52 protein-coding genes, 1 tRNA gene and 1 pseudogene (1 of these 54 running past the window's edge) are annotated in these 57,671 nt (G+C 38.8%); 20 read left to right on the forward strand and 34 right to left on the reverse strand.

What is annotated here, in order from left to right; genetic code table 11:
* Positions 1 to 47: 47 nt before the first annotated feature.
* A complete protein-coding gene (locus BFL47_RS05735; protein ID WP_069658855.1) occupies positions 48 to 1,010 on the reverse strand; it encodes an isopenicillin N synthase family dioxygenase in 963 nt (320 codons plus the stop codon).
* A gap of 158 nt (positions 1,011 to 1,168) precedes the next feature.
* Here BFL47_RS05735 and BFL47_RS05740 point away from each other — a divergent pair, with 158 nt between their 5' ends.
* The 3 genes from BFL47_RS05740 to BFL47_RS05750 all read left to right on the forward strand — a co-directional run bounded on the left by BFL47_RS05740 (position 1,169) and on the right by BFL47_RS05750 (position 4,543).
* A complete protein-coding gene (locus BFL47_RS05740; protein ID WP_069658856.1) occupies positions 1,169 to 3,262 on the forward strand; it encodes a HEPN domain-containing protein in 2,094 nt (697 codons plus the stop codon).
* A 3-nt stretch (positions 3,263 to 3,265) separates the two neighbouring features.
* On the forward strand, positions 3,266 to 3,958 hold the full coding sequence (locus BFL47_RS05745) for a precorrin-2 dehydrogenase/sirohydrochlorin ferrochelatase family protein (RefSeq protein ID WP_069658857.1): 693 nt from the start codon (positions 3,266 to 3,268) through the stop codon (positions 3,956 to 3,958).
* 81 nt (positions 3,959 to 4,039) lie between these two features.
* Positions 4,040 to 4,543: an RrF2 family transcriptional regulator gene (locus BFL47_RS05750; protein ID WP_069658858.1), complete on the forward strand. Its 504-nt coding sequence runs from the start codon at positions 4,040 to 4,042 to the stop codon at positions 4,541 to 4,543.
* Between the two features lie 178 nt (positions 4,544 to 4,721).
* Here BFL47_RS05750 and lnt read toward each other — a convergent pair whose 3' ends face one another.
* The 3 genes from lnt to rsmI are packed head-to-tail and all read right to left on the reverse strand — an operon-like array spanning position 4,722 to position 7,761.
* Entirely contained in the window at positions 4,722 to 6,350 is a 1,629-nt protein-coding gene (gene lnt, locus BFL47_RS05755) for an apolipoprotein N-acyltransferase (RefSeq protein WP_069658859.1), read from the reverse strand.
* Positions 6,351 to 7,058 carry a PH domain-containing protein gene (locus BFL47_RS05760; protein ID WP_069658860.1) on the reverse strand — a complete coding sequence of 236 codons (708 nt, stop codon included), beginning with the start codon at positions 7,056 to 7,058 and terminating at the stop codon, positions 6,351 to 6,353.
* Positions 7,048 to 7,761, reverse strand: coding sequence for a 16S rRNA (cytidine(1402)-2'-O)-methyltransferase (gene rsmI / locus BFL47_RS05765; protein WP_069658861.1), 714 nt, complete (start codon positions 7,759 to 7,761; stop codon positions 7,048 to 7,050). The genes BFL47_RS05760 and rsmI overlap by 11 nt, the downstream gene beginning before the upstream one ends.
* Before the next feature lie 70 nt (positions 7,762 to 7,831).
* Here rsmI and serS point away from each other — a divergent pair, with 70 nt between their 5' ends.
* Both serS and BFL47_RS05775 read left to right on the forward strand, forming a co-directional pair.
* The gene (gene serS, locus BFL47_RS05770) at positions 7,832 to 9,103 is read left to right on the forward strand and encodes a serine--tRNA ligase (protein WP_069658862.1); all 1,272 of its coding nucleotides are present in this window, start codon (positions 7,832 to 7,834) and stop codon (positions 9,101 to 9,103) included.
* Between the two features lie 348 nt (positions 9,104 to 9,451).
* Positions 9,452 to 9,820, forward strand: a complete 369-nt coding sequence (locus BFL47_RS05775) for a response regulator (protein WP_069658863.1) — start codon at positions 9,452 to 9,454, stop codon at positions 9,818 to 9,820.
* On the opposite strand, the gene recO is transcribed toward BFL47_RS05775, so the two are convergent.
* Together recO and BFL47_RS05785 are read right to left on the reverse strand one after the other, a co-directional pair.
* Entirely contained in the window at positions 9,810 to 10,538 is a 729-nt protein-coding gene (gene recO / locus BFL47_RS05780) for a DNA repair protein RecO (protein WP_069658864.1), read from the reverse strand. The genes BFL47_RS05775 and recO overlap by 11 nt on opposite strands.
* 100 nt (positions 10,539 to 10,638) lie before the next feature.
* The gene (locus tag BFL47_RS05785; protein ID WP_069658865.1) at positions 10,639 to 10,929 is read right to left on the reverse strand and encodes a DUF202 domain-containing protein; all 291 of its coding nucleotides are present in this window, start codon (positions 10,927 to 10,929) and stop codon (positions 10,639 to 10,641) included.
* A gap of 188 nt (positions 10,930 to 11,117) precedes the next feature.
* Between BFL47_RS05785 and ileS the strand changes: the two genes are divergently transcribed.
* The 4 genes from ileS to BFL47_RS05805 all read left to right on the forward strand — a co-directional run bounded on the left by ileS (position 11,118) and on the right by BFL47_RS05805 (position 16,338).
* Complete coding sequence (gene ileS / locus BFL47_RS05790) at positions 11,118 to 14,510, forward strand: isoleucine--tRNA ligase (RefSeq protein ID WP_069658866.1); 3,393 nt, start codon at positions 11,118 to 11,120, stop codon at positions 14,508 to 14,510.
* A 1-nt stretch (position 14,511) separates the two neighbouring features.
* Positions 14,512 to 14,895, forward strand: coding sequence for a TraR/DksA family transcriptional regulator (locus tag BFL47_RS05795; RefSeq protein WP_016197389.1), 384 nt, complete (start codon positions 14,512 to 14,514; stop codon positions 14,893 to 14,895).
* A gap of 2 nt (positions 14,896 to 14,897) precedes the next feature.
* Positions 14,898 to 15,548 (forward strand): lipoprotein signal peptidase, encoded by a 651-nt coding sequence (locus BFL47_RS05800; protein ID WP_069658867.1) that lies wholly within the window; start codon positions 14,898 to 14,900, stop codon positions 15,546 to 15,548.
* A 91-nt stretch (positions 15,549 to 15,639) separates the two neighbouring features.
* Positions 15,640 to 16,338 carry an SIMPL domain-containing protein gene (locus BFL47_RS05805; protein ID WP_069658868.1) on the forward strand — a complete coding sequence of 233 codons (699 nt, stop codon included), beginning with the start codon at positions 15,640 to 15,642 and terminating at the stop codon, positions 16,336 to 16,338.
* Between the two features lie 58 nt (positions 16,339 to 16,396).
* Here BFL47_RS05805 and BFL47_RS05810 read toward each other — a convergent pair whose 3' ends face one another.
* From BFL47_RS05810 to BFL47_RS05840, 7 genes are all read right to left on the reverse strand, one after another.
* Positions 16,397 to 16,768, reverse strand: coding sequence for a response regulator (locus tag BFL47_RS05810; protein WP_069658869.1), 372 nt, complete (start codon positions 16,766 to 16,768; stop codon positions 16,397 to 16,399).
* A 116-nt stretch (positions 16,769 to 16,884) separates the two neighbouring features.
* Positions 16,885 to 17,355: a DUF4112 domain-containing protein gene (locus tag BFL47_RS05815; protein ID WP_170827280.1), complete on the reverse strand. Its 471-nt coding sequence runs from the start codon at positions 17,353 to 17,355 to the stop codon at positions 16,885 to 16,887.
* Positions 17,356 to 17,360: 5 nt separating this feature from the next.
* Entirely contained in the window at positions 17,361 to 18,191 is an 831-nt protein-coding gene (locus BFL47_RS05820; protein ID WP_069658871.1) for an alpha/beta hydrolase, read from the reverse strand.
* A gap of 265 nt (positions 18,192 to 18,456) precedes the next feature.
* On the reverse strand, positions 18,457 to 19,752 hold the full coding sequence (locus BFL47_RS05825) for a sugar MFS transporter (protein WP_069658872.1): 1,296 nt from the start codon (positions 19,750 to 19,752) through the stop codon (positions 18,457 to 18,459).
* Positions 19,753 to 19,784: 32 nt separating this feature from the next.
* The gene (locus tag BFL47_RS05830) at positions 19,785 to 21,704 is read right to left on the reverse strand and encodes a glucosamine-6-phosphate deaminase (protein WP_069658873.1); all 1,920 of its coding nucleotides are present in this window, start codon (positions 21,702 to 21,704) and stop codon (positions 19,785 to 19,787) included.
* Positions 21,705 to 21,929: 225 nt separating this feature from the next.
* Positions 21,930 to 22,997, reverse strand: a complete 1,068-nt coding sequence (locus BFL47_RS05835) for a substrate-binding domain-containing protein (RefSeq protein WP_069658874.1) — start codon at positions 22,995 to 22,997, stop codon at positions 21,930 to 21,932.
* Between the two features lie 39 nt (positions 22,998 to 23,036).
* A complete protein-coding gene (locus tag BFL47_RS05840) occupies positions 23,037 to 23,498 on the reverse strand; it encodes a low affinity iron permease family protein (protein WP_069658875.1) in 462 nt (153 codons plus the stop codon).
* A gap of 685 nt (positions 23,499 to 24,183) precedes the next feature.
* Here BFL47_RS05840 and BFL47_RS05845 point away from each other — a divergent pair.
* Together BFL47_RS05845 and BFL47_RS05850 are read left to right on the forward strand one after the other, a co-directional pair.
* A complete protein-coding gene (locus BFL47_RS05845; protein WP_069658876.1) occupies positions 24,184 to 26,220 on the forward strand; it encodes a M13 family metallopeptidase in 2,037 nt (678 codons plus the stop codon).
* 175 nt (positions 26,221 to 26,395) lie between these two features.
* Positions 26,396 to 27,241, forward strand: a complete 846-nt coding sequence (locus BFL47_RS05850) for a phosphatidylinositol-specific phospholipase C/glycerophosphodiester phosphodiesterase family protein (protein ID WP_069658877.1) — start codon at positions 26,396 to 26,398, stop codon at positions 27,239 to 27,241.
* Between the two features lie 29 nt (positions 27,242 to 27,270).
* On the opposite strand, the gene BFL47_RS19740 is transcribed toward BFL47_RS05850, so the two are convergent.
* The 10 genes from BFL47_RS19740 to BFL47_RS05895 form a co-directional block, all read right to left on the reverse strand.
* A complete protein-coding gene (locus tag BFL47_RS19740; protein WP_170827279.1) occupies positions 27,271 to 27,441 on the reverse strand; it encodes a hypothetical protein in 171 nt (56 codons plus the stop codon).
* Positions 27,401 to 27,625, reverse strand: coding sequence for a glucuronyl esterase domain-containing protein (locus BFL47_RS20470; RefSeq protein ID WP_139125770.1), 225 nt, complete (start codon positions 27,623 to 27,625; stop codon positions 27,401 to 27,403). Before BFL47_RS20470 ends, BFL47_RS19740 begins: the two co-directional genes overlap by 41 nt.
* A gap of 269 nt (positions 27,626 to 27,894) precedes the next feature.
* Positions 27,895 to 29,379, reverse strand: a complete 1,485-nt coding sequence (locus BFL47_RS05860) for a RagB/SusD family nutrient uptake outer membrane protein (protein WP_069658879.1) — start codon at positions 29,377 to 29,379, stop codon at positions 27,895 to 27,897.
* A gap of 23 nt (positions 29,380 to 29,402) precedes the next feature.
* Positions 29,403 to 32,813 carry a TonB-dependent receptor gene (locus tag BFL47_RS05865; RefSeq protein WP_245681317.1) on the reverse strand — a complete coding sequence of 1,137 codons (3,411 nt, stop codon included), beginning with the start codon at positions 32,811 to 32,813 and terminating at the stop codon, positions 29,403 to 29,405.
* Between the two features lie 116 nt (positions 32,814 to 32,929).
* Positions 32,930 to 34,108 carry a FecR family protein gene (locus BFL47_RS05870; protein ID WP_069658880.1) on the reverse strand — a complete coding sequence of 393 codons (1,179 nt, stop codon included), beginning with the start codon at positions 34,106 to 34,108 and terminating at the stop codon, positions 32,930 to 32,932.
* A gap of 92 nt (positions 34,109 to 34,200) precedes the next feature.
* Complete coding sequence (locus BFL47_RS05875; RefSeq protein WP_069658881.1) at positions 34,201 to 34,779, reverse strand: RNA polymerase sigma factor; 579 nt, start codon at positions 34,777 to 34,779, stop codon at positions 34,201 to 34,203.
* A gap of 77 nt (positions 34,780 to 34,856) precedes the next feature.
* The gene (locus BFL47_RS05880; RefSeq protein ID WP_069658882.1) at positions 34,857 to 37,406 is read right to left on the reverse strand and encodes a phosphocholine-specific phospholipase C; all 2,550 of its coding nucleotides are present in this window, start codon (positions 37,404 to 37,406) and stop codon (positions 34,857 to 34,859) included.
* Between the two features lie 20 nt (positions 37,407 to 37,426).
* Positions 37,427 to 38,899, reverse strand: a complete 1,473-nt coding sequence (locus BFL47_RS05885; RefSeq protein WP_069658883.1) for a SusD/RagB family nutrient-binding outer membrane lipoprotein — start codon at positions 38,897 to 38,899, stop codon at positions 37,427 to 37,429.
* Between the two features lie 20 nt (positions 38,900 to 38,919).
* Positions 38,920 to 42,225 carry a SusC/RagA family TonB-linked outer membrane protein gene (locus tag BFL47_RS05890; protein WP_245681318.1) on the reverse strand — a complete coding sequence of 1,102 codons (3,306 nt, stop codon included), beginning with the start codon at positions 42,223 to 42,225 and terminating at the stop codon, positions 38,920 to 38,922.
* Positions 42,226 to 42,618: 393 nt separating this feature from the next.
* Positions 42,619 to 43,644 carry an acyltransferase gene (locus BFL47_RS05895; protein ID WP_083257034.1) on the reverse strand — a complete coding sequence of 342 codons (1,026 nt, stop codon included), beginning with the start codon at positions 43,642 to 43,644 and terminating at the stop codon, positions 42,619 to 42,621.
* A 402-nt stretch (positions 43,645 to 44,046) separates the two neighbouring features.
* On the opposite strand from BFL47_RS05895, the gene BFL47_RS20475 reads away from it, so the two are divergent.
* A complete protein-coding gene (locus BFL47_RS20475; RefSeq protein WP_211480946.1) occupies positions 44,047 to 44,166 on the forward strand; it encodes a type II toxin-antitoxin system HigB family toxin in 120 nt (39 codons plus the stop codon).
* 195 nt (positions 44,167 to 44,361) lie between these two features.
* Here BFL47_RS20475 and BFL47_RS05900 read toward each other — a convergent pair.
* Positions 44,362 to 44,436 (reverse strand) — tRNA-Val (locus BFL47_RS05900).
* A 259-nt stretch (positions 44,437 to 44,695) separates the two neighbouring features.
* The gene (locus BFL47_RS05905) at positions 44,696 to 46,513 is read right to left on the reverse strand and encodes a DUF4153 domain-containing protein (RefSeq protein ID WP_069658886.1); all 1,818 of its coding nucleotides are present in this window, start codon (positions 46,511 to 46,513) and stop codon (positions 44,696 to 44,698) included.
* A gap of 184 nt (positions 46,514 to 46,697) precedes the next feature.
* On the opposite strand from BFL47_RS05905, the gene BFL47_RS05910 reads away from it, so the two are divergent.
* The 3 genes from BFL47_RS05910 (at position 46,698) to BFL47_RS05920 (ending at position 48,270) form a co-directional block, all read left to right on the forward strand.
* On the forward strand, positions 46,698 to 47,555 hold the full coding sequence (locus BFL47_RS05910) for an SPFH domain-containing protein (protein ID WP_069658887.1): 858 nt from the start codon (positions 46,698 to 46,700) through the stop codon (positions 47,553 to 47,555).
* Positions 47,556 to 47,619: 64 nt separating this feature from the next.
* A complete protein-coding gene (locus BFL47_RS05915) occupies positions 47,620 to 47,790 on the forward strand; it encodes an Arc family DNA binding domain-containing protein (protein WP_069658888.1) in 171 nt (56 codons plus the stop codon).
* A 162-nt stretch (positions 47,791 to 47,952) separates the two neighbouring features.
* Positions 47,953 to 48,270 carry a hypothetical protein gene (locus BFL47_RS05920; protein ID WP_069658889.1) on the forward strand — a complete coding sequence of 106 codons (318 nt, stop codon included), beginning with the start codon at positions 47,953 to 47,955 and terminating at the stop codon, positions 48,268 to 48,270.
* Between the two features lie 43 nt (positions 48,271 to 48,313).
* On the opposite strand, the gene BFL47_RS05925 is transcribed toward BFL47_RS05920, so the two are convergent.
* A complete protein-coding gene (locus tag BFL47_RS05925) occupies positions 48,314 to 49,363 on the reverse strand; it encodes a glycoside hydrolase family 53 protein (protein ID WP_069658890.1) in 1,050 nt (349 codons plus the stop codon).
* A 255-nt stretch (positions 49,364 to 49,618) separates the two neighbouring features.
* On the opposite strand from BFL47_RS05925, the gene BFL47_RS05930 reads away from it, so the two are divergent.
* On the forward strand, positions 49,619 to 50,095 hold the full coding sequence (locus BFL47_RS05930; RefSeq protein WP_069658891.1) for an RNA polymerase sigma factor: 477 nt from the start codon (positions 49,619 to 49,621) through the stop codon (positions 50,093 to 50,095).
* 3 nt (positions 50,096 to 50,098) lie between these two features.
* A complete protein-coding gene (locus tag BFL47_RS05935) occupies positions 50,099 to 50,641 on the forward strand; it encodes a hypothetical protein (protein ID WP_069658892.1) in 543 nt (180 codons plus the stop codon).
* A 384-nt stretch (positions 50,642 to 51,025) separates the two neighbouring features.
* Here BFL47_RS05935 and BFL47_RS20480 read toward each other — a convergent pair.
* Positions 51,026 to 51,184: pseudogene (locus BFL47_RS20480) on the reverse strand (Tn3 family transposase); the annotation flags it as partial.
* 41 nt (positions 51,185 to 51,225) lie between these two features.
* Here BFL47_RS20480 and BFL47_RS05940 point away from each other — a divergent pair.
* Positions 51,226 to 51,411, forward strand: coding sequence for a hypothetical protein (locus BFL47_RS05940; RefSeq protein WP_211480944.1), 186 nt, complete (start codon positions 51,226 to 51,228; stop codon positions 51,409 to 51,411).
* A gap of 199 nt (positions 51,412 to 51,610) precedes the next feature.
* On the forward strand, positions 51,611 to 51,859 hold the full coding sequence (locus BFL47_RS05945; RefSeq protein WP_170827281.1) for a hypothetical protein: 249 nt from the start codon (positions 51,611 to 51,613) through the stop codon (positions 51,857 to 51,859).
* A gap of 103 nt (positions 51,860 to 51,962) precedes the next feature.
* Here BFL47_RS05945 and BFL47_RS05950 read toward each other — a convergent pair whose 3' ends face one another.
* Together BFL47_RS05950 and BFL47_RS19555 are read right to left on the reverse strand one after the other, a co-directional pair.
* Entirely contained in the window at positions 51,963 to 52,973 is a 1,011-nt protein-coding gene (locus BFL47_RS05950; protein WP_069658894.1) for an RHS repeat domain-containing protein, read from the reverse strand.
* Positions 52,974 to 53,059: 86 nt separating this feature from the next.
* Complete coding sequence (locus tag BFL47_RS19555; protein ID WP_139125771.1) at positions 53,060 to 53,344, reverse strand: hypothetical protein; 285 nt, start codon at positions 53,342 to 53,344, stop codon at positions 53,060 to 53,062.
* Positions 53,345 to 53,418: 74 nt separating this feature from the next.
* On the opposite strand from BFL47_RS19555, the gene BFL47_RS05955 reads away from it, so the two are divergent.
* Positions 53,419 to 53,688 (forward strand): hypothetical protein, encoded by a 270-nt coding sequence (locus BFL47_RS05955; RefSeq protein WP_069658895.1) that lies wholly within the window; start codon positions 53,419 to 53,421, stop codon positions 53,686 to 53,688.
* Positions 53,689 to 53,993: 305 nt separating this feature from the next.
* On the opposite strand, the gene BFL47_RS20485 is transcribed toward BFL47_RS05955, so the two are convergent.
* From BFL47_RS20485 to BFL47_RS05980, 5 genes are all read right to left on the reverse strand, one after another.
* On the reverse strand, positions 53,994 to 54,293 hold the full coding sequence (locus BFL47_RS20485; RefSeq protein WP_083257036.1) for a type II toxin-antitoxin system RelE/ParE family toxin: 300 nt from the start codon (positions 54,291 to 54,293) through the stop codon (positions 53,994 to 53,996).
* A 2-nt stretch (positions 54,294 to 54,295) separates the two neighbouring features.
* On the reverse strand, positions 54,296 to 54,505 hold the full coding sequence (locus BFL47_RS05965; protein ID WP_069658896.1) for a hypothetical protein: 210 nt from the start codon (positions 54,503 to 54,505) through the stop codon (positions 54,296 to 54,298).
* A gap of 71 nt (positions 54,506 to 54,576) precedes the next feature.
* Positions 54,577 to 56,280 carry a sodium:solute symporter gene (locus BFL47_RS05970; protein ID WP_069658961.1) on the reverse strand — a complete coding sequence of 568 codons (1,704 nt, stop codon included), beginning with the start codon at positions 56,278 to 56,280 and terminating at the stop codon, positions 54,577 to 54,579.
* 568 nt (positions 56,281 to 56,848) lie between these two features.
* Entirely contained in the window at positions 56,849 to 57,592 is a 744-nt protein-coding gene (locus BFL47_RS05975; protein ID WP_069658897.1) for a hypothetical protein, read from the reverse strand.
* A 71-nt stretch (positions 57,593 to 57,663) separates the two neighbouring features.
* Positions 57,664 to 57,671: the end of a hypothetical protein gene (locus tag BFL47_RS05980; protein ID WP_069658898.1), read on the reverse strand. It continues 1,393 nt past the right edge of the window; the window shows 8 of its 1,401 coding nt (coding positions 1,394–1,401); its start codon lies beyond the right edge, outside the window; it ends in the stop codon at positions 57,664 to 57,666.

The raw sequence follows: 57,671 nt of genomic DNA on the forward strand, positions 1-57,671 counted from the left end.
GTATAGTTATTTTAGGATCTGACAGTTACCTCGCTGTCTGTGGGTAGTTACATTTTCAATCCAATTTCCCTGAGCCTTTCATCCAGGTATTCCCCTGCCGTCATATCACTATATGCTTTTGGATGTGTATCATCAATACAAACATCCAGACAAGTAAGATCGACCTCCAGTTTAGGATGAAGGAAAAATGGCACTGAAAACCGCGATGCCTTCATCAATTCACGTGGTGGGTTTACTACACGATGGGTAGTCGATTTTAGCTTGTTGTTGGTAAGTCGTTGCAACATATCCCCCACATTGACCACAATATCTTCTACTTGAGTTTTTACCGGATACCAGGCATTATTACGCGTAAGCACTTCCAACCCATCCGCACTGGCACCAATCAATAACGTTATTAAATTAATATCTTCATGAGCACCTGCACGTACTGCATCAGGTGCTAAAGCGTCAGGATCCAAAATTGGGAAATAATGAATTCCGCGCAAAATGGAGTTGCCATTATGCACTTTAGTATCAAAATAGTTTTCATCCAGACCAAGGTAAACAGCTATCGCTTTCAGTAAATGCTTTCCGGCTCGTTCCAGGCATTCGTACACTTCCCGGGTTACCACATTAAAACGGGGTAATTCTTCTACCTCCACATTGTCCGGATACTGCGCTTTCACCGGATCACCATCCGTAACCGTTTGTCCCCTTTGCCAGAACTCTTTTAAATCAGGCACCGGAGCCCCTTTCGCCTTTTCCTTCCCCTTGCCGGTATACCCTCGCTGACCCGCAAGTTCAGGGATTTCATATTTGCGCTTTACTTCATCAGGCAGACTGAAAAACTTTTTCACCTCCACATAAAGCTCATCCATGAGTTCCTTTGTCATGCCGTGATTGGCAATGGTAACAAAACCGGTTTCTGTAAAAGCCTGACCGATCTGATCAGAAAAGGCAGCTTTCTGCTCATCAGATCCATGCACGTAATCATTCAGATCAAGACGGGGAATATTAATTTCAGTCATTTTGGGGGAGTTTAAGTTAATGATCGATGTATTTTAAATGAATTGCGAATTCGCTTGCTAAGGTAAATTTACATTAGTCAAACGATATGAGAGGGAGAAATATTTTAGATACCGGACAGGATTTGTTATTTTTGATTAAAACATTAACTCTATAGAGAATGCAAGGTTTTAGAACAGAGCTAGAGAATCCGCTGGTACAGAAAGACATAATTGACCTGGAGAAGAAGATAAGGTTATTTAGAGACGGTCATTTAGATGGCGAGAAGTTCCGTAGCTTAAGGTTAGCAAGAGGCGTTTATGGCCAAAGACAACCTGGAGTGCAGATGATCCGGATCAAACTTCCTTATGGAAAACTGAGTATTCAGCAGCTTTACCGTATTTCAGATGTATCCGATGAGTACGCAACAGGAAATTTACATATTACAACTCGTCAGGATGTACAGCTCCACTATGTAAGTTTAGAGCGCACACCCGAGTTATGGGCCGATCTTGAAAAAGACGCTGTAACTTTACGTGAGGCCTGTGGAAACACCGTTCGTAACGTAACGGCCTCTCCAGAGGCGGGTATAGATCCGAATGAGCCATTTGATGTCACTCCTTATGCACAGGCCACATTTGAGTATTTCTTAAGAAACCCAATCTGTCAGGACATGGGAAGAAAGTTCAAGATGTCCTTTTCTTCTTCGGAATCAGACACGGCCTTTGCTTATATGCATGATATCGGTTTTATTCCTAAGGTGAAAATCGAGAATGGCGTAGAAGTACGCGGTTTTAAAGTATATCTGGGAGGAGGTTTAGGATCTCAGCCACATATTTCAGAATTCGTTACCGACTTCATGCATGAAGATCTGATTATTCCTTTTGCAGAATCTGTCATTCGTGTGTTTGACCGTCATGGCGAACGCACTAAACGGAATAAAGCCCGCTTGAAATATCTGATCCAGGAAATGGGTAAAGAGGCATTTCTTGAATTGGCAGAGAAAGAGCGCCTGGCATTAAAGAACAAAACATTTAAAATAAATCGTGATTTCGATTTCACTATACCGAAGTCTGTCATTCAGCCCGCTATAGCACTTCTTAATCCAGTTAAATATGAGCAATGGCGGAAGACGAATATCTTCCCTCAAAAACAAGAAGGCTATTTTTCCGTAGGAATCCGCGTACAAAATGGAGACATTAAAACACCTATCGCACGTAAACTGGCTGAAATAGTTCGGGATACTGCTGCTGATGATATTCGCATGACGAATACGCAGGGTATCTTATTGCGCTTTGTGAAAGAAGAGAATCTGCCGTACCTATTTCAAAAACTGGATGAGCTGTATTTAGCTGAACCTGGTTTTGAGAGTGTACTGGATATCACCTCATGCCCCGGAACTGATACCTGTAATTTGGGTATTTCAAACAGTACCGGAATTACCCGTGAACTGGAAAAGGTAATGACAGCTGAATATCCTGAACTTATTTATAATAAAGATATTACCATCAAGATTAGTGGCTGTATCAATGCTTGTGGTCAACATTCCCTGGCAGCTATAGGCTTTCATGGCTCCAGCATGAAGATTGGCAAACTGGTCGCTCCTGCTTTACAAGTATTATTGGGGGGTGGGTCTACAGGCGATGGAACAGGGGTTGCTTCAGAAAAGATCATTAAGATTCCAAGTAAAAGAGGTCCGCAGGTGTTGCGTGCTATTTTGGACGATTACTTTGAGAACAGTTTGGATGATGAATTGTATAAGGACTATTACCTCAGACAAGGAAAGATATATTTTTATGACTTGCTGAACCCTTTAGCAAAAGCCGAAAATATTACCCCGGAAGACTTTATTGATTGGGAACATACCGAACCCTACGTTACTGCAATTGGAATTGGTGAGTGCGCGAGTGTAATGATTGACTTGGTTGCTACTTTACTATATGAAGCCGAAGAACGGATTCAATGGGCTGGTGAGGCATTGGAAGCAGGTAATTATGCAGACTCTATTTACAATTCCTATACCGGCTTTATTAATTCAGCAAAGGCGATGTTGATATCTGAAGGAGTGAAAACAAATACTCAGGCGGGTATCATCAGAGATTTTGATACTTCTCTTGTTGATACAGGAAAAATTACTCTTCCTTCCAGCTTCCACGAGTTGGTTTATCAAATGAATCAACAAGAACCGGGTAAGGATTTTGCTACTTATTACTTTCAGCAGTCCAGTTTATTTAATCAACAGCTGAAAGATTACAGAACGCTCCAAACTGCTTAAAGAATGGTTGAAACGCCAGTAAAAAATCCGCTGTTCCCTATATTTGTCAAATTACATACCCTCAACCTGCTACTTGTAGGTGGAGGGTATGTGGCTTTAGAAAAGTTAGGCACACTACTGATCAACAGTCCGGAAGCTAAAATTAAACTAGTGGCAGGCACAATCAGCAATGATGTGCAAGTCGTTTTAAAGGAGAATAACATCCCTTTTGAAGAACGTGACTTTGAGGTAAAGGATCTGGAAGGTGTTGACCTGGCAATTGTTGCTATTAATGATGGCCAAATTAGCTCCAAAATTGCCGCTGCATGTAAAGAGAGAAAGGTGCTCACAAACGTAGCGGATCAACCTGCATTGTGTGATTTTTATTTAGGTTCCGTAGTTCAAAAAGGGAATCTCAAAATTGCCATATCAACAAATGGTAAGTCGCCTACTATTGCAAAGCGAATTAAAGAGATGCTGAATGAGACCATTCCGGATGAGATGGAGGACTTGCTTAATAATATGCAGCGCATCCGTAATGGCCTAAAAGGAGATTTTACTGAAAAAGTAAAACAGCTCGATGCTATAACAAGTAGTTTAACTGTTAAAAAGAGTAAGAAATCGATATTTCGGACTTTTCTGTATGTCCTGTCTTATATCATCGCTATTCTGTTTCTTATGATTGCAGGATATTATATCCTCTCCGCATTGTTGTAGTCTTTCTATAATATCTATAGAGTTTTCACGTTGCTAATAATTAAATATTATCTTTGTCACAGACTTTATACACCATTTATTTTGCTAACAAAAAAAACCAAATATGCAGTAAAGGCCTTAATGGCTTTAGCAAGGAATAAAGGTAATGCTCCCATGCTCATTTCATCCATTGCTACGAATGAACAACTTCCAAAGAAGTTTTTAGAGGCAATACTTTTAGAGATGAAGCGCAATGGTTTTTTGGCCAGTAAAAAAGGTGCCGGAGGTGGTTATTACCTGATGAAAAAGGCAGAAGATATTAAACTTGCTGCCATTATTCGGATTATTGATGGTCCTATTGCCCTACTGCCTTGCGTGAGTTTGAACTTTTACGAAAAATGTGACGAATGTACCAGTGAAATATATTGCGGGATCCGCGATGTAATGATAGACGTGAGGGATGCTACATTGAAGATTCTTGGCGAAACCAGTCTGGCTGATATGATCGAAAGAGAAGACCGGCTGAAAGCTTTATTGCTTGAAGGCAAGAATGAAAACAGATCTGAAGATGATTTTAAGGGTAATTTAGGAGAAGTAATATCCTAAAGGCCAGTTTAAACTCTAATTTTTGAACGAATAAATACGAAAAAGGGATAGCCCCCGCTATCCCTTTTTAAAAATCAAACTACTTACCTATTAAAAATCAATATGAAAAACTAATAGATAGTACGAGTCTGATTTTAAGAAGTTACAAGCGCTTTTCTTTATTGCAATTCGCTGACAATCAACTTTCTATTGCATTATTTACTTTAAGACTTCGGATTAGAATCAATCCAATAAATAGACCTGCTAAAACACAGCCTATCCAGGCAATATAATCTCCATATTGTACATAAAACGTCAAATCACTATTAAGATTGATATCCTGTTTTAAAGCTGTTGGCACCCACCATTTACTGGACTGCGCGAGATCGCCCCGTTGATTAATAAAACCAGAGATCCCTGTGTTGGCTGACCTGGCAACCCAACGACGTGTTTCAATTGCCCGAAGTTTGGCATAAGCCAAGTGCTGATCCTTACCGGATGTATTGCCCCACCAGGCATCATTTGTGATAATGGCGATAAACTGTGCCCCATCTTTTACATATTCAGCCACATAACTCCCCCAAATGGACTCATAACAGATTACAGGCGCCGCCGCCAATCCACTTTGAGTATAGAAAACACTGGGTTTATCCTGCCTTCCAAAACCGCCTGAAGATCCTCCAAATGAAGCAAATACTGGTTTCAGAAAACTTAAAGCACTCGCAAACGGCAGTGACTCTACTCCTGGAACAAGTTTAGATTTGTGATAAAATTGCACTTTGGAGGAGTTCTCAATGTTTACTGCGGCGTTATAGTAATCTAAATACTTACCTGCGCTTTTATTAAATGCAGCAGTAGGGGTTTCCTGTGTATCATATAAGTTAAAACTTTCTATACCAGTGAGTACATTTCCATTTTTATACTTGGATAGGAACTGCTGGATGCGCAGATAGCTGGGGTTTTCCCGGATGGTATACTCTTCTATAAATTGAGGAACGGCTGTTTCCGGCCAGATGAAGTATTCTGTATTGGTTTGACCCACTGAATCAGAGAGGCGGATGAGTTGATCAGTTTGCCATTCCGCCGGTTTCTCCCATTTAGCGTAAGGATCTACATTGGGTTGCACCACCACAATATTAGCCGGATTTACAGCTTCTGTATACCTGGTGTAGATGATCAGGGAGAAGGTAATTGGGATTATTATCCAGGCAGATAGTGCCAGGGTAAGTTTTTTCTTAAGTTTAAGGCCTTCTGCAACAGTGTCATTTTGAGCGCCAATTTCAAAAGCCAGTATATTGGCAATTAAGATCCATAATGTTCCGCCATAAACACCTGTATACTCATACCACTGCACTAAGCTATGTGTTTCGGCAAAGCCATTGCCCAGGTTCATCCATGGAAAGGCAAGATCCCAGGTTTGATGCAGATACTCATATGCGATCCAGAAACTGATCAGTCCTGCATAACTCAAGATCTTTCCTGCTACCCTTCTCATCTTATAATAAAGCCAGAAGGACAGGGTCATCAGTAAGGCAGCAAGGCCAAAGGGAATAATGGAGATTAGTGAGGCAACCCATACTGGCAGCACTGCATTTAACGAGTTAAAAACCCAGTAGATGGAGGCGGTATTCCAGATTAAAAAAGTCAGGCCTGCAAGCAAGAAGACCTTTCTACCTTTGGCTCGTTGATCCGATTGGATCACACTTTCAATAGCCCGGAGCAAAGGCACGAGTGCGACAAGCAATAAGGGTGCAGTGAATTGCATTGGAGGCCATGCGATCCACAATAGAAAAGCACTGATGAGGGCAAGGAAATAATTTCTTTTCACCTAGAACTGGGATAAAATATCAGATTTTTTAGCTTCGTATTCTTCCTGGGAGATTAACTGCTTTTCAAATAGCACTTTCAGCTTTTTAAGCTTCAGTGTAATTTCATCTTCAGGCTCTACAGCAGGTTCAGGAATGGGCGCAATTGACTGGGGTTCTACGACAGGTTCAGCTTTAAATTCAGTACTTTCTGGTTTTGAGATTGGTAATTCAGCTGCAAGCAGGTTCTGCTGCATAAATTGGCTAGACTTCTTTAAGTCATTCTCTAACTGCTCCTGACGTAATTGTTGTTCCTTTCTGGATTGTTCCTGCTCCAACTCGTCCTTTATTCTGTCAATCTGCTGATTGGAACTTTGGTATAGTTTACGTGCCTGTACTTTAGGAATGTAATCTACTGTAAAATTTTCTCCCCTTATAGGCACTGCAGTAAAGCGTGCTCCAAAAAACTCTTCTTTAAAAGAGACTTCTTTGATGTCCTTCCAGGAGAAGATCTCAAAGTTGGTGGTTAGTCCCATGTTGCCCGGGATACAAAAGAACAAGCGTTTGTTGGTGATTACGATAGAATCGGGCACGAGTGTAACCGCTGGTTTTTTCTGAATAGCCAGGTAGAGTACTTCTTCACCCGATATAAGCATATCATTCAGTTTCCCTAAGATTTTTTCTGTAGCCTTAGGATCCTGCTCATCAGTTAAAAATTGCTCAAAGTTCATCTTCAGTATAATTTTTAGAATTTCTCTTTCCTTCTTTTCCAGCTAAAACAAGCACAAATTCACCCTTTAAGGTATGTGTCTCGTAATAGGTTTTAATTTCTGACAATGTACCTCTTATGGTTTCTTCGAAGATTTTAGTGAGCTCTCGGGATACTGAGGCAAGCCGGTCTTCACCAAATACAACGATAAATTCGTCAAGAGATTTTAGCACACGATGTGGAGATTCGTAGATAATCATCGTGCGAGGTTCCTCGGCTAACTCCTTTAAGCGGGTTTGGCGACCTTTCTTTACGGGCAGGAAGCCTTCAAAGATAAAACGGTCGGTAGGTAATCCGGAATTGACTAAGGCAGGCACAAAAGCGGTTGCTCCCGGCAGGCATTCGATAGCGATATCGTTTTTCAACACTTCCCGTACGAGGTAAAACCCCGGATCGGATATGGCGGGTGTACCGGCATCGGTGATCAATGCAATCTGCTGGCCTTCTTTTAGAAAGCGGACAATTTCGGAACTAGCCTTATGCTCATTGTGCTGATGGTGCGCATACACCTTTTTATCCACACCGAAATGTTTTAATAAAGGAGCACTGGTTCGCGTGTCTTCAGCGAGGATTAAATCCACCTCTTTTAAAACCCGTATTGCCCGGAGCGTAATGTCTTCCAAATTGCCAATTGGAGTGGGTACGAGATAAAGTTTCCCTGTCATATTTAAAATAATGCAAAAACTGCCTGTAAACTAGCCAAGTCATTATATCTTTGACAAAAATTTACAAACGATGCTGCAAGTTAGTTATATCCGCGAGAACAGAGAGAAGGTTTTAGAACGATTGTCTGTTAAAAATTTTAAACAGCCTGAAATTGTGGACGTTGTTATTTCATTGGATGAAGAACGCCGTCAAACACAAACCATCCTGGATTCGATTTCCGCAGAAGCAAACACCATTGCAAAGCAGGTGGGTGAATTAATGCGACAGGGTAAAAAAGAAGAAGCGGAGATCTTAAAATCCCGTACAGTAACCATAAAAGAACAGATTAAAACGCTTAGTGAAAAATTAAACAAAGCGGAAGCGGAGTTATTGAAAAACATTGTTTTGATTCCAAACCTGCCGCATAGCAGTGTACCCCGTGGTACCACACCTGAAGAAAATGAAAACATATTTGAGTTTGGTGCTAAGCCAGCATTGTATGCCGGCGCGTTGCCTCATTGGGAACTGGCCACTAAATACGATATTATAGATTTTGAACTAGGCAATAAAATTGCAGGTGCAGGCTTTCCGGTTTATAAGGGTAAGGGTGCTAAATTACAACGCGCTTTGATTAACTTTTTCCTTGATAATGCGGAAGAAGCTGGCTACAGAGAGATTCAACCCCCTATTGTTGTGAATGAGGCATCAGGATTTGGAACAGGTCAGCTACCGGATAAAGAAGGTCAGATGTACCACGTTGGCGTAGATAACTTATACCTGATTCCTACGGCTGAAGTTCCGGTTACTAATTTGTACCGTGATGTTACGGTTAAAGAAGATGATCTCCCGATTATGAATTGTGCATATACGCCTTGTTTCCGTAGGGAAGCTGGTTCTTACGGTGCGCATGTAAGAGGGTTAAACCGCCTGCATCAGTTTGATAAAGTAGAAATTGTGCAGGTTGCTCATCCTGATCATTCTTATGCAATATTGGAAAAGATGAGTGCACATGTACAATCCTTACTTCAAAAGCTGGAACTTCCTTATAGGGTTCTTCGTCTTTGTGGTGGTGATATGAGTTTTACCTCTGCGCTAACCTATGATATGGAAGTATGGTGCGCCGCTCAGGCACGCTGGCTGGAGGTTTCATCCGTGTCTAACTTTGAAACTTTTCAGAGCAACCGCCTCAAATTACGGTATAAAGGAAAGGAAGGAAAGGCTCAATATGCACATACGCTGAATGGAAGTGCTCTTGCTTTACCCCGCATAGTAGCTTCTTTACTTGAAAATAACCAAACTGAAAGAGGAATTAAAATTCCGGCTGCTTTAGTTCCTTATACCAAATTTGAGTGGATTGATTGAAGAGATGATGATTTGCTGAAAGAGTTTAGTTAAGGAGAAAAAAATAAACTCCTGATGGGCAGGAGCTCAAACTAACCAATTATAAACCTAATCCTTATCTTTTTTAAAAGATCAAGTTATGTTTAATACCCAAATATACAATTGAGTTAAATCCATTGCAATACATTTAACTTTTTTTAACGTATCAATTCTCAACATCAAACCAATACCATCTGTTAATGAGGCAGTTAAATCGATATTGTATCATCCATTTTACACAAGATGTAATAAATTAAAACATAAAATGAAAAGAAGAGTTATATCCCACCAAGTAGTTACTGTTAATTATAATTTGAGGTTATTTAGAGCATGTCAAAACGGATACTAATATTTGATGATGATATTGATATATTATCAATATGTACCTATATACTTCAAGAACAGGGCTGGGATGTCCAAACTTCTGCTCACTGCAATGATATCGTGAATAAAGTGAGAACCTTTGACCCTAATGTAATTTTAATGGATAATTGGATACCTGATTCGGGCGGAGTGATTGCCACACAGACTATAAAATCTGAACCTGATCTTAAAGACATTCCTGTTGTTTACTTCTCAGCAAATAACGACATCCAAACGCTTGCATCTAAGGCAGGTGCTGACACTTATCTGGAAAAACCGTTCGATTTAAAAGAATTGGAAGATATGATTGAAAAAGTAGCAGGCTTTAGGAATTAAATACCTCTTCAATTATTTTATGTGAGTGGATCTCTCCAAAATTATCGATATGCATCCGGTAATAATCGAGGACCTTGGAAACAAGTTCTTTCCTATTTAAAGACGAAATCTTCAACAAATGCATACTGTCCACATTCATAATTAAAATTTCGGAGAATGTGCTCGTTAACTTTCCATGCAAATAGTAAGCGTGATCAGGGATAAGATTTGTAAATACCCCATTTTTAAGATCAAAATAAGCTGAGATATGTTCATTGGTTCGCTCTGGATAAAAACCAAGATATTTGCTTAAATGCAGCAAAAACCAGAGATGGAAATTACCAAGTCCGTTCTCTAATTTATCCAGCAATATAATACTTTGAAATATAAATTCAAACAAAAGCACATCATCATGATGCTGTCTGACGACTTTATATAGAACTTCATTTAGAAAGAGAACAAGGCTGCTTTTTATTAGATCATAGGGAATTGTTTCCAGCAAAGGAGCATTACGAAGTTCAGAAATGCGTTGAATATTACCATTCGGTTTGTGATAAACAACCATATCCAACAAGTGAAGTGGTTGTATCATATTCATTCTGACCTTAGCTTTAGGCTTACGCGCGCCATTCACTAAATAAGATTGCAGGCCGAATTTTTCAGTAAAAATTTGTGCGACTACACTACTTTCTGAATAAACAGTGGTCTTAAATACTATTCCCCTGGTTTTATGTAACATTTTTACCTAGTGTAAATAGCCGTATAATTAATAGGTTTAGCAAAACAATAAGAATAATTAAAAAGTAAATCTAAATCATAACAAAGTTACTTTAATAGTACTAGGACTGGACTGGACTGCTTTCTAAATCATCGTCTTCATTTGACGCTTCTGTCTCGCGTAGTTCTTTTTTTTCGGCAACAACGGCACGCTCTTCGACAATTCCTTTGTACTCGACTTTGCGAACAAAAGAATAAAAAATAAACAAGAAGCCTACACCAAATAAAATTGTTCCGACAATCATTGCCCATCCGTAGTTTTCTAACTCATTTCGCTTGATGGAGTATCCCACCAGATTCAAGCCCACGCCCACAGCTACCATGACGAGGCCTCTTCTCATAAATTTATTCATACTCAAACTTAATCAAAGTGCATGCCATTATCAAGCAGGTTAAAAAACTTGATAATCCTATGATTATGTTTGAATTGAACCCAATCAAGTATAATTTACACGTCATTAACCTTTGTTTTTGAACGCTTGATTAAAAATTACCCTCTATTTTCGTAGCTTTGCACCTTAAAATTTGGGTTAAAGCGCTGATGTACAAAGAATATAAACAACTGAATTTATCTGATACAGGAAAAGAAATCCTTAAATACTGGAAAAGTCATAAAATCTTTGAAAAGAGTATTTCTAACCGCCCGGAATCAAAGCCATATACATTCTATGAAGGTCCTCCCTCAGCAAATGGAATGCCCGGTATCCATCATGTCATGGGTCGTAGTATTAAAGATATATTTTGCAGATATAAAACGCTGAAAGGCTATCGCGTTGAGCGTAAAGGCGGTTGGGATACCCATGGCCTTCCTATTGAGCTTGCGGTTGAAAAAACGCTTGGCATTACAAAAGAGGACATCGGCAAAAAGATCACCGTAGAGGAATATAACGCAGCTTGTCGCAGTGAAGTGATGCGGTATACGGATGTATGGAATGACCTGACTGAAAAGATGGGTTACTGGGTCGACCTGGAGCATCCTTATATCACATACGAAAATAATTATATTGAATCCCTTTGGTGGATCTTAAAAGAACTTTATAACAAAGGATTTTTGTATAAGGGATATACCGTTCAGCCTTTTTCACCGGCTGCAGGTACCGGATTGAGTTCCCATGAACTGAATATGCCGGGTACCTACCAGAATGTGAAAGACACCTCTATCGTCGCACAATTTCGTGTCGTGAAGGATCAGGTACACCCGTTAATGCCTATTCTGATCCAGAATGAGGCAGAAGATACTGTTTTTCTAGCCTGGACGACAACACCATGGACATTACCTTCTAATAGCGCCCTGGCCATTGGAAAGAACATATCTTATGTAAAACTCAGAACCTTTAATCCGTATACCTATGTGCCGGTAAGTGTAGTTCTTGCCAAGGATCTTGTATCGAAATATTTCAAAGCCGAGGGTGAAAATGCATCTTTTAAAGAGTATAATGATGGCGATAAAGTTATTCCATGGGAAGTTGCAGGAGAGTTTAAGGGGGAGGAAATGATCGGCTTGCGCTATCACCAGCTTATGCCTTATGTGACGAATGAAAAGCTTGAAAAAGAAGCTTTCCGGGTTGTTGCTGGTGATTTTGTGACTACAGAAGATGGTGCAGGTATCGTACATATAGCTCCTGTTTTTGGTGCAGATGACTTTAAAGTTGGCCGTGAAAATGGGATCCCTCCGGTCATGATTACTGATGCGCAAGGAAATGAACTTCCCTTGGTAGACCGACAAGGTAAATTTGTAGATCAGGTAACTGACTATGCAGGTAAATACGTAAAGGAAGAATATTATTCGGATGAGATTAGAAATCAACCTGATTTCAGGGCTACTGATGTATTGATCGCCATCCAGTTAAAGGAAGAAAACAAGGCTTTTGATGTAAAAAAATACGAGCACAGTTACCCACATTGCTGGCGGACAGATAAACCGATTTTGTATTATCCTTTGGATAGCTGGTTTATTAAAACAACAGCTGTGAAAGAAAGGCTGGTTGAGTTAAATAAAAGCATCAACTGGAAGCCTGAATCTACAGGATCAGGACGATTTGGCAACTGGCTTGAAAACCTGGTTGACTGGAACCTTTCGCGCTCCAGATTCTGGGGTACTCCCCTACCGATATGGAGAACGGAAGACCGGCTTGAAGAATTGTGTATCGGTTCTGTGGATGAACTGAAATCCAAAATCGCAGAAGCAACAGCATCGGGATTATTAACTGAAGAGGAGTTTAAGAAACTTTCTGTACTGCAGGATACCTACGACAATGCCACGTTCGATCTTCACCGTCCTTATGTGGATGATATCATATTGGTGTCTCCATCCGGTAAAAAGATGTACAGGGAGCCTGACTTAATAGATGTTTGGTTTGATTCAGGTGCGATGCCGTATGCACAGTGGCATTATCCATTCGAAAATAAAGATGAATTTGACAGGGCTTACCCGGCAGATTTTATTGCTGAAGGTGTTGATCAGACCCGTGGATGGTTCTTTACGCTTCATGCGATATCCGTGATGCTGAATGATTCTATAGCATTTAAAAATGTTATTTCCAATGGGCTTGTGCTGGACAAATCGGGTAATAAAATGTCTAAACGTTTGGGCAATACCGTAGATCCATTTAAAACTATTGAAAAATATAGTGCAGATGCAACCCGCTGGTACATGATTAGCAACGCTTCGCCTTGGGATAATTTAAAATTTAATGAAGAAGGATTAGATGAAGTACGCCGTAAATTCTTTGGGACCTTACATAACACGTATGCGTTCTTTGCCCTTTATGCCAATATAGATCGGTTTGAGTATGCTGAAATGGACATTGCACATTCTTCCCGTCCTGAAATTGATAGGTGGATTATTTCGATGTTGAATACACTGGTGAAAGATATTGATGGATTTTATGGAGACTTTGAACCTACTCGTGCTGCCCGTGCTATTCAGGAATTTGTAGATGCACATTTAAGCAACTGGTACGTCAGGTTATCACGCCGTCGTTTTTGGAAGGGTGACTATTCAGAGGACAAGATCTCTGCTTACCAAACGTTGTATACTTGTCTGAATACGATTGCTAAACTTATGTCGCCAATTGCACCCTTCTTTAGTGAGCGGCTCTTTCAGGATTTGAATACGATTACTAAAAAGGAAAATGCAGAGTCGATTCATTTGACAGATTTTCCGTCCTATAATCCAGAGCTGGTAGACAAACCTTTGGAAGAACGAATGTCTCTGGCACAAAACATCTCCTCTATGGTACTTTCATTACGAAAGAAAGTAGGTATCAATGTACGCCAGCCTTTAAATAAGATCTTATTGCCTGTACTGGACACCATTTTTCAGGAGAAGGTTGAACAAGTAAAAGAGCTTATTCTTTCAGAAACAAACATTAAAAGCATTGAATTTATAAGTGACACATCAGGTTTCATCAAGAAGAAAGTGAAACCTAATTTTAAGGCTCTGGGTCCAAAGGCAGGTAAATCGATGAAAGATGTAGCCGCCTTTATAAATTCATGGACACCGGCTGACCTTGCCTTGTTTGAAGAAAACGGGGTAACTTCATTCTCTAAGAATGGGTTCAATATGGAAATCTATCCTGAGGATGCTGATATTAGCGCAGAAGATGTTTCGGGATGGCAGGTTACTACAATTGGAAAACTTACTGTGGCCTTAGATGTTACGATAACAACAGAATTGAAGCAGGAAGGGTTATCAAGAGAAGTAGTAAACAGGATTCAAAATCTAAGAAAAGATCAAGGCCTTGAAGTAACGGATAAAATAAATGTTCAAGCTGTTTTTCCTGAACTGATATCTGAAGCCGTGAAGAATAATTTATCCTATATTTGCGCTGAAATACTCGCAAATTCTTTTAACATTGTACCTGAGCTTCAGTCGGGTGAAACTGTAGAAATTGAAGAACAGGAATTAACGCTATTGATTACAAAAGCATAAGATGGAAAAAAACTTAAAGACCAAGTACTCTGACTCTGAGTTAAAGGAATTCAAAGATATTATTTTAGATAAGCTCCGTATGGCTAAAGAAGAGCTTGGATCGCTTACACAATCATTAAGCAGCCCAAATACGAATGGTACAGATGACACAGCGGGAACTTATAAGACATTGGAAGATGGATCGGCTACTTTAGAAAAGGAGCAGATTAACCAACTAGCTGCCCGTCAGAAGAAGTTTATTGAGAATCTGGAAGCGGCAATGGTGCGTATAGAAAATAAAACGTATGGCGTTTGTCGTGAAACAGGCAAACTGATTCCTAAAGAACGTCTGCGTGCTGTTCCTCATGCTACTTTAAGTATGGAAGCAAAATTGAAACAAAATTAATAATGAAAGCTTATTTTAAGCCTTTTCTTACCGTATTTCTGATCTTATTAGCAGATCAAAGTTTAAAATTCTGGATTAAGCTTAACATGAGTTTAGGTCAGGAATTTCATATCATTGGTAATCGTTTTATTATCCATTTCACTGAGAACAATGGAATGGCTTTCGGTATGGAATTTGGCGGTGAGGCAGGTAAGCTAGCTCTTACCCTCTTCCGGATAGTAGCAGTTAGTGCTATTGGATACGGCGTGATCCATTTGATCAAACATAAATACCACAGAGGATTAATTTTGAACGTTGCCCTTATTTTTGCAGGAGCAATGGGTAATATTATTGATTCTACCTTTTATGGCATACTGTTTAATGAAAGTACTTACTTTCAGGCCTCAAAATTCTTACCTGCCGAGGGTGGTTATGCCGGACTGTTTCATGGAAAGGTTGTCGATATGTTTTACTTTCCGCTGGTAGAAGGCACTTTCCCTAATTGGTTTCCTATCTGGTCTGGAGAAAGCTTTATATTTTTCCGCCCTATATTTAATGTAGCCGATGCTGCAATTTCAATAGGCGTTATTGCTATCCTCATCTTCCAGAAAACCTATTTTAAGGAAGAAAAGCAAGAAAAGATTTATCCTCATAATGAGATAATTGAAGAATAATTCAATTTGAATATATTAAAGAGAGATGATGAAGTATGGAATATCATACAATCACGCATCTCTCTTTTAATTAAACACTCAACTTATAAATATGAAAAAGTTTATCTTACTTGCTTTAATCAGCATATTTGCCAGCTCAGTATTTTCTCAAACTGTTGACACCCGTCGAAAGATAGAGGTAAACGGAACTTCTGAAATGGAAGTAACTCCCGACATTATCCGCATTGCAATATCTCTAAAAGAATACTTAAAGGATAATAACAGCAAAAAGAAGGTAGAGATTAATGATCTGGAAACTAAGCTATACAATGCCGTGCAAGCTGCAGGAATCCCTAAGGAAAATTTAACGATCAATAATATTTCCGGTTACAATAACACTTGGGAGAAAAAGAAAAATCCAGACTTTTTAGTGGCCAAACAATATTCAATAAAGGTGACTGATCTGAACAAATATAACCAGTTAATGGAAGCACTGGATCCTAAGTCCATTCAGTACACGAATATTGAAAGCTATGACTACTCGGGCATAGAGGCACTTAAAAAGGAACTGAAGGTTAAAGCATTGAAGTTAGCAAAGGAAAAGGCTAGTTATCTTGCTGAAGCACTTAATAATAAAGTAGGTGAGCCTTTAGAGATTCAAGAGATCAATAATGAATCTTATCCTCAACCGATGTACCGCACGAACATGATGGAGTTTAAAACAGCAGACTCGAGTTCATCTCCTGAAATTGACTTTAAGAAAATTAAACTTAACTATCAGATGAGAGTTGTGTTTGAAATCATTAAATAAAGATCATAAATCCTGAATAGGATGCGACATTGAATTCTGTACAAAAAAAGCCTCTGATTTAAGAATCAGAGGCTTTTTTTGTACAGGATTCAAGCATACTCTCCAAATCATTTAAGTCAAATGGTTTGGCCAGCCAACGGTCTGCCCCTGCTTCTTTTGCAAGAGATTGTATATCATTATTAGCAGAGAAATAGATAACAGGGATATTTTTAAACTGATCGTGTTTTTTAAGTATCTGTGTCGCAATAATGCCTCCTGTATCAGGAATCCAATTGTCCATTAAGATAATATCAGGATTACACTCTGCAACTGTTTCTAAAAGATTATTACAAGTGCCTCGCGTATGAACATCCCAATCCTTCTCATTTAAAAGATATTTTAGTATATCTAAAATATCCACATCGTCGTCAAATATTAAAATACGCCTCATTATTTATAGAGTTATAACAATTAACTAACCCCTCAATTAATTGTTAATTAATTTATACTAAAATAAGAATTTTATTCCATTAACTAATACTCTTGTATCTCGGGGAATTACCGCGTTTAAAATAAATTAATAACCCATCCGGTAAGTAATATGGTGAGGTAAATAAATAGCACCAATATAAGAATTAGAAAAACTACAATGCCAATAATCACTTCTGTTCCCCTTCCTTCGTGTTTACCTTCCTGGTAATGTTCCCTAAGCAATTTAATATTACGGGAGTTTGCTTTATAATAAAAGTCAAAGATCTGACCTATAAAAGGTATTGCGCCAATTATTGCGTCAATGCTAATATTAAGGATCATTAAAACAATCACTTTCCTGCTCACACCACTTTTTACCATGGTTAATACAAGAATTGATGAGAGTATGTAACCGGAAATATCCCCAGCAAATGGAATAAGATTGATTATCGGATCTAATCCAAAACGAAATTGGGTTCCTGGTATCCTAAACTGATCGTCTAATAACTTAGACACTCGCTCTGCCCAAATCAGGCGATTGTTATTTTTAAGCAGTGGTTGTTTCAAATGAATTAATTATTACTGGTCCTATGAAAGAATTTATTCATATATAACATCTGAAAGTCGATAGAGTTTCCCCAATACGGCCAATTATGTGCTCCTGGGCGGCTAATGTAATCGTGGGCAATATGAAGTTCCAATAATTTATCATGTAACTCTTTATTCACCTGATAGAAAAAGTCTTCTGTACCACAATCAATTAGAAGCGCTAAAGCCCCTGGAGTGATCTGCTGAAGCATATTTATAACTGTGTTCTTCTCCCAATTTTCAGGATAATTGGCATAGGTCCCAAGTCGCCGCGCTATTTCCCAATTTTTAGGAAATGGTCTGAAATCGACACCACCACTCAAACTTCCTGCAGCACCAAAAACATCCTGATGGCGGATAGCCAGATATAAAGCACCATGTCCACCCATACTAAAACCAGCAATAGCCCTTCCTGCTGGCGATGCTATGGTATGGTAATTTACATCAACCCATGATACAAGTTCTTTGGATACATAGGTTTCATATTTCCATTGTGGGTCAAGCGGACTATCAAAGTACCAACTGCCAATGCCTCCATCAGCACATACAATAATCATCTGGTAGGTATCTGAAGCTTGTACAATTTGAGGAACACTATTTACCCAACTTGCATAATTACCACCATAACCATGCAGTAGGTAAAACACAGGATATACTTTATTTTTAGCATACGAATCTGGTCTAATTACAACCGCTTTAATCGTTTTATTCATAGCAGAGCTAAAGGTTTTAACTGTATCAACTTTACCTGCAAAAGCAGCATGAATGAATAACAATAATAACAAGGAAAGAAAGTACCGGCGAATAAGGTTCATGATTGAAATTTAATTGATGGGTATTGATTCGATAAAATTAGCTTTTTTATTAACACCACTCTTTAAATTATTGTACTTCTATATCTAAATATGTCCTCTATTTCCCTTAATCGAGTATTCATAAAGTAACTTATCCTGCTGAATGCGGTTTTTACCACATATTAACTCCCCAGCAAATTCATGAAGCATGTTGCAATTATTTGTACATAAAAAAACCAGCTAGTGTAATTACCAGTTGGTTTTTTTTATAAATAAAATTTATTTTTTAAACTTTTATACGAACCGCTTTACCTACATTATAACCTTTAACTGCATAATATAGGATAAAGAGATAACATGGAATCAGAATCCAATACGCTTGTTGAGGACTCCAGATATCAGCTAAGCGGCCGTAAATTAACGGCATCACTGCACCACCTGCAATACCCATGATCAATAAAGAGGATCCCATTTTAGTAAATCTCCCTAAACCCGATAAAGCGAGTGGCCATATAGCAGGCCATACCAGCGAATTAGCCAGACCCAATAAGGCAACAAACATTAAGGATACATATCCCGTTGTCATAATAGCAAAAACAGTAAATGCTATTCCCATAATAGAAAATATTTTCATTGCATTCGCTTGAGAGATAAACTTAGGAATACAAAAGATGCCGAATAGGTAACCGACGATCATACCAATAAGTGCAAAAGTCGAAAAGAACTTGGCAGTTGACAAAGCAATTCCTTGAGAAGCGCCATAACTAATTATAGTATCTACGGCAATAACTTCTACGCCCACATATAGAAAGATAGTCAATACGCCCAACGTCAGGTGAGGAAACTGAAAAACACTTGTTTTACCTGTATTGGCGGCTGCAACTGATTCATCTTCTTCATCTGTATCGACCTCAGGAAGGCTTGATTTACTAATTAAAACAGCCAGGATAATCAATACCGCTACAATAATCACATAGGGAATAATTACCCTTGCAGCAAGGAGATCCAACTCGGCAACCCTCTCTATCACGCTCATTGTAGCTATCCTTACCTGAAGTACATCTACATCTTTTAAAGTAACCGCACCAAGTACAATCGGCGCAATGGCACCAGCAACTTTATTGCAGATACCCATGATACTAATTCGCTTGGCAGCGCTTTCAGCAGGTCCAAGAATAGTAATATATGGATTAGAGGCTGTTTGAAGTAAAGCTAGTCCTGTTCCCTGAACAAAAAGTCCCAGCAAAAACAACTCGTAGGTTCTAGTCATTGCCGCAGGTATAAATACCAGTGCTCCCAGAGCCATAACCCCAAGTCCTAATGCCATTCCCCTCTTAAATCCAGTTATCTTTAAGACCCAGCCAGAAGGGATGGCCATCACCAGATAAGAGATATAAAAAGCAAAAGTAACCAGATAAGATTCAAAGTTATTGAGTTCACAGGCGATCCGAAGATAAGGTATCAGAACAGAATTCAACCAGGTAACAAACCCGAAAATAAAGAATAAGGCTCCAATAATTGCAATTGGAGGGATACCGGAATATTTTACCGGCTCGGTTGGATAGGTAACAGGCTTTTCCATTTTTTATACTAAAACTATTTGCTTCATCAAACTTAAAACTTATATCTTATAAATGCTTCCATTGCTTCATATTCTGCCAAACCAAGTTGGTCATATGACTTTGCAGTTTCACGGTTTCGTTCTTCAGCTCTTACCCAAAATTCACGGGCATCATCACCAGGAAAGACAGGAAGGTCTTTTTGTGACTGATGCTTGTAAATAGCCATTTTCTTAAGCTCAACCTCCTGAGGAGAAAGAGGAACAGCCATTTCAATTTCGTGCACCTCAAATTCATGCCATGCACCTCTGTAAAGCCATAACCAACAATCTTTGGTCCATTCTTCTGTAACTTTTAAACGGTTTAATGCTTCCAGAAGAATATCGAAACAAACTTTATGTGTACCATGAGGGTCTGCAAAATCGCCTGCTGCAAAAATCTGTTGCGGCTGAATCTCCTGAAGCAACTTCATCGTAAGTACGATATCATCTTCAAAAGATACATTCTTTTCTGTTTTTTGTCTATCATAAAATGGAAGATCCATAAAATGAATCTTTTCATCAGGAAGACCTGCAAACCTTGCCCCTGCAGTAGCCTCACCTTTTCTAATTAGTGCTTTAATGGCCCTTATTTCATTCGAATCAGGCTGATTTGGCTGTTTAACCGCTATAAAATTTCGCATTGCCTCATATGCCTTTTCCTGATCAGATACATCTTTTCCCCTTGCCCTGGCAAAATCCATAGCAAATTCTGCAAAGCGCAGTACGTCTTCATCCCATACCGCTGTATTCCCTGACGTTTGATAAGCAACATGCAGATTATGACCCTGATCAGCCAAACGGATAAATGTTCCACCCATGGATATCACATCATCATCCGGATGTGGAGAAAATATAATGGTACGTTTCACTGCAGGGACAGCACGCTCTGGACGCTGACTATCATCTGCATTAGGTTTACCTCCCGGCCAGCCTGTTATCGTGTGCTGAACCTGATTGAATATGTTAATATTGATATTATAAACAGGACCTTGCTCTGTTGCAAGCTGAGCCATCCCATGATTGTTATAATCCTCTTCAGTAAGCTTAAGAATAGGCTTTTTAAGTGTCATAGCCAACCATATTACTGCTTTTTTAATTAATTGGGCGTCCCAGATACAATCTTTAACCTCCCAGGGAGTGTCAAAACGGGTAAGCTCAGAAGCTGCTTCCTCATCGAGCACAAAGCCGACTGTCTCTGATAATTGAAGATAGGTGGAGGGTACATCTGAAGAGATCTCTCCTTCAACCGCCTTCTTTATAATGCCTGCTTTTTTACGGTTCCAAGCCATCAGAATAATTTCTCTGGCCTTGAAAATAGTACCTATCCCCATCGTTATCGCCTTTGTGGGTACGTTCTCTTTACCCCCAAAATCATGTGCAGCATCCCGACGGGTCAGATCATCCAATGTTACCAGACGTGTGCCTGAGTTTGGAGCCGATCCTGGTTCATTAAACCCAATATGACCAGTACGACCAATACCCAGAATTTGTAAATCCAAACCGCCAATAGCGCTAATCTTCCTTTCATACTCCAGACAAAATGCAGCAATATCTTCTTTTGCCAGTGTACCATCCGGGATATGCACATTGTTCATATCGATATCAATATGATCAAAAAGCTGCTCCTTCATAAAATACACGTAACTCTGCACCGCATCAGGCTGCATCGGAAAGTATTCATCCAGATTAAAAGTGATTACATTAGAAAAGCTTAACCCATCTTCTTTATGCATACGAACAAGTTCGGCATAAACTTCTACCGGTGTTGCCCCTGTAGCTAGTCCTAATACCGCATTTTCACCTAAAAGCTGCTTGCTTTTAATCAAATCGGCAATTCTTTTTGCTACAGAAAGAGATGCTGATCTTGAGTCTGGAAATACCGTTACCGGTAATTTCTCATAACGTGTTTCTTCTAATAAATTTAATCTTGACATGTTAAAATTTTACTATTTAAGTTTATAGCTATAGAACGGAATGAACTTGACACTGATCTTGTAATTCAAACCTAAACAATAATTTTAAGGAAAACAAATAGTGTGTGCGCACAAACAGTAACCAATAAACGATATAGACTCCTTAGAGTTCACATTGTGTCCACGCCCACACACCTACGTGATGCACTATATCGCAGATTAAACAGCAGGAACCATCCTTTTCCTTTAATTATCTTCGTGTATGAAGTAATTTATATTTTCTTTCACAATAACATCAAGGGGCAAATATTTAATAAGCGGTACCTTCTTTTTAAACACCAGGTAATCAACCATGTGATGCAGACTCCAGTAACCCTGTCCTCTTGGATTTTGATTAATTAAGAAACTGATGATTCCTTTATTCAAGAAATGAATATTTTTAGGTACCAGATCATAGCAAATCAACTTTATACTTTTAATGTGCCTTTGCTCCAGGTAAGTGGCTATTGCATAACCCTTGGAAGTAGTAACATAGATGCCCTGCAGATCAGGATTATTATCAATTACGCTATCCATCTGCTTCTGAAACAGGGAATAATTTTTCCTTTGGAGCTCAATACGATGTAAGGTATATTTATCAGAAAGGTTATTATGACTGAAATAATTACGAAACCCTTGTTCCTTTTTAATCAAGTGGCTGGCATTACCAATATCCTCATCAATATGCGCTATTAGAATCGAACAAGGATCAGGATTGACCTGACTAAAAAGCCGTCCTGCCAGCAGACCGCTTTGATACGAATCCTGCCCGATATAACTCAGTGGACTATATTCAGAAATCTGCGTATTAAAAATAATAAACGGAATTTTCATAGTGCTCCATTTATCAAAAAAAGGCAATGTTTCCTTGTAAAATAAAGGAGCCAGAATTATTCCATCAGGAGCACTATCTGTTATTTCCTGAGCCTTCTCTATAAAAGTTGCAATATTATGAGGATCAAACTTATATCTGGATACATTAATTCCAAACTGTTTAAGTTCCCGTTCTGCTTTTTCTATTCCCATCACCGCCTCATACCAATACGAGTCATTTGTATGATTAGGGACCAAAGCAACAATACGATATATCTTATTCGAGCCAAGTGCACGGGCACTATAATTCGGCTCATAATTCATCTCTTTGATGATCCTTAAAACCTTCTCTTTGACATCCTGAGATATTCGTCCCCGATCATGTAAAACACGATCTACCGTTCCAGTAGAAACTCCTGCCTTTTCGGCGATATCTTTTATACGGACAATTTTACTATTCATGAGCTCCGTAATATGGTCTGTTCCAAACCGTCTAGCATACTATTTCTGATCACCAGAGTTATTCAATTTCTTAATTTTATGCAGATTCAATGCCGCATCGATAGAGTGTGATTTATGAATATCACCCTCCGCTTTGGATAATTCAGACAGCTTCTGATAGTATTTATGCAAAACATCCATTTCAAGTTCGGTCAAATCTTCTATATCTACCATCCTATTGCTCGCTTGTTTACTTGTAGCAATCAATTCATTAAGCTTGAGCTGTATTGCTTTCGATTCTTTATTCTGCGATTTCTGAATAACAAATACCATTAAAAAGGTAATGATGGTGGTACTCGTATTAATGACTAACTGCCAGGTATCAGAATATTTAAACAAAGGCCCCGTAACAACCCATATCAGGATAATCAAAAAAGCAGTAACGAAAGCTTTAGAACTCCCTGTCAAAGCGGTTATTTTAGTTGACATCCTTTCAAAGAAAGGATCTTTTCTCTTTTTCATTAATCTGATTATTACTGAAAGATGTACAAATATATATATAGCACAAATGAAATTGGGACGATAATAAAACTTAATACGCGAATATTGAAACAGAAACAAATCCCATCTAATGGCTTGATCGAATGATGCTCAAACTAATTTTAATTCGGATTAATAAAAAATGATCTGATTATTAAATAAATATTCCATGTATAGGGCTGTAAGAATCATCAAACCTGTTACCTGATATAAATACATAAAAACTTATAAAAGAATGCTCAAACAAAAAATAAATCCATCATCACACCATACAGCGTCCATAATTTAAACCATAAAAATATATACTTATTATGTTTATCAGTAAAAAGGATTTAATTAGAACCTTCTATCCAGTATATTTGCGTTGCGAGCGCAGAAGGTGCGGAGGAGGTGCGAGTTAGGTGGATAAAAGGTGCGCTTTATTTAATAAGCAATCTAACCCAGAAACAACTTTGTTTATACTCACATTCCTATTTAACCAGAGATCCAAATTTAGTAATTTCTAAAGCATAAGCATACATTTAGTGTTATCAAAACGCATTATTGTTATTTTCGCTAAGCATATTACAAATTTAAATAATGTAATACTTCTATTACATTATTTAACCACCAAAAAAACTATTTTTGTTCCAAATTATCAAAATAGAAGTCAATATTTTATAATATTATGAAAAGAAAGTACATAAACCTGCTTTTGCCTGGATTAGTAGCCCTTAGTCTTCAGGTTAATGCACAGCAAACACCTTTAACAAAGTATATCGATCCTGCTAATATGGATCTTTCCATAAAACCAGGTGACGATTTCTATCAATATGCCAGTGGCACATGGATAAAAAACAATCCCGTTCCCGCTAAAGAAACACGCTGGGGAAGCTTTAATGTGTTACGCGATTTCAATATTAATGCAGTAAAAACCATTATAGAAACAGCAACATTAAATACAAACGCAACTCCAGGTTCAGTTGAAAAAAGAGTAGGCGATTTTTATAGCGCAGCAATGGATAGTGCTTCGATCGAAAAGTTGGGATACACGCCAATAAAACAAGATTTGCAGCGCATCAAGGCCATAAAAGATTTGAATGGCATAATCAACGAAACCGCCTTTCTTCAATCTACCGGATATGCCTCACCATTCTTTGGTTTTTACGTTGCACAAGATCGCAAATACGTAAAAAATATGGTTCCGCAGCTTTCTCAAGGAGGTACTAGCTTACCAGACCGTGATTATTATTTGAAGTCTGATGCTCGTAGCTTAAAGAGCCAGACTGCTTTTAAAACGTATATAACTACTCTATTTACCCTGACAGGTTCCACAGAAGCAATAGCAAAAAAGAATGCCGAAGTGGTTTTCAATTTTGAAAAGGCACTTGCATCAGCACAATTGAGCCGTGTTGAAATGCGCGACCCGCAGAAAACATACAATAAATTTTCACTCACTGCCTTAACCAAAACAACTCCCGTATTTGATTGGAAACCGTTGTTAAGTAAAATGAAGGTAAACGGACAAGATACTATATTAGTCAATGTTCCTTCCTTTTTCAGTTCACTTAGCACGACGGTCAAAAACACCCCCCTTAGCGATTTAAAGATCTACCTGCAGTGGAATGTATTAAAAAGCTCTGCTGCTGGTTTGAGCTCTTCATTTGTATCAGCTCAATTTACTTATAACCAGGCTTTATCCGGACAAAAGGTACAAACACCCAGATGGCAGCGCATGTCGTCTTTAACTGACAATACAATTGGCGAATTACTTGGACAGCTCTATGTGAAAACGTATTTCAAGCCAGAAGCAAAAGTAAGATTGCAGGTACTTGTAGAAAACCTCAGAAAAGCATACGAAATCCGCATCAGTAAATTGGATTGGATGAGCGACGTGACTAAAGGGAAAGCGCTAGCTAAGCTGAACGCCTTTACTCCTAAGATCGGGTATCCAGACAAATGGAAAACATACGAAGGTCTGAACATCAGTAAGACTACTTTTTTCCAAAATCTTCGCAATGCAGATATCTGGTCCTATAATGAAATGGTAAACCAGTTAGGCAAACCTGTAGACCGCACACTTTGGGGAATGACTGTTCCTACAGTAAATGCGTATTATAGCCCTGTGATGAATGAGATTGTATTCCCTGCTGGCATACTTCAATTCCCTTTCTTCGATCCTAATGCAGATGACGCAGTCAATTACGGAGGAATAGGTGCCGTTATTGGTCACGAGATGTCACATGGATTTGATGATTCAGGAAGCCAATACGACAAAGACGGAACATTACGTAACTGGTGGACAGATACAGACATGACAAAATTCAAAGCAAAGACGAAAGCATTAGGAGAGCAGTTTGATACCTATACTATTTTAGATACACTGCATGTCAATGGCAAATTGACTATGGGAGAGAACATTGGCGATTTAGGAGGTTTAAATGCAGCATACGAAGCATTTAAAATGACCAAACAAGGCCAATCAGAAGAAAAGACAGATGGATTTACACCCGATCAACGCTTCTTTCTCGCTTGGGCACAGGTTTGGAGAGGTAATATCTTACCAGAAACAGCCGCTCAGTATATTCTAACAGACCCGCATTCTCCAGGAGAATACCGTACAATTGGAACTCCTGTAAATATGGATGCCTGGTATAAAGCATTTAATGTACAGGCGGGCGATAAGCTTTATAAAAAACCGGAAGACCGTATCAGGATCTGGTAGATTAATAAACATCTTTTAAAAACAGGCTATCCAAAATATAGCCTGTTTTTTTGTTTAAAGTCTTGATTAAGACTCAGAATTAATTTGTTCAGTGCTATTCGTCCATATTGATTACTCCTGGTTAACACCTTGTATATATTGCACTTGTAACTTGCAGAACAAAATAAAACGCAAGATGCAAGTAGCAATAAGTCAAAAGCACCTGAAAATAATCTTATCCCTTCTGCTGGTTTGTTTAGTGTTCAACTGCCAATCTCAAACCGTTTTATTTACTCAGGGTTTTGCTCACAACGATTACTGGCATCAAAGGCCCTTGTACGATGCACTGGAAAATGGATACTCTTATGTAGAAGCCGATATTTATTTGCGAAACAACAAGCTGGTTGTTACCCATATTCTACCCTTCTTTAAAAAAAAGAAAACCTTGGAACAGTTGTATTTTAAGCCTTTGCTAAAAATCACTCAGGGGACTAATAAGGAAATACGAAACCTTGTTTCACCCATCACACTGATGATTGATATTAAATCGGAGGCCAATGAAACCTATTTCAAACTAGAACAACTGCTCCATAAATATGCATCCATACTTTCGAGTTATGATAATGGCAAGACGACATTTAGACAAGTTACCGTAATCATTACAGGGCGTAAACCCCATAAGCTAATGAAAGAACAAACTAGCCGCCTGGCATTTATAGATGAAGACCTGTTAAAGATTGAGCAGTCTATTGAGTCTTCCGACGTTTATCAAACTGCAAGTTGTAAATACGCCCATCTTATCAATTGGCAGGGAATTGGTGAAATACCATTGGCAGAAAAAGAAAAATTAATTAAACACGTATCTTATGCACATCAAAACGCCAAAAAAGTACGGTTATGGGCATCCCCAGAAAACACAAAAGTATGGGCAGCTTTAATAGCTTGTGGCGTAGATTTAATTAATACAGATCAGTTAGTTGAATTACGCGATTTCTTGTTAACACAGCAAATTAGTTATGCTAAAACGGAGATTAATAAATAGGTAAATAGCTTAGCATTGATCACTCTAAATCACCTGGAAGGCCAATCCTTTAGTTGCAAACTTTCTATCCCCTTAACTGCAGTACCATTTTCAGGAATTAACAAGACTGTAAAAGAACGTTTTGAGCCTTTAGGAACGTGTACTTCGAACCCAACACGGTTAGATTTGATGCCATATAAAGTATATGCCTGTTCTAACATTCCGTAAGGATAAGTAAGTTTCTTTAGGGTCCGCCCAAAAATCATTGGAGGCATTTGTAGCATAAACAGGTCTTGGTGCAATCAACGCGATTAGCATATGCTGGTCAACAGGCAACAAAGCTTCATGATCATTGAACTTTTTATAACTAGGACTAAACCAATAAGGGAACTCGGTATTGATCATTTTGATTCGTTCTCTGAATTGTCTTCTTGCCAATGCAGCACCCGCATTCCGTTATTTGCGGCTAGCTGCTCCGGATAACAATCACAAAACACCATTTATATATGTGTCTATTTGATCCGGAGCCAGCTCTTTTACGTTGAACGCCGCAATAGCATACCCACTATCGATCAGTAATTCTGCAGGCCAGAAGTCAATTTATTGATGGGAGTGGGGTCTGTATTCATCTTCTATTATAACTAAACTTCCCAGTCATTACAATCTTTTTCAAACTATCTCGCCAATGGATTATTCTGCAACTCCACATCCGGAATCCCAAATACAAACTTCGTTGGAATAGGCTTCCTGGCTGGAGTGGTTATTACAGCACGCACCTCGCCAACAAACTGGGTTACCCGATCTGTACGAACCATATCAAACCAGCGTTTACACTCTCCTATAAATTCATATCCTCTTTCCCGCATCACTAAGTCATCAAATTGAATTTGCGTTAAACCTGCCTGAAGGTCAGCAACCGAACTTGGGGAAGTAAAACTAACCCCATAGGCACGTCTCCTTACCTGATTTATAGCATCATAAGCATTAGCCGGACCGCTTAATTTATTTTCTGCTTCAGCAAAAATCAGTAGTGCATCCACATAGCGGTAAAAGTAGAAGTCGTTCCCGTTACCAGTGTCTGCAGGCGCATTGGGGTCTTTATATTTACCCATCCGCAAATCATAATTGTTAGCATCTACTTCGGCATTGTTGACCACACCGTTAATAATATAAGTCTTGTATAAACTGAACTGTTTGCGCAAATCATTGTCATCCCATCCTGCAATTAAAGGAGCTTTTGAGATAATACCACCAAACTTGTTACCACTCACCGAATATCCTGCAGCCTTAGCTTTTGAATCGGCCCAATAAGAAGCCCAAAAACTTCCACCATTTACAAACTGAGAGAACTTCAAAGAAAATACATCCTCTTTGTTAGTGGCCAAAACAGGAGAATAAACAGTTGCTAAAGAAGGCTCCAGTTCGTAACCGTATAAAGCTTTATTATCAATTACTTCCTTGGCCTTATCCCTTGCGTTGGTATAATCTTTCCTGGTGAGATACACATCTGCCAACATAACTTTAGCGGCACCCGATGTTGCCCTTCCTGCCTGTGCAGAAGGAATAGTTGCAGGTAGATTTGTTTCGGCAACCTTAAGATCCTTAATGACTGCATCATAAATATCCACCTCATCCGATAGCGTCAATGCCACATCGTTTGAATTAACTATTGGAGCCAATCGCAATGGTGCTCTTCCCCAAACCCGCACAATGTTATAATAACACAATGCCCGTATAAAATAAGCTTCTCCATAAGCTCTGCTTTTGATCCCTTCATCCAGTGTGGTGTTGGCATCCAGATTGCTGATCAGCAAGTTAGCCTTTCCCACAGCTTCATAAATGGTAATCCAGCTATCGCCAACACTATTCGGGCTGCTTAATAAATTGGTATAATCACTGGCATTCTTCTGACTGGCACCTCCATCTGCATAATCGCTCATCAGTTCAAGATATAAACCTAATCTCGACTCCCATAACCTTCCCCGTGCCCGTGTGAGTGGTTCATATACCCCAATAATGGTTTGTTCCAACAGGATCGGATTCAGTTCCCCCAGACTGATAGTCGCTTTAGGATTCTCTTCCAATAGTTTTTCACATCCGCTTGTACTGATTATGATCAGCACTAAAAAGAGGATCCGTACATATATATTTTTTTTCATCGTCGTATTGTTAATGCGATCAGTTAAAAATTTGCACTCAACCCTAGTGTCCACACTTTGGCTGTTGGGTATGCACCTAAATCGACCCCTTGCCTACGGTCATTTCCATTGAATGAATTTACCTCAGGATCAAAGCCGGAATACTTCGTAAATGTGATTTGATTCTGGCCACTTACATAGATATTTATACTCTTTACGGAGCCCAGTTTAGCTGTATTGATCATATAATCCAACCGGATATTTCGCATCCTGAAAAAATCACCACTTTCCATAAATCTAGAAGATACCCTGTTGGCCGTACTTACCCTTTCACTAGGAAAAGGAAACAACTCATTGATCACCTTAGCCTTATTATATTGATTTGCAACCCCTACCGAACTGAGGTTTGAAAGATTAACGTTATTGATTAATGAGCCGCTCACCCCTGCCCAAACCATGCTGAATGTTAACCGTTTGTATTTCAAAAGCGAGTTAACACCATAGTATAAATTGGGGTATGGACTTCCCAGAATCTGATTATCAAGCGCATTGATCATATCCGTTCCATCTGCGTTCTTATCTCCATTTAAATTCTCGTGCAGGGGGAGTCCATCGGGATCAAGCCCGATAAATTTAGGTCCATAAAATACGGATAGAGGTTCCCCGACACGGATAATACTGATACTACCAGACTTATCATCTCCCCCTATTGAAGCAGAAAGATCCTGGTTGTCTTTAGTCTTAGTGACCTTATTTTTATTCTGGGATAGGTTGAAGTCCAGCGAAAAGGTCCAATCCTTCGTATTCACCACATTTGTGCCTAGAGATAACTCCCAACCTTTATTCTCGACCTCACCCACATTGTCAATAATCTGATTAACCCCTGCACTTGGTGCAATCTGAACAAATGCCAGTAAATCTTTAGTTTCTTTTAGATAATAGTCAAACGTCAACCTGAACTTTTCATTTAAGAACCCTGCATCCAAACCAACATTCGCCTGAGCCGTAGTTTCCCATTTTAAATTAGGATTAGGAAAAGTAGGAGAAAGGCCTACGGCAAGACCTGTACCTGCTCCCTGACCGGTATTAACCGTCCGGCCTAGAGATAGCGATTGGTAAGGACTAATAGCAGGATTACCTGCCTCACCCCAACTGACCCTAAGTTTAAAGTTTGATACCCATTCCTTATTTTTCAAAAAGGGCTCTTCAGATAGGCGCCATGCAGCTGATACAGAAGGGAAGACCCCATACTTATTATTTGCTGCAAATACAGAAGCCCCGTCACGCCTGATACTGGCAGAGAACAGGTATTTATCTGATAAGTTAAGACGCAACCTGGCAAATGAGGAGATGATCGTATTTTCAATCACATCCGTAATTGGCTTGCTAATCGTACTGGCCGAATTGAAATTATAATTCTTAAGCACATCGCTTGCGAAACCTGTAGCAGAGAGGTCAATCAGGTTATAACGCTCTTGCTGAATAGATACTCCAGCAGTGGCCTCCAGATTTGTCTTTTTAGAAAAGTCATATTTATACTCCAGGAAATCTTCCGCTAAAGCAGAGGTCTTATCATAACGTCCCAACTCTGCAGCACCAACATTGTTCCCTAACCGAGGCAGGATTTTTGGGAAATAAAGATCCCTGCGGATATCATAATAGTCAGCCGATAACCTGGTATTATTAGTCAGCCCTTTAAAAAATACTGCCTTAATATCCAACCCTCCCTGCACACGTGTAGTCATATTCTGATCCATCACCTCTTTAGCCAAAGCGACAGGATTTTCTGCATCGATCCCATTAAAGCTAAAAGGAGTAATATTGGAATAAGAACCATCTTCATTTTTAACAGGCACTGTAGGCGAAGCAAGAAGTGTAGAACCTATGCCCGACTTGCCAAAATTTCTTGCTGCATTCCCTAAAGAAGGAGAAAAGCCTTTCTGCATCGCTCTGGACACCGTGATGCGACTTAATACACTCACTCGGTCACTTATTTTACTATCCATATTCAGGCGCATAGAACCCCGTTTATAGCCCGTATTGATTACTACTCCATCCTGACTGATGTATCCACCGGAAACATAATACCGGTTTTTATCTGTTCCACCGGAAATACTCAGACTATTGTTAGTCACCGGCGCTGTGGTAAAAACTTCATCCTGCCAATCTGTACTTACTGTAGGAATAAAATTTACTATTGAAGCAGGGACAGGCAAATTGGAGTTGGTATAAAATCGGTTTACATAATCCACATATTCCGCACTATTCATCATCTCAATCCGGTTAGTCACTTGCTGCTGTCCGAAAGAACTTTCAAAAGAAACCACTGCTTTTCCTATTCTACCCGATTTAGTAGTAATCATTACGACCCCATTTGCCCCACGGGAACCATATATGGCAGTAGCCGATGCATCTTTTAATATTTCGATGGATTGAATATCCGAAGGATTGATTGTGGCCAGACCATTTGCACCTCGCACATCATCGTTAAATTGAGGAAGCCCATCGATTACGTATAAAGGTTCATTTCCGCCGGCAATGGACGAAACACCACGAATCCGCATGCTGATACCCCCTCCAGGCTGTCCGGAAGCCTGCTGGACCTGCACTCCGGCAACTCTCCCCTGAATCGCTTTCTCAATACTCGTTACCGGAATTTCATTGATTTGCCTGGCATCAATGGAGGCAACAGATCCCGTTAAATCACTTTTACGCTGTGTGCCATAACCAGTAACCACTACAGCCTCCAGAAACTTTGCCGCTTCAATCATCTTTACGTTGATTACTGTTCGTCCGTTTACAGCAAATCCCTGAGTTTCAAAGCCGATATAAGTAAAGACAAGCACAGCATTCTGATCAGGCACTGAGATACTATATCCTCCATTCAGGTTAGAAACAATCCCCGTCGATGTCCCTTTCACCCTAATACTAACACCGGGAAGTGGAATATTCTTTTCATCCCTGATCGTTCCAGTGATAACAATAGCTTTCTTGTCTATTACAGAAGTATATTCCAGGGGCTTAACGATGATTGTCTGGTTCTTGATAATATAACTTAAAGGCTGGTTAGCGAAGCAATATTCAAGCACTTTCTGAAGATGTTCATTGATAAAGCGGACATCAACAGGTTTAGATCTTTTGAGTTCGTCCACATCATAAAAAACATCAAACTCTGTTTGCGTTTCAATTTGTTTCAGTACCTGTTTAAGCGTTGCATCCCTTTTCACATAGGAAACCCTTTGCGCAACACTATTTGCACTAACCTGCATGAGGCCAATGAACAATATTATAAACGTCAGGTTTATCCGCATGATTAGTCCTTTATTCAGTAATGCCTTACTTCTTATAAATTTAAAGCAATCATTACTATTATTAAAATTTGAATGGGTTAGTATTCCAAATTTACTGCCACTGGCATCATTATACAGGAACAGTTTTTGAGCATAAAATTTCATACATTTGGTTAGTTTATGGTTCATTGTAGGCGCAAAATTTACGATTGAAAACTTAAACTAGAACCGGGAGTAGGTCCAATTACTCCTGGTTCATTTTAGTATTCTATAGGTAAGAGTTAATTCATCACAATCACCCTCCTTCCTTCTACTTTAAAACGAACAGATCCGGTTAATTCGAGAATTTCCAAGACTTGATTTATACTTTTAAAACGGGAAATAGAGCCTCCGAAAGCTTTGTTCACATATTTATTCCCTGAATACTCCACATCCACATCATACCATCGGGATATTTGTCTCATGATTACCACTAAACTTTGGTCATTAAAGACAAACTTTTCATTCTTCCATGCCATAGTTTCCTCCAGATCCCCATCCTGAACGAGCACCGAAGCATTTCCTTTAATAACGGATTGCTGACCGGGAATCAAAACCCGTGTAAGCTGTGTACTGTTTTGTAACACCCTGATGCTACCTTCCAAAAGAGTAGTTTTAGTTTCATTTTCATCCGCATAGCTATTGACGTTGAAATGCGTTCCCAAAACTTCCACTTCCTGATTCCGGTTCTGCACCTTAAAAGGCATAGTCTTGTTAGATGTCACTTCGAAATACGCTTCACCGTTCAGCTCCACTTTCCGTTCCTTACCAATAAAAGAAGTCGGGTATTTCAATGAAGTTGCCGCATTGAGCCATACATGTGTACCATCAGGCAACACAATCTGATACTGGCCTCCACGGGGAGTTGTAATCGTATTATAGGCTAATGCCTTGGGAGGATACTCAGTCTCCAAAAGGGTATAGATCAACTTTCCATCTGCAGTCTTGGTAATCTGCACCCCATTCTCTTTGGCAATTTTACCACTTGAAGCATCTGTCAATGATATTTTAGATCCATCTGCCAATGTAATAAAGGCTTTATTGCTCCCTGGCACAATCACATCTTTAGACTTATTAACAACCTTTACTAATTTCTGCTGATGAACGGTATTATTGTTATTCGTGTAGAACAACAAGCCTACAGAAATAACAAGCAATACAGCAGCAGCTACTGCTACTCGTGGCCACAGTTTAGTTACCTTCTTACTTTCTTCAGGCCATAATTTAATCTCCTTGTTCTTATCTTTTAAGGGAAGCCCCCTTCTTATTTTAGCCAGATCCGCTGCTATTTCCTTATCGCTCAAATCAAATTCAGTCACATGACTAAACATGATCCAGTTTTCAATAATGGTTATTTCTTCATCAGTACAAGTACCCGCTTGAAATTTAGAAAGGAGTGTTTTAGCATCTTGATCTTGCATACCCTTGGGGATTATTATTCTTAATATATACAAGACACCGAACCCAGCATAAAGGGTTAAAAGAAAATAGTTTTTTTTATCAGAAAAAAAGTTTAGGGATAGATTAGAAAGATCAGGAAAAACATCGAGCCTAATTTAGCCCTCAGAATCTTTATAGCATGATGCATGTGGCTTTTAACCGTTTCCTCAGAAAGGTTTAATTCCTGAGCTATTTCCCCCCGCGAATAGTGGTCTTTCCGGCTTAACTCAAACACCTGCCTCATCTTATAAGGTAGTGCTTGAATTTCTTTTTCTATAAAAGCAGTTAGCTCCTTTTGCTGCAAAAGCTCATCTGCTGCAAATAGATTGTTATCCATATACTGCTGGAAGGATTCCACATATGCAGACGAAATTTTCTTATGTTTAATTAAATTTAAAACCCTATTCCGAACTGCTGTAAATAAATAAGCGGACAGTCCTAGCTTGACGTCCAGAAAGCTTCTGCGTTCCCAAAGTAACAGGAATAGCTCATGAATAAGATCCTTCGCTTCTTCCCTGTCATTCAGCTTCTTATAAGCAAAGGCGTAGAGAATACCATGATAACGGTCATAAATTTCTGTATACGCTTCCTTACTATCCTGCTTTAACAGCACAACTAGTTCTGAATCGGAAATAGAACTTAAAAAGGGCATCTGTCATTGGTTATATACAAATATAATGATGAGAGTGCTAATATTCAGATAAATCCAGCTATATTTCTCTGTACCGTTTAACCTATTACCCTACCCATAAATGGATCACTGAAACTACTTATGCCAGTTTCCACTCTTCCCGCAAACCTTTGTTCATATTGGTCATGACCTTTTACTTTTATACTAAAGTCATACCAGCTGTAGCTCTTACTTAAATCCAAAACAACAACACCAGATTCCCCAGACACCTTAATTGTTTTGGTGGCGCCGCCGTATGCCAAATCAGTTACCATAATCTCCTTTAACTGCTCTGGCCGCTCATTAATTAGGGTTAACTCCACATTTCCAGTTAACTTATTCTTGTATAACCTATTCCGTTGATACTCGAATAAGACCTTTACAGATGGATCTGAATGGTCACCTTTAAATTCCCTATAAAACCCATTAGGACCATACACCCGAAGGTGATATATTTTATTTTCAAAGGTATTCAAGGCAATTAAATCACTAATTTCTCCCTGAGCTTGAACAGCATATGACCGAAGTCGCATGTTTTCCCATTTTAGCAACCCATTAACATCTTTAGAAGATGTCTTTCCCGGAAAATATAAATTAAATGGCGATCCTGCTGTTTGCTTTCCAAAAACCTCTGTTTTCGATTTAAGATTCAAAACAAATCCCTGCTGCTTTGCATCATAATAACCGTCAGCATAAACTTGATAAGGAATAGAATTGGAAAGTTTTATTCCCTTTTCTTGAGCAGGAACTACTGTATTTGCTAATGGATTCGTTTTTACATGTTCAATATCTTGCTCCCTCAAAACCGTATAACCTGAGGGCAATGCCTTAAATTGCGCTTTATGGATACTTTGAATAAAAACATCCTTCTCTACTGGTGCAGGATTTTTAACAGCCTTATCCGGTGAAGGCCTGAATACAGAAGTTAAGTCTCCGCAAACTACACGTCGCCAATCGCTTATCTCCGGTTGATTCAACTTCTTTCCTGTCTTTTTAGATAACCAATGTTCTAAAAATTGCAGATTAGAAGTATGGTCAAATACCTGGGAATTTACCCATCCCCCTTTCGTCCAGGGTGAAACGACTAACATGGGCACCCTAAATCCAAGTCCTATAGGACTTTCACGCTGGTCTTCAAATCCCCGCTGCTTTTCTTGTTCCAGACTGACATGCTCTACCCGAGTATCAATTCCGTTTGAAACTTTACCCGTATCTGGTCTTGCGCTATGTGGAGGTAGAAAAGGAGGTACATGATCAAAGTAGCCATCATTCTCATCATAAGTAATAATGAAAATAGTTTTCTTCCACGTCTCCGGATTCTTAGTCAGTATATCCATCACCTCTGAAATATACCAGGCACCATACCATGGAGATCCTGGATGATCTGAAAAATGGGACGACGGTACTAACCAGGAAACTGCCGGCAGCTGTCCAGCATCAACATCTTGTCTAAACTGATGCAAAACATCTCCTTTAGGTACTTTCATTTTTCGGGTTACATCATCATCCATGTAATCCATCTCTACCAGCTGATGATAATCAGGATCCTCACTATTGGTTACAAACGCTTTGCGATGAATACTTTTGTCCCTTTCCGACAGTTGTTCAAAACGCTGTTTATTCCATTTCTCCATATCATCCTGAGTCGATTTTAATAGCTGTTCTTTCTCTTGGAGTATCTTTAGCAAATTACCATCGCCAGGAGCTACTTTTAATTGATCCCTTAATTCTATAACCTCCTTTTGAATCGCAAGAGATCTATTCGTCAGAAAATCAAGATGTTTTACATGCAAGCGAACATTAAACTGAGAGAAAAATTCCAGGTCATTATCAGTGAAATTAGCTAACCAGTCTTCTTCCTCTCCCTGAAAACCAACAGGAATACTTAACTCATTTTGGTAGGCCTTCCATGAAATCCCTAAGTCTTCCAACCGCTCAGGAAAGGTAGTCCAATGAATATCTTTATGATCAATTTCATCATTCCATATATGCGCTTTGGAATTTTCATCCTGTTCTGCCCGCAATGTGCCTGTCCAGAAAAATAAGCGATTAGGACTCGTACCGGTCAAAGCGGAACAAAAATGCTGATCGCAAACTGTAAACGCATCTGCTAACGCATAATAAAAAGGAATATCGGTTCGGTTGTAATACCCCATGGTTAAAGGCATATTAGCAAACTCTTTATTACCTGATTTTTTACTTTCCAGCCATTTATCCATCTTCCCACCATTTAAAGCATCCACTTGATTTTCCCACGAATGGGGAAGTGAGCTCATCCAGGTCGATTTAGTGTCTTTAAGATTTAATCGGAACGGAGCATAAGTCTCTCTCGAAGCATTGGTTTGTAACCAAACCGGATTATTGTTAGCCAAATGAATTGCCCTGGGATCATTAAAACCGCGGACACCGTTTAAAGTACCGAAACAATGATCAAAAGAACGATTCTCCTGCATCAAAAAAACCACATGTTCCGCGTCCATATACGTACTTCCCGCTGCGGCATCAATAGCAAGAGCCTGCTGTATAGATGCTGGCATGATGCTAAATAATCCTGCTGCACCCGTCAGTAAACCCGCCTTTTTTATAAATACTCTTCTGCTCTCATTCATGTATCTGAAAATAAATATTATTATTTATCCCACCAAACTTTGGTATTAATATCGTCTGGACCTTGCCTTGTGATGGCTTCATTTAAATTTACAGGGTTTTGTGACTGCTCATTTAACGGATACTTGTAGCGCACAGGTATTCTGCCACCGTTCTGATTATCAGGACCTGCTGCAAGTACAGGAAATCCGGTGCGTCTCCATTCAAACCAATTTTCCAATCCAGTATAGAACAGGGAAATCCACTTTTGTGTAATAATTTGTTTCAAAGCGTTTGAACTATCATATATCACCCCATTACGAGTTAAATAATCACTTGGCATAGTTGAATTCAAATAGGTGAAAGCACCTGAAACACCATGCTCATAATAGGTTTGAGCTGTAGTAGTCGTCGTGATCAGATTCTTTAGCCTTGCCTCTGCAAGAAGGAACTGCAACTCCGGATAAGCCATAATATATCCTTTTGCTACAAGAAGCCCTGCCGAAGTAATCGAATTTTCATAATAAAAACTTCCAATTCTACTGATGTTATTTGAACCTCCGTTATATTTCAATGCCTCAGTATCACTTAATCCGTTTGGCATTCCCACATATACAGGAGCGCCTGCCGTTACAGACGCAGAGGTAGGTCTCGCGAAAATAGCTAGTCGCGGATCGCCAAATGCCTGCAAGACATCACTAAAAGTTTTACTTAAGCGGAATTCATCAAATCCACCAATTCTATTCGTGTAGTTCGGAAACTGATTTGGAGCCTCTGCGTAATAAGAGTAGTCCCCATCATCTGCGTTATTTTCAAACAATGGGTTGACTGTCGGATTATCTAAAATCGCCTGTAGCTTTACTTTTACATCTACTTTCGCCGAAATCCGCATGAGATTCCTGACGCGCAGACTATTGGCTAACTTTCTCCATTTCAAGATATCGCCCTGGTAGATCAGATCTCCTCCAACTGAAGATGCAGAGGTAGAAAGAATGGTGTTAGCCGTTTCAAGATCTTTTAAGATACCCGTATAAATCTCTTCCTGTTTGTCATATTTAGGCTTCAGGATATTCTGATCGCCAGCAGTCGCTTCACTGTAAGGCGCATCTCCATAGGTATCGGTGATAGTGGAAAACATCCACGATTTCAGGATTAAAGCAATTCCTTCGTAAGCAGGCTGAGAGGAAGATGCTGCCAGTTCCGATAATTTTTTAATATCCCTTAAATTCGTATAAAAAGAATTCCAGATATTATCCCTATTTCCCCAAATATAGCGGTCGTCGTCTACAAACTGATATTTTGCTGTTTGTTGAACGACTAGCGTACCCACGCCCCAGGCCTCACCCATCGTGGCATTTACAGAGGAGCGAATCACCGAAGGAAGCAACAGGTCCGGCGTAATGATCGTAATGGCGTTCTTATCATCATTTATATCAGCGAAATCCTTGGTACATCCGGCTAATAACACCAAGCCGTTTAGCAGGATATAAGAAAGCAATAGTTTAGAATATTTCATCTTTAGCTCGTTAAATCAGTTTAGAAATTAAAATTCAGATTGAGTCCCAATGAACGCGTAGTAGGAATTGAAGCTGATTCAACTCCCGGAACATACGTTCCTCCATCCAATGCGATTTGCTCAGGATCTATGTGCGGAACTTTAGAATGTACCCATAAATTTCTTCCTACCAGGGATAAGGCCATATTGCTGATCTTATACCTCTGCAAGAACTTAGATGGAATTACATAGCCCACACTTAATTCGCGAAGTTTAATAAAAGAGGCGTCATAGATCACTGGCTCAGCAATAGATCGTCCATTTGTAAAGGCGGAGTTCCATGCACGGGCAGAAAGCTTTACATCATTGGGTCGGTATGAACCATCTGCATTTTGGATCACCCCCGGACTAATCACACCGTTTCCTTCTAAAGTTAAATCATATCCATTCGCACGCCCTTGAAGTGTTTCAACCAACTGTCCGGCTTCCCTTCCCACAACCTGAGTGAGCGAATACACTTTACCACCCTCACGTACATCAAACAAAAAGCTCAGATTAACTCCTTTGTATGAAAACGAATTCCTTATCCCTGCGAGCCAATCCGGATTATAATTACCCAGCCGCTGTGCCGTACCTGTAGATAAAGGACGCCCGGTATCATTATTGATGATCTGATTATAATAAGGACTTGTTTGATCTGTAACCCGTTGATAAACTTCGCCATACATATCTCCCATCCGGTTACCCACACGGGCATCTATTGAAATGGCTTCCTTGCTCGCCATTTGATAGATGGAAATTTCGTCCGTTAACTTGAGCACCTTGCTTCTGTTGGCAGAAAAGTTTACAATGATATCCCAATTAAAGCTTTGTTTGATTGGTGTGGCATTTAAAGAAACTTCAATACCTGAATTACTGATCTTTCCCGCATTCAGAATCTGGGTACTGAAACCACTTGTAATGGAGATCGGAACATTATTCAGGATTTGATTTTTAGTAGTCACATGGTAATAAGTAACATCAAAGCCTAAACGATTATTCGCAAACTTCCACTCTAATCCTCCTTCTAATGAAGTACTGATTTCAGGTTTGATATTAAAATTCCGTAACACACCAGAGGTGCTGAAGACAGGATTACTTCCGATTGGATTCTGCTTGTTATATGCTTGAGTAAATGAATAAGGACTGGTATCATTACCAACCTGTGCAGCACTTAACCGTACTTTTCCATAACTGACCCATGATGGCATTTTAAACATTTCGCTTATCAAACCACTCAATGATGCTGAAGGGTAAAAGTAAGAGTTATCGGTGATGCCCAGAGTGGCTGAGTTTACAGGTAACGTAAGCGCACTGGACCAATCATTTCGGGCCGTAACATCCAGATATAAAAAATCTTTAAACGAGAACTGTCCGAAAGCATATAAACTGTTGACTCTTTTTTCCGGACTAAAAACCTCTGTAACCAATGGAATCGCTGAGTTATTTAAGCTGTAAATTCCGGGTGTCAGTAGCTGAGAGGTATAAGTAGCAATTTGATCTGTATTATTGATCCTTGCATTACCTCCCGCATTAAGAGATACCTTCAAATCTTTGCTGATTGAACGGTTTGCATTAATAAGGAAGTCAAAATTCGTCTCTATATTTTCGATCCGTTCTTCTCTATAAGCACCTTGAGGAAAACGTTGCGTGCTATAGGCCCTTCTTCGTTCCCGTAATTCGTTACCATAATCTGTGCCTCCCCGCAAGAGCACATTTAGCCAGTTGTTGATATCGTATTTTACGGCTATATTTCCAATAAGACGATGTGCCTTTTGTGAGTTCGTATTTTCATATAGATTGAAATACGGATTATCATGGTAGTTATAATTAAAATTGAACTGTTGCCTATTCTCCATACCCGGCATCCAGTAATCTTTCAAAGAATTGATGTTGACTTGTTGTCCAAGCCAGTTGTTCAGGAGATAAATAATATTTTCAGTCCCATAGCTGATGTTCGGCCTGTTATCACTGTCATTTAAAATATAGTTCACACTGGCTTTTACATTCAATTTAGAGGTAACATTATAGCCGGAGTTGAATGCGAATGTATTCCGCTTTAAATCGGTATTAGGCACTATACCTTTTTGATCTAAATTGGTAAAGGAAAATCTAAAATTACCTTTATCGTTTGAGGAAGTAACGGCAACATTATTATTAGTTGTAATCCCCGTTTCGTAAAAGTCATTCAAGTCAAAACTATTCAACCAGGGTGTAGGGGTTATGGTACCTCGTGCAGCAAGATTTGCAGCAGAGCCCAATGAACCGTCATTAATCAGGTAAATATCTCCACCCCGATAACCATTTGAAGTGGGTGAGTCAAACTGATCGATGAGTTGACCATTGAAAGCAGGGCCCCAACTTTCATCCACACCATCCCTAACGCCAGAGCCGAGACCATCTACAAAGGAAAATTCTCCATCATTGCCCTGTCCATATTTCTTTTGAAAGTCGGGTAATACCAATGGTCGCTCAAACGTTACCCCTGAATTCACACTTATTCCAGCTCCTTTACTTCTCCTACCGCTTTTAGTAGTAATTAAAATTACCCCATTTGCAGCTCTTGAACCGTATAAAGCAGCAGCATTTGCACCCTTCAGCACATTTATGGATTCAACATCATCCGGATTAACTAGCGAAGCACCATTTCCATAATCTACTTCCTGATAACTGCTCCCTGAAGATCCGTAATTATCATTGCTGATTGGAATGCCATCGATCACATACAAAGGCTGATTGTTATTGATGTTTAAAGATTTATCACCCCTAATGGTAACCCGTGCAGATCCCCCTACACCAGATGGACTATTCATTACTGTAACTCCTGCAATTTTTCCGGCTAATCCACTGGAAAAATTAGATTCGCGGGCTTTATCGAGTTCGCCACCTTTAATTTCCTGGGCTGCATATCCCAAAGATTTTCTCTCTCTGGAAACCCCAAGCGCAGTCACAACCACTTCATTAAGCTGATTGTCTTCTTCGCTTAATACGATCGTAATATTTGAACGTCCATTAATTGCTATCTCCTCGGTTTTAAAGCCAATATACGAAACCTGCAATATTGCATTCCCGTTGGCCACCTGCAAACTGAATTTACCATTGATATCAGTAGTGGTACCTACACTTCCGTTTTTTATCCGAATAGAAACCCCAGGAAGTGTTTTCCCTTGTTTGTCAGTAATCGTACCTGTGATGGCAACATCTTTGAGGTAAGGATTGCTCTCTAATAATGGCTTAGCGATAGCTTCCGAAACACTTACCTCTATCACAAAAAATAGAAATAAAGGAATGATTGCCCTCTTAAACATGAAACAATGCTTTTTTCTGGTAAAATCTCTCATAAAATTATTCTTAGGTAGTGTAACTCTTAATCTGATATTGAAACGTAGTAGATGATCTTTATAAAATCACGCAAGAATAATTAATCCTTGTTAGCACAATTAAAAGTTACTGTTAAGTTTAAATGAAAGATTTATTATCTCAGTACAAAGATAAGTTCGAGGAGGAAAGAGAAGCTAATTCGAATTGATAAAGACATTTCATACAGCGTATGAGGTCCATTCAACCATCAATTTCACGCTGCTGCAAGGGAATTTGAACTGAGCAACAATACCCAATACCAAAAGGGAATAATGCTCCATTTAATAAGTGTGCCTTAAAGAGATACGACAAAAATTGAGAAAAATTTCGAGGGACTTCAGCTAAAGGCCTAAATACCTTACAGCAATGTTACGATTTATTCGTTTGGCTAACCAGGAAATTAAGATACACAATAAAAGTATTGAAACAATCATTATAGCCTGAAAGGCAAAAATGCCTAGCGATGGAAGGTAGATTTTAAGGAGTCCTGTTAGCCTCGTTAGGAAAAAGATATGAGTAAAATATATTCCAAATGAAACAATTCCTATGTAGTTTAAAGCCGTATTTTTAAAACCGGCATTTTGAGTATTAAACAGAAAGCTAATCACGGCAAAAGAGTATATAAATGAAGTGATTCTTACTGTGCTAGCCGCTGCGCTAAGGTCCCTATATGTTTTATATTCCATTATACTATCCGAAGTTAAAAGCGCAAGTGATATGAACACAAAAATCATTGCTGATAATCTTCCTTTCCATATAACTTTTCCTTTACCAAAATAAACACCCAGAACAAAAAAGAAAAGGTAAGGGAAAAAAGTTCCACTGTATAAGATGATTGGCAACTTTATTCCTAAGGAGTACCTTATATAATAAATAATTAAGCAAAACAGAACACTTAGCACTGCTGTTCCAAATAATCCTTTCTTATTAGCCAATTTTTGCACAAAAGGAGCAAGTATATAAAACTGAACAATTAATGCTATGAAATAAAAAGGAACCGCTGTCTGAAATGTGACCAACTTATATAGGATAGACATAACAGGAATACCCCTTAGGAAAAGAAAAAGGCTATAAAAAAGCGCCCAAAATAAGTATGGAATGAGAACTCGTGGCAACTGTTTCTTTAAATAATCCACATAACTCGATTTGGAGCTAAATGATTTATTTGCTATGAAAAAGCCGGAAATTGTAACGAAAAGCGGAACAGCGAAACATATCAAATTTCGCCAGAAAACTATTATGGACGAAACCTCTACACCTTTAGTAATCGAAAAGGATATTGTATGAATAGCGATAACGGAAACTATTGCAAGTCCTTTTAAAATATCATAGTATTCTACTCTGCTCCTATTGATCTTTTCATTCATTTTTGAAAGTCTAAAACTTGAAAGTAATTATTTGAATAAGCAAAGCGCTCGCTTATTTAAGGTCAGGCCTAAGATAAAAAATAATACGATTGGCTATAATCTATTTTAGCATTAGTTAATTTAATTTTTAAACCCTTTTGAAAAACCTAAAAAAAAAAATCAAATTCCAATTTCGGGATACTTTAACTATACCTATAACAGATGAGGGTTATTTCTAAGGGTACACTTAAAACATTTTGGGAAAGCCATAAAGATTGCAAGCAACAGCTTTCAACATAGTACAGAGAGGCAGATAAAGCAGAATTAAAAAATACCATGGATGTAAAAAGGGAGTATCCAAGTGCAAGTTTTTAAGAACATAACCATTTGGTATTCAATAATAAAGAAAATCACTAAAGATTAATCGCCAAGATAAATTATACGTATAAAATAATTCCGATAAGATTTATGGGCACTCACGCTGAATATGATAAAATTAATGCAAATAAAATTGAGCAAGATTATCACGATGCTCTTCATTGACTGGAAGAGATATTTGATTCATCGATGGCACGATCGAAGGGGATGAATTAAAGATTTTAGGTATACTGATAGCTAGAAAGCTTCATGAGGGGTTGAGTAGCTCTACAGATATACTCATTCAGCCGTATAATTAAATTATAGAAAAATTAAGCTCCTAACGCAAAAAGCCTCTCATTAACTGAAAGGCTTTTTTTGTGGAGGCTACTGGGTTCGAACCAGTGACCCTCTGCTTGTAAGGCAGATGCTCTGAACCAGCTGAGCTAAGCCTCCATTGTCTTTAAACAATCTTGTCTCGGATTGGGATTGCAAAGATAGCAACCTTTAGCAAATTAACAACTTATTCTTTCGATTAAATTTAAGGCGAAGTTTATTGTAGATTGCACCTATATTAGGGTACAAGGGAATACGCTATAATCAGGAAGAAATTGTTTATCGCTTACTGGATTTAAAGCCACGTACATTTACAGTCGTACACGAAAATAACAAAAAACATTTCTCTGCCTGCATTGGCATGAAATAAGGAGATTAACTATTTGTGCTGATCAGCTCGCAACCTAATCAATAAATAGCCTGCATAGCTTAACTCCCTATCTATCCTTTTTCGGTCATCGGTATCAGGAATACTCATTGATGAAATGACAAGAGACACATCATATGCGTTAACTTGTTGCAGTAATACAAAAGATTCATTCGGAAGGTAATACGTATATTGATTACCTGGCTTAGTCTTCAGTCCGCCCTTTTTTAAACGACCTAATGCATTTGTGATCAGTTTATTAACATCAAGTTCCACTACACTATCTTTACCGATTATAACATGGAGATTCTTATTTGATTCCGATCTCTCCACTACTACCGGTACTCCATTTAAGGCTACCTCCGTTTTATTTGCATAGCTATTAATCTCGATCAAAAAATCATAGCCCTTCACATCGACCATCTCATTACCAGGGGCTACAAAAGTGACTTCATTGCGAAAATTATTATCATCCTTTTTTACCTTCAACAACGCGTAAGCAGTATCCAAAAGCTTCGTTTTAATCGCATATCGATTAACGCCAGCTTTATCCTCCATCCTACTTTCAAGCGCAGAGAGATCTACCAGAGTAAAATCCTGTAAAGAATGCAACCCATGACGATCCACTAAGTAATAGACAACTGTTGCCCGCTGTCTGATATCTGCATTCGCTCTGGAAGCCATTAACCTTTTCAACCGGAGCACCTGAGAATACCGGGATACAGAAAAAGCACTTTGCGGACCATAAGTGGACAACAAGGCCAGAATACACAGACTAATAGGAATGACCTTTATATTTTGCCTTTTACTAAACAAGAAGTAAATAGTATTAAATGTAAGCCATACCGCCAGTATGACCAGGATATACCGGGACTCAGTAATACCATAATTACCTACCCTTTTCCAAACGGCCAACAACAGCAGCACAACCAATGGGATCATCATGAAATAGAATACCCTGGAAAACATCTTGATCCATCCATTCCCAGACTTCTCTCTGATTGGGTAGATCAGCAATAAAGATAGTATCCCAAATACGGCATACCCTAAAATTAGCGCCGATACCATGCCTTTAGGCAGCTCCCAATTAATAATTATTTTAATTTCGTATACCAGCAAGATCGCCAAATAAATGGTCATCAAGGGAATCAGTACATATTGGGTAAATATTTTAAGTCCTTTGGGATATGTATCAACCGCCTGATCGGATTTCACATCTTCAGGAACTCCGGACAGGAAAAAGATTGTCATGAAACCTGCAGCGACTACCGCAAAAAGCATCAAATAGATTTTAGAATTAATGTCTACACTAAACAATCCATCAATCGCTATTAATGCCACCGCCAAGCCACCAAATAATACCCCTGCGTAGAGCGCTGAGGTAAGAAACCTAAGGAATAACGTTTTATTAAATTCCCAGAAATCGTTTAAATTCCCATGTTTGATAAAAGGCACGAATGCCACTAAAAGATGAAAGGCAAAAGCGATCAATCCAATTCGGTAGATATCAGCATCGTAATATGACGGGTGCAAAGCAAAATACAACCCTGTGCAAATCAGCACACCAAGTACACGGAAGATCCATTTTTTAACCAGAGTGAAATTATTTACTTCTGCATACAGATCGCCGGCTAGTAAAAGCACTAATGCAAAGTTACATACGATGATAAACTTGATGTATTGGTCCTCCACAATTTTGACCTCTCCAATAGGGTCAATCATATAACACCAAACTAGTGTGGCAGCTATTGATGCAAATACCTGTAGAGGAAAGCGGAATACTACACGCTGGATACTTTGTCCTAAAGAATATAAGGAAGGAATTTTCATATTACAAGTTTTTAGGTCCCAATTGTTCAACAAGGATATGAAAATGGATCGACAACTGATGTAAGTAAACGTAGTTGGAATCCATTTATACCATGCCGAGCTATTGAATTTTAATATTTATATAAAACACTTATAAACATGTATTTTTCGATATCTTTATGATATCAATTTAAAATCATAAAAAATGAAAACTGAAAAAATAATTAATCCTCCATCAGGATATGCTGGCTTAGCGTTTTTTATCATTCTGGTAGTAAGCGCTGGAATTTGCCTTTGGGCAGGACAAATTGCTGTAGGTATTATCGTTGGAATATCAGCCTTTGTACTGGTATTGTCCGGACTGATCATAGTGGACCCCAACGAATCAAAAGTGCTCACTCTGTTTGGTAAATATGTAGGCACAGTTAAGCATGATGGGTTTTTCTGGGTGAATCCTTTTACTGTGAAAAGAAGAGTTTCCTTGCGGGCATTTAACTTAAATGGTCAGCAATTAAAAGTAAATGATAAAATAGGAAACCCAATAGAAATCGCTGCGGTCATTGTATGGCAAATTAAGGATACCGCTAATGCTGTATTTGCGGTTGAAAATTACACACAATATGTAGATATTCAAAGTGAGGCGGCAGTAAGGCACCTGGCCAACTTATTTCCCTATGATAATCTGGAAGACGAATTAGCTACCATTACGTTGAGAGGAGGAGCTGAACAGGTGAGTATCTTACTCGAAAAAGAGTTAAATGAACGTCTTGACCGGGCGGGTATAGAAGTATTGGAAGCACGGATCTCACATTTGGCCTACTCTCCTGAAATTGCACATTCCATGTTGCAGGTTCAACAAGCTTCTGCAATTATCGCAGCAAGAAGACTTATCGTAGAAGGTGCAGTTGGAATGGTGGAAATGGCTTTAATTAAATTATCAGAAAAAAACATTGTGGAGCTTGACGAAGAGCGCAAAGCTGCGATGGTCAGCAATTTGCTGGTTGTACTTTGTGGTGATAAAAGCGTCAGTCCCGTCGTAAATACCGGCACTTTATATCATTAATACGTATTGAGATCCTAACTCCTCAACACCTTTGAGGAATAGGATCGTTGCATATTCAATTATCATGGCAGAAAAGAAAGCATTTATATTAAGAATAAATCCAGAAGTTTTGAAAGAAGTAGAGAGTTGGGCAACGGATGAATTCAGAAGCATCAATGGCCATATCGAATACCTGCTGCAACAAGCGCTGATAAATAGAAAAAAAAGTTTACGAAAGAAAAAACCCGACTTATAAATCGCTTCGTTATGAGTTTTGAATTAAAGACAACAACTTTCGAATCAGCTTGTTATTGAATGATATTTTCAGAACTAAGATTTCAATCAAACTGAAAGGAATACATTTCCTGAAAGCAGATTGAACTCTTAAATTAATATCATCTAAATAAACAAACACAATATGAAAAATGTAGTAAAATTAGTAGCAATTGCCCTTTGCACAGCAGTGGTTGGGTTAACCACACCAAGCATTGCCCAAAACAACGATACGCTGAAAGTAAATCCTGATCAGGCAATTAAAAAAACAGCCAGAAAAGTAGGTAACAAAACAGCTGAATTAGCCGTTAAGGGTGCATCAAAAGTTGCTGACAAGACCTATGCCAATAAAGTTGGCCCGGGTGGTCAAACCATTTATATTGATAAGAACAGTAAATATTACTATGTCAATAAAAAAGGAGCCAAAGTATATGTCAGCAAAGCGAAGCTAAGAAACAAATAACAAAACACCATCACCCCCTCAGAGCCTTAAATAACGTTCCTGTCTATTTAGAGAGGAATGCTTTTAAGGCTTTGGTGGGTTTTCCATCATTTTCCCATGTACTTAAACCGTATTTACTCCAGCTCCTTGCACCCTGAGGTTCCCAATATAAAACACCCAGACCTCTACCATTTGGAACAGCTCTAACCTTCTCCTGAACGGCAATTAACATATCATATGTATTCTGCTCTTTGTTGTCTTCCCCTCCCACTTCTACTACCATCACTTCTTTTCCATAACGGGATGCCATATCCAAGAGATTATTTCCAAGGTCATTGACAGACAACGTATAATCAGGATTTCCTTCAAGCCAGTATGGATAATAAGAAAGCCCAATTACATCATATTTAGCCCCATTTGCTTTAGCATTGTCGAACCAGTTTCTAAAGCGTGCATTATTATTACCCTGATCAACATGAAGAATCACTTTAGAATCTTTGCTGACTGCTTTTATCGCATCATAGCCCTTATTTATCAATTGAGCCAATTGAGGCCAATTCGCGGTGCTGCCTTCAGGGTAAATCATACCTCCCGGTGTTTCATTTCCAACTTGTACCCATTCCGGATCTACACCTGCCGCTTTTAAAGCAGACATCACATCAAATGTATAGGTATAAACATCCTGAAGTAACTGATTAAAATCATGACCTTCCCATGCTGCCGGCTTCTTTTGTTTGCCTGGATCTGCCCAGCTATCACTATAGTGGAAATCAATCATGACCCTCATGCCCGCTTTTTTTGCGCGTACTGCCATCTCTACCGTCACTTCTTTACTGCAATGTCCACTCGCTCTATCGTCAGATGGATTAACCCAGGTTCTTAACCTGATGGTATTCATGCCATGGTCTTTTAATATCTTAAGGCAATCTTCCTCTACTCCATTATCATTATAAAATTTATACCCTGTTGCTTCCATCTGTGACAGCCAACTGACGTCTGCACCTTTTGCAAAGGTCTTGCTTTGTTGTTTGATAGCTGATTCTTTTGCGGCGCATCCAGACAGCAGAACAGTTATCAATGAGTAAATAAGCAGGCTAAATTTAAGATTTTTCATTATTAAGTATTTAGTACTATATGGCTAGCGTATTTTTGTTCTCTTGGAATAGTAAACATAAGAAATCTCTTCACTTCCGCAGCAATTCATTCAGGTTAAAATTATTTATCTATTTATGTAAGTTTTCTTGATTTTATTCTACCTATATGTAAAATCACACAATAGGATCAAAGTAAAACAGAACATTATCTTTCAATTTATTTTGAGACAGGCACATACTTATACGGCCCCCAATTGCTGTTTAAAAAACAAAAGATGTATGAACAAGAATTTGTAACACTGATTAAAGAATACCAGCGAATTATTCATAAGGTTTGCCATTTGTATCGGGATAACAAAGAGGACCGGGAAGATCTCTTTCAGGAAATCACATTTCAACTTTGGAAAGCTTACGCCTCTTTTAAAGGTCAATCCAAAATAAGTACCTGGATTTATCGGATTTCGCTCAATACAGCCATAGCAACCTATCGCAAAAAGAGGCCTGATATTCAATATGTTTCTGTTTTGCCGGATAATCAGGCCGAACAGCAAAATGAAGGCACCTCAATTCAGCAGGAACTTTTATTTGCGGCTTTAAAACAGTTGGATGATAGCGAAAAAGCATTGATTACGCTCTATCTGGAGGATCTCAGTTATCAGCAAATTGCAGAAATAGTGGGGATTAGTGAAAATAATATTGGGGTAAAACTCTCCAGAATAAGGAACAAAATACAGAAACTCTTAATTAAATAAAAGATGGAACTTGAAGATTTAAAATCATCCTGGAACAATTTAGAAACACCGGTTAAGACCTCAGAAGAGATCAAGAAGATGCTATTGGAAAACAATCACCCTGTTTTAAAGGGCATAAGAAGACAACTATCACTGGAAATTGCAGGTTGGTCGCTATTCCTGATGTGTTATTATACGATGTTTGATGGAGACTTGAAACCACTCATAATTAATATCATACTTGTAATTTGTGCATTGTTGCCTTTAATTCATAACCTAACGGGGTATCGGTTTGCAAAGTATCTATTAAATGGTACTACCATACAACAATCCCTTGAAAACTATTTTTCAAAAGTTAAAAAATATGCTATAATATCCATCTTAACGCGGATTGTATACGCATCCGGCTTATTGTTGTTTTTTACCTATAATATACAATTCACTACAGGGAAACAGGTGTTACTTGGCGGCTTGATGTTGTTTTTGGGGATTCAACTATACTTTTTGTATGTATTATGGAGAAGACGATTGAGGCAACTTGAAAGAGCGCTGAGTAATTTCAATTGAAACTTCAAAAGATCGTTTATAACTTTCCAAGCAAGAAGCAAAGATTTAACCCTATAGCAGAAAAGATAAAACATAGTATCAAATTGAAGTCTGTTTAAGATTTGGTTACCCTTCAGGCAACAGTGATGCCAGGGTGATGCCACAGTGAGGCCACGTTTTTACAATAAAAGGTGGCCTCACCGTGGCGTCACTGTGGCCTCACCGTGGCGTCACCCATAATCTGCCCACAATTTGGTCTCATGTCATGATAAGATTTATAATAGTGGGAATGCTCTTTGACAAGACTGGATTTTTCTTTAATGGGGTAAATTAAGGGAAGGGAACAAATCCGTCACGACTTCGCTGTAGAAAAATTCCTTGATCTTTTCCCAGTATATTCAATTCTCAGGATTTAGGATCGGCACCATCACAGAGTCTAAATTTTAAATACCCCAGCTTGATGCTGCAAACAAACCGCAATATTTCATCCCAATTATTTTCCAAATGTTCTAGGTTGATCTTACTTGGTTTTAAAGCATCAATCCGTACATCTAAATTTTGATCCTGAGCGCTTACCCAAACCCTCGATTGATACGGGCGCTAAGGTGGCCGATGCATTAGGGGTGACACTGGATTACCTGGTGAAAGATGGTCAGTATCAGGACATCGACCAGGATGCACTTGAACGCCTGAAACTGATTGAAAGGCTACCACAGGACGAACGTTTGCACCTGTTCGCCACAATGGATGCTTTCTTCGCCAAGAACAAACTATTGGCTCTGCTTAAATAATAGAGCCCAACAATTTTGCTGGGCTTTGATGTAATTGGAAATTCTGAAGTCATTCACCACCTTATTCCGAAAAGGCGAACAAGGCGTTCTTTCCCCCTTTGATCACCATAACTTACTCAAAGCTAGCTGCATATCTATCCATTAGCTACGTGAATCGTTGTTTTAAAGCGTACGAAATTGCATGGTCGAGCTTTCCGAAATGTCCAATTTAGAACAGTTTGAGAAAGTTGAACGTTTGGTTAGTCTGGCCCTGCAACTAAAAGACTGGCTTATTATTGCCTTTACCCTCTCTGTGCAACAGCCGCAACTCAACCCGACTTTAACGTATATCACAAATAACTACTATTATTTTTTAAGTTTTCCTCTTCGAAATAACAAAAAAATGATTGCGATTAAAACCAAGGCACTTATAGCAAATGACAGATTTGTTTTAACTGGTATTTCATGACCAGTTGCATGCAGTACCATGAAAAAAAACACATCTAGCATTAACAGCACAATGGTCAAAACCTTTAAAATTGATATTAATAATTTCATATTCTATTATGTGTTTAATGAATTGAAGTGTTATAACCCTGATCTTGAAGCAATTGCTGAACTTGTTTAATCTGTTCTGCTGACATTCCTCTTACATCTAAAGTATCACCTGGCCTTAAAGTCACTTTATTACCTTGGAGTAAATTCAACACTGTTAATGCGGATTTTGTAAGATTAGAAGCTACCTTGGTAGATCCATACAAATCATTAAGACCATTAGCAATAGAAGATACGTTCGGTCCTAAATGATCATTTGTCTTTACTCCTTCATGTGCAATTGCATCTTGTAAGGCGTGCAACCCTTGACCTAACTGTCCTAAGTCTTTTCCTCCATGTGAACCAAATATTTTATTCCAACCAAACGCAAGCCCTCTTGCAGTTGCCTCTGCTTCTTTCATTCCGCCCGCAGCTTCATTGTCACTCATCATAGAATGCCACACACTATTTTTTTCATCTTGAGATTCTTCAGTAGCACTATAATCAATTCCGGATCTGTAATCCTGTATATTAGTAAAAGGGTGCAAAACTCCATCAATGTATTGGGCGTAGCCCGGAGGGTGATCGGCATAGGTACTTGAATAATGGGCTATTAGGTCAGCTTTTGTATCTGAATATCCCATGCCCTTTAAAGCATTATAAGTGATTTCATAATGCACAGACACAGCATATCGACCATCATCATCTATAAAATTTATAGGGTTATTGTTCCCATATGCATAATAACTGATATTGAAAGTCTTCTCTGTAAGCGGATCAATCATATTCAATCTTCCTACCACCGGATCATAGAACCTAGCCCCGTAATCATAATAAGCAGTTCCTTCCTGTAACTCCTTCCCGTTATAAAGATAGTTATTTTTATCCCCGCTCCGATATTTTGCATTAACCAGTCCGTAAGCATAATACTCATCTTCCTGGACCACCCTGGCTGCAGACTGGTATTGGTCTATTGACACCCGCGTATTGCCCAAGTGGTCCTTTAGAAAGTATTCGTAACGGTAAGAACCATCTAGAATATTTCTCACCGCACGGCCTTCTTCGGTTGCAATGAAATCGATCTCTCCTGCCTTGTACTGGATACCCCCTACGTAATCCCAGGTAACCCCTTCGGTTACCGAACGCAGTTTGCTTCCTGCTGCATCATAGACGTAACTGGCCGCGGTAAGGGCTTGTGGCAGGTTATCCTGACCTTTTCAACATCACTGACCTTATGGCTCCTAATGCAAATTTCAATAGCCTGGCTGAAATCATATGTATTGCTGATCTCATCGAAGTTTCCCACCGCTACCGTACCTCCCTTGTAATGCTGACTAAAAGACTTAACAACAAGCCCTTCATCATTGTAATAATTTACGCTCAATAGCATATCCGACGTCCCGGTAGTTCCGTTGAGCACTTTTATCCTGCTTGCCTTTAACAGCCTCTGGGTCCTGCTGCTTCCTGTGGGTGGATAAGGGTTTGTAACGGGTAATGTGTAATCATCAATATACAGTGAAAGGAGGATGGTCGTTGGATAACAACATGCAGAGTAAAGTGATGGCAATGGTTTTTTCAATGGTTGCAGAAATTGAACGTGACCTAATCAGCAAGAAAACAAAGGAAGCCCTTCTGTCTATTAAGCTTTCTGGAGGTAAATTAGGTAGGCCAATAGGACGAGGAAAAAGCAAACTTGATGTTTTGCGACCTGAAATAGAAGCGTTATTAAATAATGGAACTTCTCAAAAGTTTATTTCAAAATGATACAATATAACCGAAGCCACTCTTTCCAATTGGATAAAAAAGAACAGCATTCAAACTGTGACAAATAGATCCAAATTTTTATGAAAGGAGACTTAGTCACAAAACGAATCGTGACGAATTTGTTCCCTTTCTTTAATTCACCCCTTTAATCAATGATATTAGGTCAAAATTTGAGCATTAAGATGCAAACCATTAATATCTTTGGACTGCGGGATTGCTATATAATGGTGTGAGCTTACAATATTATTATTGTTTAGGGACGTTCCCTTTTATTTAAATATAAAGGAGCCTGAATTTAATTATCGTTAATAAACGTCGTCATGTGAACCAATATCTAATAGAACAATATTTTCAGCACCCGGATCCGATAGGTCTTTTTCGATAACGAATATTATTCTACAATCATACCCACATGAGCAGGCTAAATAGGACGCTAGCCTGCCACTTAATTTATGAGTTCTTAAGGGCGGATCGTATACATCATCCTGTAACATATACAAGGTTTTAGCGATTGCAGCTTTTAATGAATTGTTTCCGCTGATAAATTTTTTGTATGATTTTTCGAACGCTTTTGTTAAAACGAGTTTTCGACGCGATGGCATCATTATCAAAGAGAATTTAATCTGTCGTTAACTTCTTTTGCATCTAGGGGAACACTTTTTCCGGCGTGATAGTCTTTTAAAGACTGCTTAGCTGATTTTGCAATGTCCTCACGACGGGCTTCTATCTGACGTTTCTGAAGAATCACCAACAACATTTCTCTTGAATTATAATCCAGTTGCATGATGTCTTGTAATGCTGAATCTATTGTTGTCATAATAACCTCCGTTTATATATACAAAATTAAAAATTCTAATTCAATTACATTCTATAAAACAAATAGTATTCTTATAGTTTTAAGTTTGCTTGAACCTCTTTATCACTGTTTAACAACTGGATTAATAAACTAATGATGACTACCATTGCACAACCCAATACATTTAACCATAGGTAAGCCATTACTTCATAATAAAAGGCCGAGAAAACAATTATTTCTGTAATAATTGCAGCAGTAAAGACTGCATTCCCTTTTACTTTTCTAATGTAGAAGGCTACAAGAAATATACCCAAGATAGTTCCATAAAACAGGGAGCCAAGGATATTTACAGCTTCTAAAAGGTTGCCTAGTTTACTGGCATACAGCGCCATTCCAATACTTAAGATTCCCCAAAACAAAGTTGTGATTTTACTTATATTCAAATACCTAAGATCTGATCCCGTTTTATTGATCAGTCGTTTATAAATATCAACGGAGGTTGTAGATGCCAACGAATTTAACGAACTGGCAGTGGAACCCATGGAGGCCATACAAACAATTGCGATGAGCAATCCAATCAAACCCTGTGGTAAATAATGGATCACAAAATTCAGGAATACATAGTTGGTATCGTCCAGATCGGCATTCTTATCATTTTTTTTGATGACCGCTATGGCTGCAGTCCGCGTATCAAGAAAAGCGACATTAGCATTGTTTAGCTCATCCTGCTTTGAAGCTACATTTTGTCTCGTATTAAGTGAATTTTCTAACGCAATAACTTTTTCCTTTTTTGCTTCGAAAGCTTGATCGAATGCAGCTTCTTTTTGTGCAAATTCATCTTTATAGATACCTCTTTTTACTTTGTTAATCTCATACTGATTAAAGAACACGGGAGGCTTTTGGTATTGATAAAAGGAAAAGATCAGGATCCCTATGAGTAAAATCAGAAATTGCATTGGAATTTTAAGCACTGCATTCATCAACAACCCCATTCTGCTTTGACCAACTGTGCTGCCGGTGAGGTATCTGCCTACCTGAGACTGGTCTGTACCAAAATAAGATAGCTGAAGAAAAAAGCCGCCAATGAGTCCTGTCCAGATGGTATACCGGTTATTAAGATCAAAATCCCAGTTGATCACATTCATCTTCCCCATTTTTCCGGCTATTGATAGTGCCTGCCCGAAGCCTACTGTTGGCGGAAGGAGTGAAACAACAACAATACCTGCCATGAACAACCCGGCGAATATGATACTCATCTGGAGCATTTGGGTATAGGAAACCGCCTTTGTTCCGCCAAAAACGGTATATAACACCACCACACTACCTATGAATAAAGTAGTATAAGAAGTGTTGATATTTAAAATTGTGGCTAATATAATAGATGGTGCATAGATAGTAATGCCTGTGGAAAGGCCTCTTTGGATTAGGAATAGGAAAGCAGTTAATGCCCTTGTTTTTAGATCAAACCGTTGCTCCAGAAATTCATATGCGGTAAATACTTTAAGGTGGTGAAAGATGGGGATAAAGGTAATGCACAGTACAATCATGGCTAGTGGCAGACCCAGATAAAACTGGACAAACTGCATGCCACTGGAGTATGCTAAACCTGGTGCGGAAAGGAAGGTTATAGCACTTGCCTGAGTTGCCATAACTGAAAGGCCGATACTGTACCAGGGCATAGAACGGTCTGCTAAGAAATAGCCATCCATGTTTTTATTGCCCCGGCTTTTCCAGATACCATATACCACAATGAAGAGGATGGTAAAACCAAGGACTAACCAATCGACTAAACTCATGAATAATAGAGGGTTATCAGGGAGAAAATGACAATCAATAAAATCAGCCAGCATACGACTATCCAATAATAGTGATTCCAGGATTTTATAAATGGTGGTAGCTCGTTTCCTTTATTCATAGTGATTAATCAGATGCCTTTCTTTACTGATGACCACAAATTAGTAAAGATTTTTCGTATAAGGACATTAATCAAGAAAGTTACATTGACGGAGAGAGTGTGAGAAGGATTCTTGATCAGATAGTATAGTTTCCGATCAAGAATCCTTTGTATTAGTTCATAACGCTTCGGCTAACATTCGATATATGTAATATGAGGCAGATAGTCTGGTTGCCTTTTTCCGATGGCTGAACGGATGGTATTAGAAGAGCAAATCTTTTTAAAAAAAGAAGCTTTGTACCAATAAGTAGTATAGCGGGACTATACGCATTCGTGGGATGAGATTCATTGTCGGGAAAATCACGATCAGGAGGTTCCTGCTGACAATAATCACTTTAAACGATGCTACTCTTAACGAAAACGATATTATTGAATTAATATATAACAGGCAACTATACTTAATACTTTAACTAGTTTTCAAACAATGCCTTTATATTTACTTTATGCGGCGTACCGGTTACTGGAGAGCCGTACTCAGTGGGCTCTGTTAAATAGAAAGTAATTATGCGTTTTTCCTCTACGCTTCCATAACCTAAATAGATATCGTCAAGTAAGGGTTGTTGGGTTTCATGGTCAACAAGCATAAATGTTATCCAGTAGGTTCTTTCTTTAAAAACCAACTCGGTAAATTCATCAGGAAAATTTTGGGGTATATTATCGATCCTGCCACCTTCAATAAAATTGAAATTCTCATCCTCCCAATAAAATACAACATCAAAAGGCCTGTTGAATGCATTAGGAGCAAAATTAGCAAATTTAACTTTTATGTGTTCAGCATCAGGTTGTGGCTCAGTGGAGCCGTTGTTTTCGAGAATGACCGGAGTTACATCGTTTGTCGGCTGGAACAAAACCCAGTTTATGGTTTTATTAGCCTCAAAAGTATAAGTCGTGTCTAATAAAGATTTTCCGGTCGAATCTGTGATTGCTAACTTGCCTTTACCTACTGGAACCTTTATGTTGCTGAAGCTGGCACTAATTCCATTTAAAGCCTGACTATTATAGGTCATATATAAATCATTGCCGGTATAATTAGTCCTATTATCTAAATTCAGAAAAGCAAACTCAACAGCTTCTACAGCTGTTTCTTTTTTACAGGCCGATAAGAGCATACAAAACCCAAATGTAAAAAGGATATATCTTAAAATTTTTATCATGTTAAATAAATTTAACAAAGGCGGCTTCTTAAAAGAAGCCGCCTCGTTGAGTAATTAATTGAGAAGGTTAATTAATAAA

Source organism: Arcticibacter eurypsychrophilus (assembly GCF_001730525.1).
GTDB classification, from domain to species: Bacteria; Bacteroidota; Bacteroidia; order Sphingobacteriales; family Sphingobacteriaceae; genus Arcticibacter; species Arcticibacter eurypsychrophilus.

Bases quoted from the DNA above. Each gene is read 5' to 3' on its own strand.
- BFL47_RS05965 (WP_069658896.1), bottom strand. From the start codon at position 54,505: ATGACAACAATAGATTCAGCATTACAAGACATCATGCAACTGGATTAT.
- BFL47_RS05850 (WP_069658877.1), top strand. From the start codon at position 26,396: ATGCAAGTAGCAATAAGTCAAAAGCACCTGAAAATAATCTTATCCCTT.
- BFL47_RS05760 (WP_069658860.1), bottom strand. From the start codon at position 7,058: ATGAACTTTGAGCAATTTTTAACTGATGAGCAGGATCCTAAGGCTACA.
- BFL47_RS05745 (WP_069658857.1), top strand. From the start codon at position 3,266: ATGGTTGAAACGCCAGTAAAAAATCCGCTGTTCCCTATATTTGTCAAA.
- BFL47_RS05970 (WP_069658961.1), bottom strand. From the start codon at position 56,280: ATGAGTTTAGTCGATTGGTTAGTCCTTGGTTTTACCATCCTCTTCATT.
- BFL47_RS05915 (WP_069658888.1), top strand. From the start codon at position 47,620: ATGGCAGAAAAGAAAGCATTTATATTAAGAATAAATCCAGAAGTTTTG.
- BFL47_RS05945 (WP_170827281.1), top strand. From the start codon at position 51,611: ATGTCCAATTTAGAACAGTTTGAGAAAGTTGAACGTTTGGTTAGTCTG.
- BFL47_RS05930 (WP_069658891.1), top strand. From the start codon at position 49,619: ATGTATGAACAAGAATTTGTAACACTGATTAAAGAATACCAGCGAATT.
- BFL47_RS05810 (WP_069658869.1), bottom strand. From the start codon at position 16,768: ATGAGGCGTATTTTAATATTTGACGACGATGTGGATATTTTAGATATA.
- BFL47_RS05735 (WP_069658855.1), bottom strand. From the start codon at position 1,010: ATGACTGAAATTAATATTCCCCGTCTTGATCTGAATGATTACGTGCAT.
- BFL47_RS05800 (WP_069658867.1), top strand. From the start codon at position 14,898: ATGAAAGCTTATTTTAAGCCTTTTCTTACCGTATTTCTGATCTTATTA.
- BFL47_RS05795 (WP_016197389.1), top strand. From the start codon at position 14,512: ATGGAAAAAAACTTAAAGACCAAGTACTCTGACTCTGAGTTAAAGGAA.
- BFL47_RS05820 (WP_069658871.1), bottom strand. From the start codon at position 18,191: ATGAACCTTATTCGCCGGTACTTTCTTTCCTTGTTATTATTGTTATTC.
- BFL47_RS05885 (WP_069658883.1), bottom strand. From the start codon at position 38,899: ATGAAATATTCTAAACTATTGCTTTCTTATATCCTGCTAAACGGCTTG.
- BFL47_RS19740 (WP_170827279.1), bottom strand. From the start codon at position 27,441: ATGTTAGAACAGGCATATACTTTATATGGCATCAAATCTAACCGTGTT.
- BFL47_RS05975 (WP_069658897.1), bottom strand. From the start codon at position 57,592: ATGATAAAAATTTTAAGATATATCCTTTTTACATTTGGGTTTTGTATG.
- BFL47_RS05875 (WP_069658881.1), bottom strand. From the start codon at position 34,779: ATGCCCTTTTTAAGTTCTATTTCCGATTCAGAACTAGTTGTGCTGTTA.
- BFL47_RS05775 (WP_069658863.1), top strand. From the start codon at position 9,452: ATGTCAAAACGGATACTAATATTTGATGATGATATTGATATATTATCA.
- recO (WP_069658864.1), bottom strand. From the start codon at position 10,538: ATGTTACATAAAACCAGGGGAATAGTATTTAAGACCACTGTTTATTCA.
- BFL47_RS05955 (WP_069658895.1), top strand. From the start codon at position 53,419: ATGTGTAATCATCAATATACAGTGAAAGGAGGATGGTCGTTGGATAAC.
- BFL47_RS05920 (WP_069658889.1), top strand. From the start codon at position 47,953: ATGAAAAATGTAGTAAAATTAGTAGCAATTGCCCTTTGCACAGCAGTG.
- BFL47_RS05935 (WP_069658892.1), top strand. From the start codon at position 50,099: ATGGAACTTGAAGATTTAAAATCATCCTGGAACAATTTAGAAACACCG.
- BFL47_RS05870 (WP_069658880.1), bottom strand. From the start codon at position 34,108: ATGCAAGATCAAGATGCTAAAACACTCCTTTCTAAATTTCAAGCGGGT.
- BFL47_RS05860 (WP_069658879.1), bottom strand. From the start codon at position 29,379: ATGAAAAAAAATATATATGTACGGATCCTCTTTTTAGTGCTGATCATA.
- BFL47_RS05805 (WP_069658868.1), top strand. From the start codon at position 15,640: ATGAAAAAGTTTATCTTACTTGCTTTAATCAGCATATTTGCCAGCTCA.
- BFL47_RS05785 (WP_069658865.1), bottom strand. From the start codon at position 10,929: ATGAATAAATTTATGAGAAGAGGCCTCGTCATGGTAGCTGTGGGCGTG.
- rsmI (WP_069658861.1), bottom strand. From the start codon at position 7,761: ATGACAGGGAAACTTTATCTCGTACCCACTCCAATTGGCAATTTGGAA.
- BFL47_RS05905 (WP_069658886.1), bottom strand. From the start codon at position 46,513: ATGAAAATTCCTTCCTTATATTCTTTAGGACAAAGTATCCAGCGTGTA.
- ileS (WP_069658866.1), top strand. From the start codon at position 11,118: ATGTACAAAGAATATAAACAACTGAATTTATCTGATACAGGAAAAGAA.
- BFL47_RS05840 (WP_069658875.1), bottom strand. From the start codon at position 23,498: ATGAAAAAGAGAAAAGATCCTTTCTTTGAAAGGATGTCAACTAAAATA.
- BFL47_RS05910 (WP_069658887.1), top strand. From the start codon at position 46,698: ATGAAAACTGAAAAAATAATTAATCCTCCATCAGGATATGCTGGCTTA.
- BFL47_RS05825 (WP_069658872.1), bottom strand. From the start codon at position 19,752: ATGGAAAAGCCTGTTACCTATCCAACCGAGCCGGTAAAATATTCCGGT.
- BFL47_RS05925 (WP_069658890.1), bottom strand. From the start codon at position 49,363: ATGAAAAATCTTAAATTTAGCCTGCTTATTTACTCATTGATAACTGTT.
- BFL47_RS05740 (WP_069658856.1), top strand. From the start codon at position 1,169: ATGCAAGGTTTTAGAACAGAGCTAGAGAATCCGCTGGTACAGAAAGAC.
- BFL47_RS05830 (WP_069658873.1), bottom strand. From the start codon at position 21,704: ATGTCAAGATTAAATTTATTAGAAGAAACACGTTATGAGAAATTACCG.
- BFL47_RS05880 (WP_069658882.1), bottom strand. From the start codon at position 37,406: ATGAATGAGAGCAGAAGAGTATTTATAAAAAAGGCGGGTTTACTGACG.
- BFL47_RS20485 (WP_083257036.1), bottom strand. From the start codon at position 54,293: ATGATGCCATCGCGTCGAAAACTCGTTTTAACAAAAGCGTTCGAAAAA.
- BFL47_RS05845 (WP_069658876.1), top strand. From the start codon at position 24,184: ATGAAAAGAAAGTACATAAACCTGCTTTTGCCTGGATTAGTAGCCCTT.
- BFL47_RS05835 (WP_069658874.1), bottom strand. From the start codon at position 22,997: ATGAATAGTAAAATTGTCCGTATAAAAGATATCGCCGAAAAGGCAGGA.
- BFL47_RS05895 (WP_083257034.1), bottom strand. From the start codon at position 43,644: ATGAATGAAAAGATCAATAGGAGCAGAGTAGAATACTATGATATTTTA.
- serS (WP_069658862.1), top strand. From the start codon at position 7,832: ATGCTGCAAGTTAGTTATATCCGCGAGAACAGAGAGAAGGTTTTAGAA.
- BFL47_RS20470 (WP_139125770.1), bottom strand. From the start codon at position 27,625: ATGATCAATACCGAGTTCCCTTATTGGTTTAGTCCTAGTTATAAAAAG.
- BFL47_RS05865 (WP_245681317.1), bottom strand. From the start codon at position 32,813: ATGAAATTTTATGCTCAAAAACTGTTCCTGTATAATGATGCCAGTGGC.
- BFL47_RS05890 (WP_245681318.1), bottom strand. From the start codon at position 42,225: ATGTTTAAGAGGGCAATCATTCCTTTATTTCTATTTTTTGTGATAGAG.